Origin of the sequence: Burkholderia sp. LK4 (assembly GCF_001043615.1) — a bacterium.
Taxonomy (GTDB): domain Bacteria; phylum Pseudomonadota; class Gammaproteobacteria; order Burkholderiales; family Burkholderiaceae; genus Burkholderia; species Burkholderia cepacia.
The window spans coordinates 1-57,671 of record NZ_LDUL01000006.1 but is presented as its reverse complement, the minus strand read 5'-3'; the positions used below and the strand labels follow the sequence as shown (position 1 = coordinate 57,671).

46 protein-coding genes and 2 pseudogenes (1 of these 48 running past the window's edge) are annotated in these 57,671 nt (G+C 56.9%); 16 read left to right on the top strand and 32 right to left on the bottom strand.

The window, feature by feature from the left end:
- The 4 genes from VK92_RS02085 to msuE all read right to left on the bottom strand — a co-directional run.
- Positions 1-1,154: the 5' portion of an APC family permease gene (locus VK92_RS02085; protein WP_053077905.1), read on the bottom strand. It extends 295 nt beyond the left edge of the window; only the first 1,154 of its 1,449 coding nucleotides appear in the window; the start codon lies at positions 1,152-1,154; the stop codon falls past the left edge of the window.
- A 96-nt stretch (positions 1,155-1,250) separates the two neighbouring features.
- A complete protein-coding gene (locus tag VK92_RS02080) occupies positions 1,251-2,480 on the bottom strand; it encodes an SfnB family sulfur acquisition oxidoreductase (RefSeq protein ID WP_048028875.1) in 1,230 nt (409 codons plus the stop codon).
- Between the two features lie 174 nt (positions 2,481-2,654).
- Entirely contained in the window at positions 2,655-3,758 is a 1,104-nt protein-coding gene (sfnG, locus tag VK92_RS02075) for a dimethylsulfone monooxygenase SfnG (RefSeq protein WP_048028831.1), read from the bottom strand.
- A 36-nt stretch (positions 3,759-3,794) separates the two neighbouring features.
- Complete coding sequence (msuE, locus tag VK92_RS02070) at positions 3,795-4,355, bottom strand: FMN reductase (protein WP_048028873.1); 561 nt, start codon at positions 4,353-4,355, stop codon at positions 3,795-3,797.
- A 48-nt stretch (positions 4,356-4,403) separates the two neighbouring features.
- On the opposite strand from msuE, the gene VK92_RS41455 reads away from it, so the two are divergent.
- The 4 genes and pseudogenes from VK92_RS41455 to VK92_RS02055 all read left to right on the top strand — a co-directional run.
- A complete protein-coding gene (locus VK92_RS41455; RefSeq protein ID WP_156190758.1) occupies positions 4,404-4,592 on the top strand; it encodes a hypothetical protein in 189 nt (62 codons plus the stop codon).
- Positions 4,593-4,824: 232 nt separating this feature from the next.
- Entirely contained in the window at positions 4,825-6,057 is a 1,233-nt protein-coding gene (locus tag VK92_RS02065; protein WP_048028872.1) for an acyl-CoA dehydrogenase family protein, read from the top strand.
- Complete coding sequence (locus tag VK92_RS02060) at positions 6,012-7,154, top strand: sigma-54 interaction domain-containing protein (RefSeq protein ID WP_053077904.1); 1,143 nt, start codon at positions 6,012-6,014, stop codon at positions 7,152-7,154. The genes VK92_RS02065 and VK92_RS02060 overlap by 46 nt, the downstream gene beginning before the upstream one ends.
- 248 nt (positions 7,155-7,402) lie before the next feature.
- Positions 7,403-7,672: pseudogene (locus VK92_RS02055) on the top strand (dihydroxyacetone kinase subunit DhaK); the annotation flags it as partial.
- Between the two features lie 257 nt (positions 7,673-7,929).
- On the opposite strand, the gene VK92_RS39370 reads toward VK92_RS02055, so the two are convergent.
- The 5 genes from VK92_RS39370 to VK92_RS02040 all read right to left on the bottom strand — a co-directional run bounded on the left by VK92_RS39370 (position 7,930) and on the right by VK92_RS02040 (position 17,314).
- A complete protein-coding gene (locus tag VK92_RS39370; protein ID WP_082163814.1) occupies positions 7,930-9,771 on the bottom strand; it encodes a TnsD family Tn7-like transposition protein in 1,842 nt (613 codons plus the stop codon).
- Positions 9,772-9,935: 164 nt separating this feature from the next.
- Complete coding sequence (locus tag VK92_RS39365; protein ID WP_082163813.1) at positions 9,936-11,447, bottom strand: ATP-binding protein; 1,512 nt, start codon at positions 11,445-11,447, stop codon at positions 9,936-9,938.
- Positions 11,448-11,456: 9 nt separating this feature from the next.
- A complete protein-coding gene (locus tag VK92_RS02050) occupies positions 11,457-13,886 on the bottom strand; it encodes an integrase (RefSeq protein ID WP_048028868.1) in 2,430 nt (809 codons plus the stop codon).
- Between the two features lie 33 nt (positions 13,887-13,919).
- Positions 13,920-14,747, bottom strand: coding sequence for a TnsA endonuclease C-terminal domain-containing protein (locus tag VK92_RS02045; RefSeq protein ID WP_048028828.1), 828 nt, complete (start codon positions 14,745-14,747; stop codon positions 13,920-13,922).
- An 869-nt stretch (positions 14,748-15,616) separates the two neighbouring features.
- Positions 15,617-17,314 (bottom strand): phage integrase family protein, encoded by a 1,698-nt coding sequence (locus VK92_RS02040; RefSeq protein ID WP_048028826.1) that lies wholly within the window; start codon positions 17,312-17,314, stop codon positions 15,617-15,619.
- A 426-nt stretch (positions 17,315-17,740) separates the two neighbouring features.
- Between VK92_RS02040 and VK92_RS02035 the strand changes: the two genes are divergently transcribed.
- Together VK92_RS02035 and VK92_RS02030 are read left to right on the top strand one after the other, a co-directional pair.
- Complete coding sequence (locus tag VK92_RS02035) at positions 17,741-18,058, top strand: helix-turn-helix transcriptional regulator (RefSeq protein ID WP_048028824.1); 318 nt, start codon at positions 17,741-17,743, stop codon at positions 18,056-18,058.
- A 262-nt stretch (positions 18,059-18,320) separates the two neighbouring features.
- Positions 18,321-18,656 carry a hypothetical protein gene (locus tag VK92_RS02030; protein ID WP_048028822.1) on the top strand — a complete coding sequence of 112 codons (336 nt, stop codon included), beginning with the start codon at positions 18,321-18,323 and terminating at the stop codon, positions 18,654-18,656.
- Between the two features lie 421 nt (positions 18,657-19,077).
- Here VK92_RS02030 and VK92_RS02025 read toward each other — a convergent pair whose 3' ends face one another.
- Complete coding sequence (locus VK92_RS02025) at positions 19,078-19,890, bottom strand: CMP deaminase (RefSeq protein WP_053077903.1); 813 nt, start codon at positions 19,888-19,890, stop codon at positions 19,078-19,080.
- A 333-nt stretch (positions 19,891-20,223) separates the two neighbouring features.
- Entirely contained in the window at positions 20,224-20,826 is a 603-nt protein-coding gene (locus VK92_RS02020; protein ID WP_048468162.1) for a hypothetical protein, read from the bottom strand.
- Positions 20,827-21,358: 532 nt separating this feature from the next.
- On the opposite strand from VK92_RS02020, the gene VK92_RS02015 reads away from it, so the two are divergent.
- Complete coding sequence (locus tag VK92_RS02015; RefSeq protein WP_231616428.1) at positions 21,359-22,453, top strand: hypothetical protein; 1,095 nt, start codon at positions 21,359-21,361, stop codon at positions 22,451-22,453.
- An 8-nt stretch (positions 22,454-22,461) separates the two neighbouring features.
- Here the strand turns inward: VK92_RS02015 and VK92_RS02010 are convergent, their stop codons facing one another.
- From VK92_RS02010 to VK92_RS01960, 11 genes are all read right to left on the bottom strand, one after another.
- The gene (locus tag VK92_RS02010) at positions 22,462-22,929 is read right to left on the bottom strand and encodes a hypothetical protein (RefSeq protein ID WP_131723335.1); all 468 of its coding nucleotides are present in this window, start codon (positions 22,927-22,929) and stop codon (positions 22,462-22,464) included.
- An 8-nt stretch (positions 22,930-22,937) separates the two neighbouring features.
- Positions 22,938-24,062 (bottom strand): helix-turn-helix domain-containing protein, encoded by a 1,125-nt coding sequence (locus VK92_RS02005; protein WP_048028814.1) that lies wholly within the window; start codon positions 24,060-24,062, stop codon positions 22,938-22,940.
- Complete coding sequence (locus VK92_RS02000) at positions 24,062-24,643, bottom strand: hypothetical protein (RefSeq protein ID WP_131723334.1); 582 nt, start codon at positions 24,641-24,643, stop codon at positions 24,062-24,064. Before VK92_RS02000 ends, VK92_RS02005 begins: the two co-directional genes overlap by 1 nt.
- Before the next feature lie 199 nt (positions 24,644-24,842).
- Positions 24,843-25,754 (bottom strand): hypothetical protein, encoded by a 912-nt coding sequence (locus VK92_RS41450; RefSeq protein ID WP_131723333.1) that lies wholly within the window; start codon positions 25,752-25,754, stop codon positions 24,843-24,845.
- A gap of 8 nt (positions 25,755-25,762) precedes the next feature.
- Positions 25,763-26,563 carry a hypothetical protein gene (locus VK92_RS41445; RefSeq protein ID WP_131723332.1) on the bottom strand — a complete coding sequence of 267 codons (801 nt, stop codon included), beginning with the start codon at positions 26,561-26,563 and terminating at the stop codon, positions 25,763-25,765.
- A gap of 200 nt (positions 26,564-26,763) precedes the next feature.
- Positions 26,764-29,028 (bottom strand): DEAD/DEAH box helicase, encoded by a 2,265-nt coding sequence (locus tag VK92_RS01985; RefSeq protein ID WP_048028865.1) that lies wholly within the window; start codon positions 29,026-29,028, stop codon positions 26,764-26,766.
- Positions 29,000-30,298, bottom strand: coding sequence for an ATP-binding protein (locus VK92_RS01980; RefSeq protein ID WP_048028808.1), 1,299 nt, complete (start codon positions 30,296-30,298; stop codon positions 29,000-29,002). The genes VK92_RS01985 and VK92_RS01980 overlap by 29 nt, the downstream gene beginning before the upstream one ends.
- On the bottom strand, positions 30,295-32,685 hold the full coding sequence (locus tag VK92_RS01975) for a tellurite resistance TerB family protein (protein WP_082163812.1): 2,391 nt from the start codon (positions 32,683-32,685) through the stop codon (positions 30,295-30,297). Before VK92_RS01975 ends, VK92_RS01980 begins: the two co-directional genes overlap by 4 nt.
- A gap of 213 nt (positions 32,686-32,898) precedes the next feature.
- Positions 32,899-34,224: a GIY-YIG nuclease family protein gene (locus VK92_RS01970; protein WP_048028806.1), complete on the bottom strand. Its 1,326-nt coding sequence runs from the start codon at positions 34,222-34,224 to the stop codon at positions 32,899-32,901.
- Positions 34,225-34,355: 131 nt separating this feature from the next.
- Positions 34,356-36,902 carry a DEAD/DEAH box helicase gene (locus tag VK92_RS01965; protein ID WP_165589147.1) on the bottom strand — a complete coding sequence of 849 codons (2,547 nt, stop codon included), beginning with the start codon at positions 36,900-36,902 and terminating at the stop codon, positions 34,356-34,358.
- Positions 36,895-37,851, bottom strand: coding sequence for a HamA C-terminal domain-containing protein (locus VK92_RS01960; RefSeq protein ID WP_048028802.1), 957 nt, complete (start codon positions 37,849-37,851; stop codon positions 36,895-36,897). The genes VK92_RS01965 and VK92_RS01960 overlap by 8 nt, the downstream gene beginning before the upstream one ends.
- A 524-nt stretch (positions 37,852-38,375) precedes the next feature.
- Here VK92_RS01960 and VK92_RS01955 point away from each other — a divergent pair.
- The gene (locus VK92_RS01955; protein ID WP_048028801.1) at positions 38,376-38,957 is read left to right on the top strand and encodes a hypothetical protein; all 582 of its coding nucleotides are present in this window, start codon (positions 38,376-38,378) and stop codon (positions 38,955-38,957) included.
- A gap of 43 nt (positions 38,958-39,000) precedes the next feature.
- On the opposite strand, the gene VK92_RS01950 is transcribed toward VK92_RS01955, so the two are convergent.
- The 6 genes from VK92_RS01950 to VK92_RS01925 all read right to left on the bottom strand — a co-directional run bounded on the left by VK92_RS01950 (position 39,001) and on the right by VK92_RS01925 (position 45,526).
- On the bottom strand, positions 39,001-39,261 hold the full coding sequence (locus VK92_RS01950) for an energy transducer TonB (protein ID WP_048028800.1): 261 nt from the start codon (positions 39,259-39,261) through the stop codon (positions 39,001-39,003).
- A 168-nt stretch (positions 39,262-39,429) separates the two neighbouring features.
- Positions 39,430-40,173, bottom strand: coding sequence for a hypothetical protein (locus tag VK92_RS01945; protein WP_131723331.1), 744 nt, complete (start codon positions 40,171-40,173; stop codon positions 39,430-39,432).
- A 100-nt stretch (positions 40,174-40,273) separates the two neighbouring features.
- Complete coding sequence (locus VK92_RS01940; protein ID WP_048028797.1) at positions 40,274-40,819, bottom strand: DUF4410 domain-containing protein; 546 nt, start codon at positions 40,817-40,819, stop codon at positions 40,274-40,276.
- A gap of 659 nt (positions 40,820-41,478) precedes the next feature.
- A complete protein-coding gene (locus VK92_RS01935; RefSeq protein WP_231616427.1) occupies positions 41,479-42,096 on the bottom strand; it encodes a hypothetical protein in 618 nt (205 codons plus the stop codon).
- A 2,259-nt stretch (positions 42,097-44,355) separates the two neighbouring features.
- Positions 44,356-45,198, bottom strand: a complete 843-nt coding sequence (locus VK92_RS01930) for an ImmA/IrrE family metallo-endopeptidase (protein ID WP_048028795.1) — start codon at positions 45,196-45,198, stop codon at positions 44,356-44,358.
- Between the two features lie 4 nt (positions 45,199-45,202).
- The gene (locus VK92_RS01925; protein WP_048028793.1) at positions 45,203-45,526 is read right to left on the bottom strand and encodes a helix-turn-helix domain-containing protein; all 324 of its coding nucleotides are present in this window, start codon (positions 45,524-45,526) and stop codon (positions 45,203-45,205) included.
- Positions 45,527-45,807: 281 nt separating this feature from the next.
- Here VK92_RS01925 and VK92_RS01920 point away from each other — a divergent pair, with 281 nt between their 5' ends.
- From VK92_RS01920 to VK92_RS41440, 4 genes are all read left to right on the top strand, one after another.
- Entirely contained in the window at positions 45,808-46,917 is a 1,110-nt protein-coding gene (locus VK92_RS01920; RefSeq protein ID WP_231616426.1) for a metallohydrolase, read from the top strand.
- A 12-nt stretch (positions 46,918-46,929) separates the two neighbouring features.
- Entirely contained in the window at positions 46,930-49,161 is a 2,232-nt protein-coding gene (locus VK92_RS01915) for a ThiF family adenylyltransferase (protein ID WP_082163811.1), read from the top strand.
- Between the two features lie 8 nt (positions 49,162-49,169).
- Positions 49,170-49,952 carry a hypothetical protein gene (locus tag VK92_RS01910; RefSeq protein ID WP_048028782.1) on the top strand — a complete coding sequence of 261 codons (783 nt, stop codon included), beginning with the start codon at positions 49,170-49,172 and terminating at the stop codon, positions 49,950-49,952.
- 172 nt (positions 49,953-50,124) lie between these two features.
- Positions 50,125-51,480, top strand: a complete 1,356-nt coding sequence (locus tag VK92_RS41440; protein ID WP_131723330.1) for an HNH endonuclease signature motif containing protein — start codon at positions 50,125-50,127, stop codon at positions 51,478-51,480.
- Positions 51,481-51,566: 86 nt separating this feature from the next.
- On the opposite strand, the gene VK92_RS01900 is transcribed toward VK92_RS41440, so the two are convergent.
- Positions 51,567-51,983, bottom strand: a complete 417-nt coding sequence (locus tag VK92_RS01900) for a winged helix-turn-helix transcriptional regulator (RefSeq protein ID WP_048028771.1) — start codon at positions 51,981-51,983, stop codon at positions 51,567-51,569.
- 138 nt (positions 51,984-52,121) lie between these two features.
- On the opposite strand from VK92_RS01900, the gene VK92_RS01895 reads away from it, so the two are divergent.
- Positions 52,122-52,970: an NAD(P)H-binding protein gene (locus VK92_RS01895; protein ID WP_048028764.1), complete on the top strand. Its 849-nt coding sequence runs from the start codon at positions 52,122-52,124 to the stop codon at positions 52,968-52,970.
- Between the two features lie 105 nt (positions 52,971-53,075).
- On the opposite strand, the gene VK92_RS41435 is transcribed toward VK92_RS01895, so the two are convergent.
- Positions 53,076-53,339: a hypothetical protein gene (locus VK92_RS41435; protein WP_131723329.1), complete on the bottom strand. Its 264-nt coding sequence runs from the start codon at positions 53,337-53,339 to the stop codon at positions 53,076-53,078.
- Positions 53,340-53,782: 443 nt separating this feature from the next.
- On the opposite strand from VK92_RS41435, the gene VK92_RS39360 reads away from it, so the two are divergent.
- A complete protein-coding gene (locus VK92_RS39360) occupies positions 53,783-54,466 on the top strand; it encodes a response regulator transcription factor (protein ID WP_082163810.1) in 684 nt (227 codons plus the stop codon).
- On the top strand, positions 54,463-54,870 hold the full coding sequence (locus VK92_RS39355; RefSeq protein ID WP_231616425.1) for an H-NS histone family protein: 408 nt from the start codon (positions 54,463-54,465) through the stop codon (positions 54,868-54,870). Before VK92_RS39360 ends, VK92_RS39355 begins: the two co-directional genes overlap by 4 nt.
- A 333-nt stretch (positions 54,871-55,203) precedes the next feature.
- Here the strand turns inward: VK92_RS39355 and VK92_RS41430 are convergent, their stop codons facing one another.
- Both VK92_RS41430 and VK92_RS01890 read right to left on the bottom strand, forming a co-directional pair.
- Positions 55,204-55,314: a DUF2827 family protein gene (locus VK92_RS41430; RefSeq protein ID WP_122982955.1), complete on the bottom strand. Its 111-nt coding sequence runs from the start codon at positions 55,312-55,314 to the stop codon at positions 55,204-55,206.
- Between the two features lie 231 nt (positions 55,315-55,545).
- Positions 55,546-56,372: pseudogene (locus tag VK92_RS01890) on the bottom strand (DDE-type integrase/transposase/recombinase).
- 372 nt (positions 56,373-56,744) lie between these two features.
- Here VK92_RS01890 and VK92_RS39345 point away from each other — a divergent pair.
- A partial coding sequence (locus tag VK92_RS39345; RefSeq protein ID WP_269434863.1) for an ESPR-type extended signal peptide-containing protein occupies positions 56,745-57,671 on the top strand: 927 nt, incomplete at its 3' end.

Below are 57,671 nucleotides of genomic sequence, written 5' to 3'. Positions count from 1 at the left end.
GAGCTGAGATAGCCATACGAGTCGAGTAGCGCGGTGCCGCGCGCGGTGAATACCAGCGCGGTGACCAGCGCCAGCACCGCGATCAGCGCCACCGCGACGTGCGGCGTCGCATTGCGCTCGTGTGCGTGACCCGTCGACGCATGCAGCACGCCCTGCCGCCCGAACGTATAGACGATCCGCGCCGCCGCATTGATCGACGAAAAGAACGCCGCGAAGAAACTCAACGCCACGCCTGCGTCGATCAGCACGCCGACCCAGCCGGCGCCGAGCCGATGCGCGAGCACCGCGAGCGGGCCGTCGACCCGGTCGAGCGGCGGCGTCTGCCCGTGGAACGCGCTCACCATCCCGTACGCGCCGATCACGAACAGGATCGCCGGCCCGACGACGCTGATCAGCACCGCGCGCGGAATCGCGCGGAACGGGTCGCGCGCTTCCGCGCCGAGCACGGTTGCACTCTCGAACCCCGTGAAGCTGAAGAACGCGAGCACCATCCCGAGCTGCAGCTGGGTCGGCTTCACGCCTTCGAGCGTCAGTTGCGCGCGATCGACCGGATGCCCGCCGAACGCGATCGTCCCGATCACGACGACGGCGATCAGCAGCAGCGTCGCGAGTTCGACGAACAGCGTGAACCGCGTGGACAGCCGGATGTCGCGAAACGCGATGTACCACGCGGCGAACGCGGTGACGACCGTGAGCCCGAGCACGGCGCCGAGCGGCGTCGCGCCGCCGAGCAGCCCGGTCTCGCGGCCCAGCACGAGAAACGTGTTGATCGTCCCCTGCAGGATGCCCGCGGCGGCCACCGCATAGGCAATCAGCAGCGACCAGCCGCAGATCGCGCCCCAGACCGGCCCGATGCCGGCCGACACGTATGCATACAGCGCCCCCGGCGACGCCGAATCGCGCGCGAACACCGAGATGCTCCACGACGCAAACAGCAGCGCGACGATCGCGAACAGGTACGCGAGCCACGTGCCGTTGCCGGCCGTCGCGAAGACGGCGGGGATCAGCACGCCGATCCCGCCGGACACGCCGACGAGGCCGATCGACTGCGCAATCAGTTCGGGCAGGCTCAGGTAGTTGCGCCGCAGGCCGCCCGCCGGCGGTACGGCATGCTGCGCGGGCAGTGCCTGCGCGGGGCTTGCTGGATGACTCATCGATTGACCTCGTCAGGAATGAAGCGGCGCCGCGTGCGTGCTGTCCGCGGCGGTAGTGGTGAGGGTGAAGGGGTGACGGCGGCCGGCGCGAGCCGGTCAGTTCCAGGAATGGCGCGCGGGCTTCACACCGTTGAGGTAGTAGTTGCCGATCGCGTGATACTTCCAGCGCACCGGGTCGTGCAGCGTATGCACGCGCGCGTTGCGCCAGTGGCGGTCGAAGTTGTATTTCGCCAGCGTCGACTTGCTGCCGCCGAGCTCGAACAGCTTGCTCGCGGCAAGCAGCGCCACCTCGGTCGTCGCGATCTTCGCCTCGCCCACCGCGATCGCGGCCTGCGCAACCGTTTCCTCGCGCGGCTCGTGCTTCGCCGCGTCGACGAAGCGGCCCGAGCGCGCGAGCAGCGCTTCGGCCGCGTGCACGCGGTACGCGATGTCGCCGATCTGCGCGACCGTCAGCGGGTCCTCGCTCGCGCGCTCGACGCCGCTGTCGATCCACGGGCGCGCATGCTGCTGCACGAACGCGATCGTGTCCTGCAGGGCGGCGCGCGCGATCCCGAGGTCGATCGCGGCGGTCGTGATCTGCGCGAACGGGCCAGCGAAGGTCGGGCGATCGTACGAACGCTGCGTGTGGAAGATTTCGAACGGGCTCACACGCACGTTCTCGACGATCACCGTGCCGCTCGCGGTCGTGCGCTGCCCGAAGCCGCTCCAGTCATCCACGACGGTCAGCCCCGGCGCACCCTGCCGCACGAAGGCGAGCACGGCCTGGTCCGACTCGTCAAGCGCGAGTACCGGAATCCAGTGCGCGAACAGCGTGCCGGTCGAATAGAACTTGCGGCCGTTCAGCACGAACGCGTCGCCGTCGCGATGCACGCGCGTCCGGATATCGAGCACGTTCTTGCCGCCGGCTTCGGAAAACGCGTTCCCGTAGCGCGTGCCCTTCAGGACGAGATCGAAGAAGAAGCGCTTCTGCGCATCGCTGCCCTCGAGGCGGATGTCCTCGATCAGGCAATAGTGGTTCTGCGGGATCTGGCCGACCGACGGGTCCGCCTCTGAAACGATCGCGATCACTTCCGCGAGCGTGACGTTCGACACCTCCGCGCCGCCGTATTCGCGCGGCACGGTGATGCCCCACAGCCCGCTCGACGAGAACAGTTCGATCTCGTCGAACGGCAGCTTCCGCTCGCGGTCGCGCAACGCGGCGTGCTCGGCCAGCCGTGCCGCGACCTGACGCGCGACGTCGAGCGCCTCGGCATCCGAGCCGATGACGGGAACGGGCGTGGCGCCCGCTTGCGGTTGCACGTTTTCTTCGATGATTTCCGTAGACATGTCGATTCCGGCAAAGCTCATGAACCGGCCGGCGGCGCCGGGAAGCATCCGCCGACCTCCTGTTTCGATATCCGAAACGTCAAACCGGGTCGACCCGCGAGAACCGCCGGTGTCGCCCCTTCGATCGGCCGGCGCGCGGCACGCGTTCGTGCCCGCCGCGCATCGGCCCCCGCGTCACGCGGCAACTGCCTGCCGTCGCGCCTCGAGTTCGCGCACGAGCGGCAGCACGCGCTGGCCGAAGTACTCGACCTCCTCGATGAAATGCAGGAACCCCGCGAGCACGAGATCGACGCCGATCGCCTTCAGCGCGACGATCCGTTCGGCGATCTGCTGCGGCGTACCGATCAGGTTCGTGCGGAAGCCGTCGTTGTACTGCACGAGATCCTCGAACGTCGATTTCGCCCAGTTGCCCTCCCCCTCCGGCGACGCCTTGCCGGCCTGCTTCACCGCATCGCCGAACGCATGCACGGCCTCGACGTGCGCGTGCCGGATGATGTCGTCGAGCACGGCCCGCGCCTCTTCTTCCGTATCGCGCGCGATCACGAACGCGTTGACGCCGATGCGCACGCGATGGTTGTTCGCCGCCGCCTTCGCGCGGATGTCGTCGATCTGCGCCTTCAGGTTCTCCGGCGTATTGCCGTTCGTGAAATACCAGTCCGACACGCTCGCCGCGTTGTCGCGCGCCGCGCGCGAGCTGCCGCCCTGGAAGATCTCCGGATGCGGCTTCTGCACCGGCTTCGGGCTCAGCGTGTAGTCGTTGAAGCGGTAGAAATCGCCCTTGAACGTGAAGTTGTCCTGCGTCCAGATGCCTTTCAGCGCCTGGATGAATTCCTTCGAGCGCCGGTAGCGTTCGTCGTGCTCGAGCCACGGCTCGCCGATCGCGGTGAATTCGCCCTTGAACCAGCCGCTCACGACGTTGATCGCGATGCGTCCGTTCGAGATGTGGTCGATCGTCGCGAGCTGCTTCGCGACCACGGCCGGATGCCACGGCCCCGGCAGGATCGCGGCGAGCACCTTGAGCTTCGTCGTCGCGTGCAGCAGCGCCTGGCTGAACGACACCGACTCGTGCTGGTATTCGGCGCCGTAGCCGGCGGTGAAGCGGATCTGGCTCAGCGCGTACTCGAAGCCGGCCGCCTCGGCCGTGCGTGCGAGCTGCTGGTTGTATTCGAGGCTCCAGTCGGTGCGTTGCTCGATCGTGCTGACGACGAGGCCGCCGCTGACGTTCGGCACCCAGTAGGCGAACTTGACGCCGTCGGCGGAAGGGTCGGTATGGCTCATGAGTGTGTCCTGGTCGGGAGGAAAAACGCAGGCGGCCTAAGCGGCCGCGACGGAAAGCGCATGCGGGCGCAGCTGCGGCACCGCGCGATCGACGGCGAGTGCGATGCGCGCACGCAGCGCCGGGCTCGCGATCTGGTACTGGTCGAAATCGCTTTCGGACGCATACACGCCGATCGGCAGCGTGCGTGCCTGGAAGAAGCTGAACAGCGGCCGGAGCTGATGGTCGATCACGAGCGCATGACGCTCGCTGCCGCCGGTGGCGGCGAGCAGCACGGGTACGTCGACCAGCGCCTCGTGATGCACAAGGTCGAACAGGTGCTTGAAGAGGCCCGTGTACGACGCGCGATACACGGGGCTCGCGACGACGAGCGCATCGGCCGTCTCGATCGCACGGATCTGCGCGTCGAGGTCGGCCGGCACCTGCGCGCGCGCCAGCGCGCCGGCCAGCCGGCTGCCGATCTCGCCGAGTTCGATCAGCCGCGCGTCGATCGGCAGCGCGGCGCCGAGTGCCGCGACGATCGCGTCGGTCAGCGCCAGCGTGCGCGACGGCCGTTGCAGGCCGCCCGATATCGCGACCACGTTGATTGCATTGCTCATCGGTTGCATTCCCATTGTCGAATCGGGTGCCGATGCACCCGCCACGAAATGGGTCAGCAAGGAGCGTGCCATTTCGACGAAGGCGATGAAAAAGCGATCGTCTGCATGACGAAATGCATCGCGATCGACGACCTGTCGCGGCACTCCCGCCGATCGGCACACGTTGATAAGCGTGCCAGCCACGGCATCACAACCATATTCCGCAGCACGATGAACTGGGGGAAACAGCGCTGCTGATGCACTGCTGCGTAATCAGCAGCGCCGTGTGCGGCGGACGCATTTTTCCGCTTCCGCAGGGATTCCGGCAGGCGCGCGGCGTCCAGCGCAGCAATCCGGCATTGGTTATCAGAAATCGATGTTTCCCGCGTTGCGCAAAACGTTGAACACTCTGCTGATCACGCAGCACCCGGTCGGCAACGCCCGATGCAGCCTGGCCGTTTTCGTGCAGCGACCCGACGCATTCATCGCCATGACATCCATTTCCGTATCGCCCCGCGCGGAAAGCCTGCGCGTCGTCGCGCCGTCCCGCGACGAACCGGCTCCTCCCGACGCACTGCAAACCGCCGGGCGCCTGGCGGCCGGCTTTGCACGAACTGCGGCCGAACGCGACCAGCAGGGCGGCACGCCGAAGGCCGAGCGCGACCAGTTGCGCGACAGCGGCCTCCTCGCGTTGAGCATCCCCGCCGCCTACGGCGGCCTCGGCGCAAGCTGGCGCACGACCTTCGACGCGGTCCGCGTGCTCGCGGCCGCCGACAGTTCGCTCGCGCACGTGTTCGGCTTCCATCACCTGATGCTCGCGACCGTGCGGCTGTTCGGCACGCCCGCGCAGTGGGAATCGTGGTTCGAGCGAACCGCCCGCCAGCGGTGGTTCTGGGGCAATGCGCTGAATCCGCTCGACGAACGCACGGTCAGCCGTTCGCGCGGCGCATGGCACGAATTCAGCGGCCAGAAGAGTTTTTGTTCGGGGGCGCTCGATTCGCAGATGCTGATCGCGTCCGCGCACGACGCGCAGACGCGCGCGTTCCTGATCGCGGCCGTGCCGACGCAGCGCAGCGGCATCTCGATCGCCGACGACTGGAACAACATCGGCCAGCGACAGACCGACAGCGGCACGGTCACGTTCGAGAAAGTGCGCGTCGAGGAACACGAACTGCTGACGGACCCGGGCCCGCTGTCGACGCCGTTCGCGTGCCTGCGCCCGCTCGTCGCGCAGCTCGTGCTGACGAACGTGTATCTCGGCATCGCCGAAGCCGCGTTCGGCGACGCGCGGCACTACACGCTGCACGAAGCGCGGCCGTGGCCCGGCGCGCAGGTCGCGAGCACCGGCGACGATCCGTACATCCTCGGCCAGTACGGCGAATTCTGGGTCGGGCTCGAAGCCGCACGCGTGCTCGCCGACCGCGCGGCGGATCGCCTCGACGCCGCGTGGGCGCGCGATGCGGCGCTCACGCATGCGGAGCGCGGCGAGGTCGCGCTTGCCACGGCCGCTGCAAAGGTGTCGGCCACCCGCACCGGGCTCGACCTCTGCACGCGCATGTTCGACGTCGCCGGCGCGCGCGCGACGCATGGCGCGCTGCGGCTCGACCGGCACTGGCGCAACCTGCGCACCCATACGCTCCACGATCCGCTCGCGTACAAGATTCGCGAGATCGGCGAATGGGCGCTCAAGCGAACCTGGCCGACGCCGGGCTTCTACTCGTGAACCGCTCCCCGTCCGATGCGTGGCCCGACGCCGCGCCCGTCCTCACGCTGCCCGACCGGCCCGCGCTGGCGACGTCCATTCGCGCCCGCGCGCAGGTGTTCGTCGATCCGCGCTCGGTCGCGCTGCTCGAACGGATTCGCCTGGTCGCGCCGAGCGACGCGAACGTGCTGATCGTCGGCGAGACCGGCACCGGCAAGGAACTGATCGCGCGGCACGTGCACGGCCTCAGTCGCCGCAGCAACGGGCCGTTCGTCGCGGTGAACTGCGGCGCCTTCTCCGAGACGCTCGTCGAGAGCGAACTGTTCGGCCACGAGAAGGGCGCGTTTACGGGCGCGTTCAGCGCGAAGCCCGGCTGGTTCGAAGCCGCGAACGGCGGCACGCTGTTTCTCGACGAGATCGGCGACCTGCCGCTGTCGATGCAGGTCAAGCTGCTGCGCGTGCTGCAGGAGCGCGAGGTCGTGCGGCTCGGCTCGCGCACGGGCGTGCCGATCGACGTGCGCGTGGTTGCCGCGACCAACGTCGATCTGCAGCAGGCCGTCGCGCACGGGCAGTTTCGCGGCGACCTGTTCTACCGGCTCAACGTCGTGCAGCTCGCGGTGCCGACGTTGCGCGAACGCCCCGGCGACATCCTGCCGCTCGCGCGCCACTTCTTCGACGACTACCGGAGCCGCCTCGGCTACGGGCCGCGCAGCATCGACCCGCGCGCCGAGCGCCGGCTCCAGGCATACGGCTGGCCCGGCAATATCCGCGAACTCGAGAACGTGATCCATCACGCGCTGCTCGTGAGCCGCCACGACGCACTGCAGGAGGCCGACCTGCATCTCGCGGCGCCCGACGTGACGACCGCCGCCGTGCATGCACAGGCGCAGGAACCCGGCCCGGCAACCGGCGCGCAGGCTGCACTCGAACGCGCGCTGCGTGCGCTGTTCGACGAGGATCACGGCAACCTGTTCGAGCTCATCGAGGACACCGTGATGCGCGTTGCGTTCGATTTCAGCCACCGCAACCAGATCCAGGCCGCACGGCTGCTCGGCATCAGCCGCAACGTGCTGCGCGCCAGGCTGATTCGCGCGAAGGAGATCGCGGCAATGAAGTAGCCGCGCATGGGAGCACGCCGCCGGCCCGCTCCGGCGCGTTTCGCGCCGCGATCCGTGCGGCAGGGTCCGAACCTGATGTATCGTGGCGCGAGGCGCGCGCCTCGTTCCCCTCCCGCATCCGGTCGTCCGTTGCATGACCGCCCGGGCCCGGCGACAGGCCGCACGCACGATCCTCCGCAACACGAAAGGCCGTCCGGCGCCCGTGCGGGCCCGGCCATGCCTCGTTCAACCGTCCGGAACCCGTCGCCATGAAAAAGCTTGTCAACCGCCCGTCCGATGTCGTCCGAGAAATGCTGGAAGGCATCGCGCGACAGTCGCCGCATGTCGCGATCCTCGGCGACGAGCATGTGCTCGTCCGCCAGCCGCTGCCCGAGCCGGCGCAACGCCCCGTCGCCGTCCTCTCCGGCGGCGGCAGCGGCCACGAGCCCGCGCACGGCGGTTATGTCGGCGAAGGGATGCTGAGCGCGGCCGTCTGCGGCGAAGTGTTCACGTCGCCGTCCACCGACGCGGTGCTCGCTATGGGCGTACAACAATGTCTGCCGTAATTTTTCGGTGAGACGCTAGGAGTTGATCGAGATTGCAACGGCTCAAGGATTGCAATGTTTGCAGGTTATCGACACCAACCAACAAAAACACCATCTCACGAAGCCACAAAGTCTGCGCCTACCGCGCCTATTAAGGCAATCCAAATTCGTGACATATCGATCCGAGCAAATAATATGCTGCATCGCAACATTTAACGTCCGAAATTTCCCGCCTGAACCAAATCGATCAGTCATGCATCATCACGTGGACGCTGCGATACGAATCCCCGGATCCTCGCCTTCTGCTCAGCGGTAAAGCTCTTCATCGCCAATCCTGTACCCCGGATCATCTCGTCGATCGCACGATTACCCCTTCGCAAGTTATATTTCAGTGCCATCGAGCCAATCCATGAAATCACTCTTTCACGGTGATCTTCACGGCTCTCAGTCAACTCCGCCCAAAGTGGAGATCGTGCGTAGCTTTCTGAAGCCAAATGTAGAGGTAACCCAGCTCTTTCGAGAATAGCAGCTCGACTTGCTCGAACTGGGGGCTCTATCTGCATAATTTCGAAATAGGCCTTTCTGACTCTGTCGCCCTCTAAATCCACGCCATTTATGTGAAATGGCGCCTCAGTACGCCATGATCGATGGCTTCGGTTAAAGCGAACGAACCACGCATGATCATCTTTGCGAAGCGCCTCATACACACGGGGATTTTCGCGCTGCGCCGACGAAATGCGCGATGTAAGGGGAGCTTCATCAATGAGACGCCGCCACTCTCCGCGAAGTTTTTTGACTTCCGAAATAGATAGAGGTTTTCGTTGTTCTGGTCTGCTCCTATGTGCCCAAGCCAGTCCAGTTGATTCACCAATATTCAACTCGAGCGCCGCTTTCTTTGGGCACAACCCCATCTCCAATAGCTTATTGAACCTCCTACGATATCTTGCCCCGTAAGCAAATGGAGTCATGGTCAACACCCCAACCTGGGATGCATCTTTCACTCGATATGATATTCCACACGAACAAACCACCTTCCACCCACCAGATCTTATTAAAAGACCCTCAGCCGTGTAAGTATCACATCTTCGATGCAGAACCCCAGAGCAAGGTAGCAGATCCGAGTTTGCGAAAGATACGCTCCCACCTTTCACCGGGATCAACTTCCTACGAGGGGCAGGCACAAATGATCCAGGCGATGCAACACGATTTTCAAGAAACGATTCAGCAGCGACGAACATGAACGGATGTATAAACTGACCATCACCGGCACGTTTTTGAAGACCAAACGACCATTTCATGATTCGCCGCATATTTATTCCGGATAAATGGCAGTACTCAGATCCAAAATATCCCATCCACTCAGCGACAAGGACATCCCTTTTTATAGTTAAATCCGGCCTCAAAAATCCACCGCAACGCAACAAATCTCGATATTTTTCTTCCAGAGGTATAATTTCATATACCTCATTTTTTGAAGCACTCAATTTCGCAAGATATTTAATTGCCGTCGCCTCAGATTGCGACAGCGCTTTAACGATCACTTGATCAAGAGCCCCTTTGCATCGCCTGACAGTTAGATCAAGGTTACGGTCGGATTTTATTGGATCCACCACCTTTAAGGCAGTTAAATGCTCTTCACAATAATATACACCCGGCAATTGATGACCCACCTTCCAATATGGCTCAATACCCTTGCACCTCCACTCAGCCAGACAATCTTCACAGTATCGCAACCCTGCAACACAATCAAAACCCCTGCCATACGCGCTCAATCGGCCTGCTGAACCTCTTTCAGGTGGACACAACATGTTCTTCAATATCTCTTCCCGCAATGAGGGGGAGACGACCCTTGTTGCGTACCAAAATTCAGTGTGATTTTTAACTATGTATTCACCACTTACGTTCCAGTAGTCACGCGCCTGCTCAGCAAGTCGAGAGATCGAACTTGGCAATTTTGCGCTTGGCTTGCCAACGTAGCCGAAAAGATGAACTCTAAGTCTTGCTGTCGATTTGAGCCCAATGAATTCTGCATAACGCCCAAAGTTGCTACCCAGAGTTTCGCCTTCGCAAAGAGGAAATAGTGCGACCGCCATCACCCACCCATATGTAGGTTAACTCAATCACATTACGCAATCACGGCTCGGTTAATTAATTTGCCGAACCCAACAACTCAGCCCAGACATTGAAACACTCCGATTAACGATCGAAAATTTATTTGAATCGCAATTTCCCCCTGCAAATCACTCCTCGACATTTTTCATATTTTAGAACCCTGCGACGACCGTCTTAGATAGTAACGTCGCGCGGCCTCATCACTCAATTTTTCTGTTGAAGCAGCGGGAAATTCTCTTTGCACCGTGTTTATAAGCGATGATGCGACATCCTCGGGAATCCCCAGAAGCAGCAATCTCGAAACTGCATCAATCGCTGACTCCTCCTGATCGTGCTGAATAGCGGACTCAGTGTACATGTAACGCTTCGCCTCTGCCTCCATGGAGGCAACAATATCGTTTAATGTGTCACTCAATAAATCCTCATATTGTGACATCCGTGATTTATCATTCGATCCAATTGCTGATACTATCGGCTTTAATGACCCCATGTGTTCCTCATAGACATCTCGCAAAATTTCCACGGTGATTTTTTCGACGCCAGTATAGATCGCACTTTCCTGAGCAAGCTGATACAGCGGAATTGCAATCCCCGGCAACCCTTGAGACATTTCATATAACGCACCCCTAACTGCCAAAGACAACGGCTCTGCATTTTTGAGCCATTGATACTTCCCCAATTGGTCGCAGAATATTTTCCAATCTTTCAAATTTCTCATCCCGACCCACTCAATAACACCACGACTGCTAATTCGCCGGGCCAACCTTAGAGTTTTTCGAAACAATCTTTGAGCCTTCGGAGTACCACTTGCGATAATAGGGACGCCTCCGCAGTTTGCAAAACCAACAAAGAAGTCGAACAGAGGATCAGCTCTCGATATTGCTCGAAGTGCATTTTGTATTTCGTCAAGAATGATTAATCCCGTCCTATGTCGCCGAGCGATTCGGTACAGCTTGTTTGCGCAATCTTCCAATGTGGCCCCAGATTTAAGCTCATCCAGGTATCGCGTTCCAAGTAGCTCATCATATGCTCCGATTATTGACTTTATCGTATCCTTTAGACTTGCACTTGTAGGGCAATCAACCTTTATAGCAACTACCTGCATCAACCCAAATTTACTGTGCCTTATCACCTTTGGCATCAACCTCAGCGCATCCTCAATCACGGTTGATTTTCCCGCGCCAGATAATCCAAATATTCCCGCACAATATGCGTGCGAGCGTGCGTGGTCATATATTGGAATCAACTCGCCATTCTGCGTACTTCTATATCTGTCGCCAATCTCTTCAGAATTCTCTACGATTGAGCTTTGCCCGACGTAATTTTGCCGGATAATCGTCTGTATCAGATTGGCAACTTGCAAACTTGCAGGCACTGGAACGACCAAGCGCGACAAACGGCCAATGACATGTAAGCGATACTCATCTGATCTCAAACATTCCGAGGCTGACCATGCAACTGGAACGGAAAGTGCCCGCATAATCGACTTACTGTCCCATAGCGGACCCAGGGCCGAGATGAGCGGGTTGCTCTTGTACTCTGGTGGCAGGTCGCCTTGATAATATTCCGCCTCTACGAATTGCTCGCATTGCCTCACCGGCGTTTGCGTGTCAACGCGGTCAGGCCTGGCAACCTTCTTCGCCTCTGTGGTGATCATCGCTAGCTCCTACTTATCAAGCGTCTCAAGCAGCGTTCTAACTCGTTCCTCACGCAACTCTTTGGCCGTCAATCGACCGCTCTTCCGCGTCGATGAGCTACCAGCATCCACCGCCTCGTTACTTGCATCCCCTTCACCGTCGTAGGTCTCCGCTCGGGCGGTCGCTGACTGTGGGGCACCGGAATTCTTGTTCTTTGAGACCTTCCTCTTAACAGAGCCGGATTTTTCGGATTGCGTTCGCTCGCTTTCCGTCGTGCCCGCTGGACGGTCATCAATCGCACGCTCAACTTGACGCATTTCTTCCATATGCTTGATATCGACGCAACGCATCCCAGAGGCCTTCAATGCCGCTTTCGTCACCGCGACCGCGTCATGACCTATCTTTGCGATGTTGTAAGCTGCCATCGCTCTGTCAGCCTCTCCCGCCTCATCGGCCATAGCAATATTGGTCGAGTTAAGCGCCCTATAGAGCTCCAGCTCCTGGTGCGTAAGGCCCGCGAACTTATCTCGCTCGCCCTCTATTAGTGGGCATGAAATTGGCGCCCCCAACCCGAGGAGGTCAATGCTGCTGTTGTCCGCTGAATCGTAACGAATTTCCACGGTCGACTTAGTCCTGCTCTTGCCTCGATACATCGCTTGTCGTTCAACAACTGACAAATCAGAGCACTTATAATGCAAGCCGTTGTATCTAATGCCTGATCCGTCAATTGCTCCTTTATCTGGCCGCGTTACCTTCACGCGGAAATCCACGACATCTATATGCCGTCCGTAACCGTTTGTTTCCATACCGTATGTCCATAGTTCCAAGGGACTGGGCGCGCGCCCTGCCTCCACCATTTCTGGAGGAGTGGGATATCCACGAATGGGATGTCGGTTGTAACTCAGAACCGCGCGAAGGACGGCCTGCCGCAGCTCGTGTATATTGAGCGCGGCGTGACATGCCGGATGTTCGACTCCGCGATCCAAAGAATCTTTCTCAACGATTCCAGGCAACACCGAGCTCCAGATTGCCGGAATAATCCCAAACCGCCGCTCCATTACACTACGCAAATCAGGGCGATACGCGGGAGCATTCGCAAGCTCAACTCGAAATTCTTTGATCAGCGGACTTGCTTTGTGGACACTACTCACCTCCCCTTGATCTGCATACAAAACCTCACATAGATGTTGAGCGGGCCAGATACTCTCAGTAATTTCAATGCCAAGTGATCGGCAAAACTCCACTTTTGGGGAAATAGCGTTGACGAGTGCCATCATTGCACCATTCCAGCTAGGCGGATCGAACGTTACATAGAATCCAGCAACCAACGTAGATGAATCGTCAATCACTAAGTAAAGCGTCGGCCTACCGATCACTGTCGTCCGGAGAATCTTTCCAACGAGATAAATATCAACGATCGTCGCATCAATGTGAAATTTCTCGCCAGGTCCACGAGAGTTTCTTAGTTTCCCAATTAGAGGTCGCTCATGGAGGATATATTTCTTCCTCCCGACCCTGTGAATTCGAATAACTTCGTAAGAATAGTTCTGCCAGATGTAATACTGTAGCTGTCGACGTGTGAGTACAATCTTTCGACTAAGCGTCAGCTCGACCATCTCCCGTTTGTCGTTGTAGACAACCCGGTCGCAAAGGAACGTAGCGCGCAGCCAGTCCAAAGCCGCTTCCATTGATTTCTGCGCTCGCTTTCCCTTCGCATACTCAAACGAAAGATAGTAGTCAGCCGCCAGTTGAAGCAACTGCCGAACCTCTTCGCTCCTGGCTGAGGCGCTCAGCAGCCGTTTGGTTGCCTTACGTCCCGGGCGACGTTGCCAGTTGCGCTGCTTGCCCCGCCCTCCGCATCGGTCGTAGTCGTCCGCTGCCGCAGCAGGTGTCATCCCGCGCTGAAAGAAACGCCTGACGACTCGGCGCAGTGTGTCTATCGAGACATGCACGACTTCGGCGCAGCGTGCGATGCGCTTAGCGCGCGTTTCACGATGAAGCAGTTCTTCGAAGGCATCACCATGAATCGAGGCCAACGCCGGTGAGCCGTCGTCACGGGCTGCTGGCTGATCAAATGTGAGCAACGCCTCAATGAGCTTCCAGCCCTTCGAGAGAGTGGGGTCTTTGGCTATTTCGCGATACTTGTCGGACCGCCTCGTGTGCACAAAGCAGGGTTTGCGCCTTCGCTCGGACACTACGACGGGCAATCCCGGCAACTTCTCAAGCGCAAGTTCCGCCTCCACGTTTGGAGACAGCCTGAGCAGCACCTCTTCAGTCTTGAGTTTGAAGGGCTGAGCGTGGTGGTGAGCGGCGGACTCCTTTTGATACTCGATATCGATGAGATGGGTCCATCGCTGACCAGCACCGGTTTTCAGGACAATGTATATGCGCTCGCCATTGCACTCCTTGAGCACATCGCCGACCGCGATCGCTGTCGGGAACGTTGTTTTTGGTGACATCGTCACCCCCTGACGTGCCGCGGATGCTGAGTGTCAGTGTGAAAGCCCTGTCGGACACACCGAAATTTCTGTCAGCATAATTCTGAGCGGATCTACGGTATCGAGATTGAATCGAATGCGCTTCAGTGCCGCCAGTTGCCGGAACGCCCTTACCCCCGAGCCGACTGGGATAGCAAGCGAGCGGTCGACGTTACGGCACGCCTCTATCACCGACATCGATGGCTGCCGGCGAACGAGCTGATACAGGGCTCGTTGCGCGGTCAATTCCGCGTCACTAAGATCGCGTCCGAGCATGTCGTTGGCCGCACGGAAGATCCACGCCAGGTTCTTCGACCTGTCTGCGTGCATGCCATAGGCCACCACTGCTTTGTATCTCGCCCCCTCGTTCTCCCACGTCCTTCGTTCAATTTCCTGACAGCGCGTCAATGGACGGATTCCCCGTGGCCAAACTCCTTTAACCGAAAGCACCTCACGGTGGTACGAGTTTCCACTTCGGACGAGAAGCACTAGATCGGTACTCAGGACGGCTGGCTCGCCCGTCCGCCGATACGTTGGATGGTCGATGTTGAGCTCAGCAGCAGCCCGCTGCGTCTTGTCCCGATTGAGCGCGCACTGATCAAGTATTGCGACGACATCGGACCGCCACCACGCTTCCAGGAAGACAGCATGTTCAGCCTCGGACATGAGATGGACTTCGTCTGCAGGTGCCTTCTCACAATACAACCGTGTCTTGACACCCGAGCCAGGCATGTCTCTCGTGTGTATCCAGCGCCGGTACTCGCCGGCCCTGTTCGCACGTGCCTGTTCCGCGAGTTTTCGAGCCAGCGTACCCTCTCGCATCGTCAGCGTTCTGGAACTCATGATGATCCTCCTGCGCTCCTCCGATTCAACCCTATCCGCACATGCTATTGGCGGCCCCATGCCAGCTCACGGTACATCGGTTGGCCCATCCGCGGAACGGAGTCTAGGTCTCACTTCGCGCATTTCAAGATCGACAAATGTTGCGCACGCTTCCAAGACAGCGTGGCATGACGCATATATCAGATCAACGCCCCTATCAAAACGAACCGGCAAACGGATCTAGACTAGCTCCACTGCGTTCCACTGGAACGCTTAGTTTTTGTTAACTACCGCGGTCCGTCGATAGCACGGATAAATTTAAATCAACAACGGAGGGAGCGACAAAACTCGTAGTTGTTGTCTTCGCCAAGTGGTATACCATCATTGTCCGTGGATGTGCCTTTCCAGACCAGGCGGTGCTTTCCGGGAAGTTAACTGGAGTCACTGTTGACGACATGTGAATTTCACATGATCTTATCGGTACTCGAAAGTGCACCTGAAACATCGCGTCGACGGCTTACTTCGCCCCGGATAATCTCTCTCCTCACGCTTTCTGACGAAATTTTACGCTTACCAAGAAAATCAATTTCTTGAAAAAATAGTTTCTGTAAAATCTAGCAATCCGTTTTCTGAATAATATACCGCATAGATCGCAACAACATCCTGTGATGCGACGCGCAAATAATTCCGCAGTGCGGAAAAATTATTACTTTTCCTAATATCCTTTTAACAAACAACTGAAATACCGCGTTACCCCCAAAGCCAATAGCGGCGACTCGGGCGCACGCGCGCTAGCTCCTCTCCGACCGACGGCCAGACGCTGCCGCTTAAATTGGCAAGGAGAAATTCACTACCAAACTCGCTGGACCGTGTCGAGATGCGCAGGAAGGCTATCGCTTGAAGTCACCTGCACTGAACGCCTGATCGAACTGCCGGGCCCGCTTCACTTCGTCGCTATGCAGATAGGTCGACGTCGTTGAGATTGAGGCATGACGCAGGTTATCGCGGACCATGATGAGTTCGGCGCCCCGCGCTAGCGCGTGCGACGCATGCGTATGTCGCATCCAATGGGGGCTCGCGCGGCGCAACTTCTCAGCCGTCGCAGGTCGTTCGTCCTGGACAGCCTTCGCCACGAGCGCGAAGAATCTGTGCAGCACGCGCCAAAGCCGTGTGCTTTCAATGCCGGCGCTACCTTCATCGAGCCTGCCGACAAGCGGCGTCGTCGGGTTCCAGCGAGCGGGTGTGACAGGCAACGCGCGTTGTACGAGATACTGATCGAGCGCCGTCCGCGCGAGTGACGGTAACGCCACCTTGCCCAGCTTGCCGCCCTTGCCGAGCACATGCAACCAGTGATCGCCGTGCTCGTCGCGCCGGATGTCACCGAGCGTTGCGCCGACCAATTCACTGGCGCGCAGGCCCGTCGCATAGCTGAAGTCCAGCAGGAAACGCAAGCGTTGCGCGGCTGGCTCGCTCCAGCCGTATGACCACTCGAGGCCGTCGGCAAGCGTCCGGATCAGCAACCATTCGCCCTCGGAGAACCCGCGAGACACGTCCAACCCGGCACGCTGGGCGTGGCTTTTAACCTTGACGCCGGCAAACGGATTCGCCAGCACGTAACGTTGCTCGACCAGCCAGCGAAATAGCGCCGACAGTACATTCAATGCATACGCCGCCGAGCGGGATGAAAGCGGGCCCGTGAACGGTCGCCATTCAACGCTATGCCGCGGTCGCGACGGCCCAACCCACCGTTCGACAGGGGTTGGGCGACGCAGGAAGCCCCTGTACGCGATTGCGTCGTCGGTATTGAGCGACGACAGCGCACAACTGCGCTCGACAATCGCCCACAGGATCAGGCGTTCTGCCTCCTTCCGATAGGCGCGCTGCGTGGCGGCCGTTTCGTGCAGCCGCAGCCAGGACTGGATCGCCTCGTAGTCGTTCGACGCGTTCAGCAGACAAGCGTCTTGGGGCGCACGAAACCGCCCTTGAGAACCATCCACATCCTGCGGCACACGAAGTTGCTCCCACGGCACGACATCGCCGGCAGGCGCCGCCACAATCAGGGCGCGCGCTCGTTCCGTCAGCGCCGGATGGGCGGCGAAGAACTGCTCAATGCGACGGGCACTGGCCACGCCAAGCCCTGCAATGGCCCCCCACCAGCGGCGCCGGCGCGGAATCCGCACGGTCAGGTCGGCCAGCGTCCAGACACCATGTGCGCGTAGTGCCGCGACAACGCGTGGTGGAAACCATGCGTCCAACGGGTCAGTAATCAATGGCGCTGGCACGGGGAGACTGCGTAATGTTTCTATCGCACGCGCCACCCCGTCGGCCGACGCTTTCGACGGGCGGTCGACGAAGACGGCAGCCAGGTCATCGCGGTGACGCCGCACGGCGAACTCGACCAATCTCCGGCGGATGCGGCCCAGGATACTGCGCGACGATGCGCCGGCGGCTCTTCGGTCACCCAGGTAGCGTACGACGGCGCCCCGCGCACCCAGGCCGGCATACCAGCTACGTAATGCGGCCAACTCCGCTTCGTCTGGGAAGTCGGAACCGGCGCCGTCGACAGGAAGGGTCTCACGCGTTTTCATAGCCTCCAGTTTAAGCGCAATATCGAGATGGACTGATAATGAAATTTATCTGCCTATACGCCGATACGACTCCGCGCCGCCGCCCCTCACTCGCCAGAATTCCACGATGCAGCGCGAACCAAGGCGCTGGTCCTGGACGTCCGAGCGGTGTCACGCGTTGTTCGCGGGGGCTCACGCAGGACTTCGCCTTCCCGAGCAATTCCCCCTCGGCGCCTCCCGAATCCGCTCACCTCAACCAATCTCACGCGCTTCAATCAACCAGCTATTCTGGTTCCTAGAGGGTGCCGACGTTCGCCACGTCAAAGACCGCGTAATAACCGGCGGAATTCTGCCGGTTAAGCAGTGAATCGGCACATAAGAGGATAAATTCTGCCTTTTAAGAAGCTGAATTTCGACAAGGAGATTCGAGTGGTAGCGCCGCGAACGATGCCGACACATCAGACGCTCGAGGAAATGGAGGTACGAGTGGGTGAGCATCTGAAGACTCTCCGCATCCATCGGAACCTGCTCCAGGCAACGCTCGCGGCGCGTGCGGGTATCAGCGTCCGTGCGCTGCGTGATCTCGAAGCCGGCCGCGGCTCGTCATTGCGCACCCTCATCTCCGTACTTCGTGTCCTTGGACGCGAAGCGTGGCTGGAAACGATTGCGCCCGTACCAACGATTAACCCCCTCATGCTGGCCCGAAAGGCGGAGCCACGTCAGCGTGCCAGCAAGCCACGTAAGCCGAGGCAACCCTCGGAATAGCTCCGGACGTACCGAGCCATGACGCAGACAACGGCCAACATAGGTACATCACCCCAAGCGGCTCATTCGGCTGGCCGACCTCGCTCGCGCCATGGATACGAGATTGTCGGCACGCTTGCTGGCCAATGTCGGATTGACCGAGGCGAACTGGCCTCCTTGCGGCGCCATACACCGGTCAACCCATTGGTAAGTTCGAAGGTCGGGCCGCCAGGTTCAGACAACCGCACCGACGGGTAGGACTGTCGACCACCAGGAGATCGCAATGCCCATCTGGAAACCGCGCCCCGTATCGGAACTGTCAAAGATTCCGCTCGCTCGATGGCGCATCTTCGAGACGGAGGATGGCAGCCGGCATTTCGTTGGTGTCGATATGTTCGACTCGTCCGGACGGGTGAGTTCTCCGATAACGACGTTCGACCCGGTCAGTATGCAAGGCACGACTCAGACTGGACGCATTTACGAGCTGGTCGGCCAGAGGGGCTCATCATTGCATGTTGACTACGTGTGGGAACGGTGGTGCGAACTGTACGAGGTGACGTCGTATACCGACGTCACTGAACGTCTGCTCGACGGGACGGCTGACGACGACTCGGCATGAGCGCGCGAACGCCGTTCCCGATGTCAAATTTCTTCGACCGCGTGAGCATGGTAGAGCGTTGATGCCGCCCCGCGACACCCGGTTTCATCGAGATTGAAACGTATCAAAATCGATAAAACTTCGTGACACCGACGACTGCGGGTAACGATAGCGAGCGTTGCCCGGCGCTCGACACAACCAGCCAGCCTCCCCCGAAGTACGGACGAGCGCAGCGCGGACATCGGCGAGTTCCGGCCGCGGAGCGGTATTCGGCCGCCGCTTCCGGTGTCTTTCAAGGACGACATTGCACAGAGCCTGACTTGTATAAGGCTGGACTAGACCAAGCAGACAGCATCAGATCGTCTGACTCAGTTCGGCCAGGAGCGGCCATTTCGCATACATCAAATTGTGAGATGCGTCGAGGTGGTTCCGACCTACGAGCTCAGCGAGCGTTACGGCATTCCCAGCGAAATAGGATGTCGTTGTCGAATAACCGGAGCAACTGGATCAGGACAAAAAAAGTGGAACCTTCCGGCTGTACGATTGCGATCTTTCCTTGGGTCATGCGGGCAAAGTGGCTGGGAAACCGGAAGACCTGGGGATCAGTCACATCGCCAAAATCGCGCACGCCGGCCGCGACTCTGATAGCACCGTTGTGACTGCCGAGATCGACGCAGCCATGCGTAGGCTGCAAGGTACGCCATGAGATCGGGATTGTCCTAGTGTCGGATTCGCTGAACTGGACGGTTAGTTCAATGCCGCTATGGACGACAGGTACGCGGCGCTTGCCGCATCCGACCAATTTGTCGACGCGCCCGAACTCGAAGGTTTCTTCCTCCACCGCGGCGCGCAGTTTGCGATTGAAAAAGCTTACGGCGATATTGTTCTCGAGCAGCTTTCTGTACCCCTGCGAATAAATGGTTGCATTCGGATCCAGCACGCCGATCACGACCTCGGCGACGCCCGACTCGATGAGCAACTCGGCGCACGACCCGACTGTCTGGCCATCATGAAGCGCGACACATGGTTCGAGCGTCGTATAGACCGTCGCGCCGCGCCGCTCCTCATAGGGGAGCTTCTCTAAAGCAATTCTTTCCGCGTGAAGGTTGCCGCGCTCGCCTCTGTGCCCAGTCGACAGTACGATGCCATCTTTAGCGACGACCGCGCCCACTCGGGGAAACTGCGTGCACTTTAAGTGTTCCTCGATGGCCAACCGCATGAGATCAGTTTTTGAGTAGGCATGGGATGCGTCCATGTCATCCTTCCAAGCGCCGGCGTTGATCGGTTACCGCCGACGTAATTAGAGTTTGTCGACGCGACCTGACTGTAGCAATAGCCGGCTGCGTGATCCGATCATAACATTGGAGAATTGTTATGGCTGTCTGGCTAGGCGAACTCAGTGGCGAACGGGGTTTTGGTCTACACCAGAGAATGCGATGACCGGCTGCTTTGGGTTGATCATGGCCTTTGATGAGGTGACGTCGAAGCAATCTCGGACCTGATCTGACGCTGTCTGATAGATCAGGTCTAGACTTGCACAGTCTGACTTGCCGGGTGCGCCTCAAGACGCTATCCGCGATCGTGACTTCTACGCCACAAACTGCTCGAGCCGCTTGGTGAGCAACACATTCGCAAAGACATGGCGTACCGGGTCCCCCTGAATACCCGTCTTCGGCTCGACCAGCCAGGACCCGTTCGCGACCAGAGACGCCATTCTGTCCCAATCGTATCGGGTCGGAAGATTGTCCGGTCCATACCAAGCCGCATCCATCGACGGTGCGTGCGATGGCATATCCGATACGCCAAAGAACTGACGCCGCCCCTCACCGTCGTGAACGCTGACCATTGTCGGGACTCGCCCGGCCCGCTTCCACAGCTCGATTGATTCCCAGAGTTGCGGGTCGGTGGCCTCCGCAAGCCAGCAGACCTGCACGTCGCCAAACTGCAGGCGGATTGCCATCAGAACACCGTCGTCCAAATCGATGCGACTCAGACTAAAGCATGACCCGCGGTGCTGGGTCATCAGGTGATGAGCATCTGACTGTGGTACGGGGCATGTCAACACCGGCGTGTTGTCCGCCAGACCGAGCGTGCTCTCGGGGCGCGGCTTGAACATCCACAGGGGGACCAAGGAACCAAACGCAATGATTCCTCGGCCCACGCCCGACGCATTCACAACTGCCATTTTCATGCTTGACCATATTTGAGAGTTTCGTTTGTGCACGAGTAACGTGCCCCTGTGCATCTCATGCCATCGCGAAGTCAGTCGCTGACGCCTCACATCCGCTACAACAGATTGCAGTACGTATAGCCGAATTGAATCGGCATGACGACTTGCGAAAACTTGCCGGGACGTCGGACGATTTCGCGTCATGTCGAAATATTCCTAGACAGCCAACGAAATCTTGTTCCGACGATCACACGCTCTATCTCGGGCGTTGCCGCCTACGGACCTTCACAAACAGGCGATGCTGGAGATTGCGTCCGCCGCCTGCCTGACTTCGGTACGAAAGCCATAAATTGGCCGAACGATCAAAAATGAAGCACGTGATGACAAGAACAACATTTTCTTTATAATCATAACCTTGCACCATCATGCAGCGAAGCGGGCCGAGCCAACAAGGGTTAACCGAAATTCGCTTGATTTCAGAGTCGGGCAACACTGCCAGCGCATAGCGACTTACGGTGATTGGAATAAACATCCACTCTTGAGAGAGAAAACCGTGAAGTGCAAAATCATTCAGGTCGGGAAGCGCCGCGACGGCGGCTATCGCTACTGGTGTCTCGCACATCATGCAAACGCGACGGCGAAATACGGCGTGCCGGCGCCTGTGTGCGTTGCGGCACATGATCGGCCCATTCCCAAATCCGCCACATTGGACCTCGACCTGTCGCATTTTTCCGGAGGCGTCGCCCTTTGGGGATCCGTCCCGGCTGTCTATGACACGACACGCTGTCCGACCGACCGAGGTATCCATGTGCATGCCAGACGTGCGCAAGGCGACATGAAGGAAATCGACCGGACCTACCGGAAGCTGCGCCTCCGATTTGCCACCGACCTCATCTCGGACGAGTGGACGGAAGTCGACGAGGTCGACGCCATCAACTACATGGTCTCCGGCGTACTTGGTTTTGCGACCCGCCCCGTCTTCTGCGCGCATTGTGGCTTCGCTCACCTGGACAGGGATTGGTTCGCGGTCCACCCCCATCGGCGCCACCAATGTCATGGGTGCGGCTTCCAGTTCTCCGACACGGTCGCCGGCATTGGCAATCCTTTATCTGCGCTACATCGGGCATTCGAGTCCCGGAACCGGCGGTCGGTGAAGGCGCCACGAACAATAAATATCCGTCAGGACGACTACGCCGGCGGGATACAAATATGGGGCTCCAATCCAGCGATTGTGTGGACCTCACCCCATCCTGAGGAGACCGGCATCCACTTGCATTGCTTTGCCAAATCCAGCGATGAGCTACCGGCCGTCGACGACACTTACGCTAAGGTAGTCATTGATGGGATCAGTGTCGATGCGGAGCACGTACGCCATTTCATGGCGCAGAAGGCGATGCCACACCTCGAGGGACGGGTCGTCGCGCTGGACTGCCCGCATTGCCAGACACCACACTTTGACACTGAGGAGCTTGCGTACACGCCTCACCTCGACCATGAATGCGTATCGTGCGGAAAATGGTTTCAAGCCGCAACGCGTACCAGGAAGACGATTGGCAATCCGTTCGCGGCCGTGAGGTTGTCTCTCGCTGAGACGTCGCCCAATCCTCTTCGCAACGACCCCTTGGGTCTGAGACCCGAGACAATTTGATCGGGCCGTCAGAAATCGTCCGGAGACAACTCGGGGAGGTATCCGCCACAATTGCGCATCAATTGATAGGCGAGATACGCGGCTTCGCGGTTCAACATGTTGGCCTGGACCGCCATCCTGAGCAGCCCAATACTGCCGCGTACCTGGTCAGCACCCAACGCCTTCTTTGCAGCAGACCGGGCAGCCAGGTCATCACACGCCAGGACGCAGCCCAACTGCTCGGCCGCCAAAATACACTCCGTCTCGCCGGCGCCAAGGCCGAGCCTCTCCTTTGCAGCACGAAACGTTCGTATTGAGATCAGGTCATCGTCCACCAGACCGAGAATGCCGTCCGCAATCACGGCATCGACCGCACTGACGACCGACTTCGACTCGCCTCGGACAACGCTACTGACCAGGAAGCGAACACCTGTCAGGCTCAGGACAACGTTCAACACCCCGCCGTTCGCGAGATTAATCAGTGTCGACGCGTCCAATATGATTATCACTCGCGGGTACTCGCATTGACAGCAAACAGCGTTGATGCGGGTACGTTGAGCAATTCAGCGGCGCGCCCGAGAGAAAGGGTGCCCGCTCTTATCAGGTTTCCTGCGGCCTCGAGCAAACTCGGAGACGTGGCAATCTCGAAATCCTCTCGCGCAGCGAGTTCCAAGCTGTCCGCGCGTCGCTCCGGGTTACCAAATGCATCGACAAGCTGCTGATACAGTGCACGGGCTCCGCGCGCAGGCAACAAATCCAATTGCTCACATCGACGTGCCGCCACTTCGAAGCTCACGCCATAGAACCGCGCGAGTGACAGGATTTCTACATCACCCAGCGGGCCGCTCGCATCGAAGTGCTTGCGAATAGCAGACAATGCTTGCAACACCCCATGTCGAGGCAACACCAGGCTAGAAGCAAATGCATCAGCAAACTGCTCTTCGGCACGGCGAGGCGTATGGTCAATGCTTCCAACGTCTTGTTCGCCGTCGAGCATGACATAGCCCGAATCTCGACGCGAATGATGCGCTACCAGGTGCCCAAGCTCGTGGGCGATAGTGAAAAACGTCCGCGGCTTGAACGTCCGGGCACCGACAATGATGAATGCATGGCCCTCAACAATTGCGGATACGCCCTCGATACTTGCGTCTCGTGCATACAGCACGTGCACATTCAAGCTTTCTACGACGCTTGGCAACGTGAGAAAAGGCTCCGTGTCACCAAGACCGGCAAACGTGCTGCGAAACAGATCGGCAAAACGTTCAGCGGAGCCCAACGAGACATGCATGCCTCGAAACGCGTCTAGCCACCCCGTATTCGGAGGAAGATCCCTCGCGATCGACAAAGCGTCTTGAATTTGACCCGCCAGTATCTCGACCGATGACGATAGATCCGCGGTTCGCTGCCCGATGGTCTGCCGGAACAATAACTTGATGGGTTCTGCAGCGGTTTCCTCGAGGACAGCGGAAACCGGCACCCGCAAAGCCTTGGCAATCCGGCGCATTTCGCCCAAAGACGCGTCGGCGCCACCCGCGACGTCATGTAGTCGCGCAGTGGATATGCCGGCGCTCTCAGCAACCTTCTCCCAGGTTAGCTGCCGGCTGCGAAGGTGCTCTGCGATGTTGAGCACTATCGAACCTCACTTTTCAGTTCCAGCAAAGCGCAGCGAAGTCGATCGGCTTGCGCGTCGGATAGCTTACGCATCCGCCCAACAATCTCTCGTACACTCCGCGCATGCGGCCGATCAAATACCTCGGCCAAGATCCTCAGCGAATGCTCGCGCCCCGACGCCACTTCTTCTGCGGTCTCCAGAATCACCGGGTTCGTCCCAACGAGGTAGTTACGAATCCGCCGGTCGAAGTTTGTATGGTCGTCCCGGGGATCGTGCTCGCCATCGGCCGTCACGATGATGTTTCCCTGACGCCGTCCGCTCTCATCGAACTGCAGTCGGTTTTCCGGGAATTGGTCATATGCAGCGAGCTGGCTTTCCAACTTGCTGTCGACCTCAAAACCGCCGACAACATACTGCTTGACCGACTTACCCATGCTCCCGCTGATCACGAATATCTCGCCGCCCAGTTGGACAAGGCGCCGCAGGTCGGGGCGACACGTTCCCATCGTCGGACGTACGCCCGCCCGCAGTATCGGGTCGGTCAACGGGCGCCCCATTCCGGGGTCAGATCTAGGCGAAACAAAGATGTAGCCAGACACGACGACCTCCGCTGCGGTTCGTTACCTGTATTTTTATACAGCATTACGCCCTCCACATGCAAGGAATGCGGTCAGCCCTACTTATAATTATCTGGCCCCATTTGTTTTCGAGTCATATACATACACTCGTCGATAAAATGCCCGCAGGCGCAGCAATTCATGGATTCACAATCTCTGACTATTGCGCGAAGAACAACATCTAAGTAAGCGCCTTTTGGAGCATGACGTGATCTACCTGCCCTAATTTATACGCGGAAACAAAACCATCAATTTCTGACAGTCGTTGCTCTACCGTTCCAAGCCTACCAACCTCCTCATCTGCGGGGCCCGGCCACTCATCAAACAGTCGATGCAAATAGCTCAATCCTATCAAAGCGGGATTGATTGAAAACTGCACCAGCCTCTCCACCGTCTCATCAAATCTTGTCAATATCCCTTTTATTATCTCCACGTCCCGATTGAAATCAAGCACAATCGAATCCTCGGATTCCCTATAAAAACAAGATACCGACGAAGATGCGGGATGTGTCAATTCGCACAGTTCTGCGTACAGATTTTTCGCCCCTGGCACGCCGAATGTCTCGAATTTTTCAATATAATCCGCATTAGATTTATGCCCATGATGCGGAAGATGCTCTTCACCCTTATGCAACCTTCTTGCATAAGCATAATGTATCAACCTATCCTCCAACTCACCCATCAAGAGATTAATATTTTTAACCTCAACCGAGTCAGAGAACACAAGATATAGATATGGGAACAACTTGTGAATTGAAGTCGGCAAAATTTTCATCACATCATGAGAATCTGCAGCAGCTTCAAGAAATCCTCTCAGAGCTGCAGAAAATCCCAATACGTTTCCGCTTGCCATCTCAACTCGCACCGACTGAAGCCATCGATCCGCTCTTGCCAGCGACGTAATACATGCCAAATGACATCTTTCCAAAATCCCCTGCGTGTATACTTTTCTGATTCCCTCCCACACCTCCTCATCCATATCACGGTTAATGAGCTCAGGATTTGGACTCAACATGTGAGCAAAGTAAGAAACTCCACTGGATTCCGCAAGCAAACGGCTAATTATTCCATGATATCCATCTGCAAGAAACATTATCCTCATCACCCCCTCCAATTCGAGAGATCGTCCATCGAGGGCGTAGGGTATCCGTTAGGCCATTGCTCCTTATTAAGGTCTGCGTTGAGCGTCCAATCAAAATCTTCGTGGCCTTCAAAGGCTCCTGAGTAAGATGAGATCGGCACAAAGCGCCCGCCAGCAATTGCTTGCTCCACCTCCCGAACAAATCCCTCGCGATACTTGAACCGATCCTGATAGAACTCCGCCGCGTCCACCAATTCATGTCTCGGAGGGATTGAAATTAACGGCATCTGCCTTCCCCAGAGCAGGTCTGCCTTCGATATCGTGCAGGATACTCGGGCTGCATACCCGCCAAGCGTTGAGATCAACGTAACGGTGCAGCATGATGGCATCCCTGCTCGTGGCTGCAGGTTACATTCGAACAAAAGAGACGGCGTCTGGAGCAAGTCAAAAACCTCACTCCAATCATTCATATTATCAACCGAACTACGCGGGCCGCGATCGATGTAACCAGTCAGGTTCGCGCTGATCTTCAATTCCAATGAACCCGTTGCTTCGCTGGCGGGTAGATAGTCGCCATCCTGAAGATTCTGCATTGCACGCTTGGCTAGCTCACGTCGAACGAGACGGCGGAACCGATAAAACGTATCGGCCGGGACCTGCACATCACGTTCGCTAAGCTTCAATGGAACACGGAAACCACCCTCCAAGACTTGATAGGCTGTTGCCACATAACTATCTGGCAGCGACTGAATGCATACGATGTGGGTTCGACGCCCCACGCCAAATCGGTTCTCGTAGACGATAAATTCTCGTTCGTACATTTCTCTGTCTCGATGAGGTGGCTAAACAACCCTCAGGTCACAGGCTTATAGGCGGCTCGGCAGATGTCACTAGCAACGTCCCACCTATTCACCCAACGCTCCTACTCTTGCAAAATTCAGCAAACCAATCATTCCGAGCTCGTCGGACATGTTGTATACAGGGTCGCACTTCGACGGTGCTTGGCATTAGCCTCAATACGCTAGTTTTTGCAAGACTCGCTACCATTCTCTCGTCGAACTGCCCCGCCCGCCGCTCTGGCAAACGACAGAGCACCTTCAATGTCCAGATGCGTCGATGCAAATGCTCGGCGCCGGACGTCCTCAGGCAGCGCCCAGTCCCATTTTTCTTGTTCGAGATTCTCAATCTTCCCGAGCGAGTTCAACACTGTCTTGCCATCCCACCCACCGATCTCGCCCAAGACATCAACCAGACGATCCACGCCTGCGTTGGTGACACTGACAACCACGCCACCGTTGAAAGCATCAAGTTTGCATGCCTTGAGCAGTAGCGCCAGCGCATCGTTCACCCAATCGCCGCACCACGTGACAATGTGCACTGCCGCGCCCTCCGGTACGAACATCGCGGAAGCCAACGACGCATCGGCATAATAACGACGCGCCTCTTGCAGCAGCTCACGCCCTCGTATATCCAGCATGAGCTCCGGCTCATCACTTGCGAGGACACGTCGCATTTCACGTCGGACTTCGTCATGGACCATTGCACTGTTGCCGTCAAACTGCGGCGGAGCTCCCCCGTGATCAGGCAACACGTAGATGGTCTTGCTGTCTTGATCCACTTCCTGGACGCGCCAGCGCCGCCCTGCGAAAATCAATCCCTGCCCGATTGTCAGAGGATGAGCAACTGGCAGGCTGCCGAGTTGGCGCCCTTTGGCAACCAGGCGGAACTCTTCGTCAGTCGCGAACGCAGAGTAGAACTCATAGTGGTTGGCCAACTTCTCGCCGGCTTCGCCGTGCAGCAGCAAGCCATTTGATGACTGCACAATGAGGTCGATCGTGCCAAGATGAAGCAGGATCTCCGTGAACGTCGCCTTATCAAATGCGTCGAACGTACCGCTCGCGACAAGACTGCTCCACAAATAGCCTGCAGTGCACCCACCGCGCTCGGCAATGATTGAAAGAATTTGCTGAATGAGGGTTGACGCATGGAGACCGCCGATTCGTGGTGGCTCGAACCACTTCCGCATGAGCAGATGCACCATAGCAACCGACTGAACCAGACCTTCGCGTATTCGATCTGAAAAATCGGACTGTGGTGTTAGCTCAGATTCGATACAGTAGCCACGAAGGATGGAAGGCTCCCCCTTCCGCCGACCTGAACGTCCCAGACGCTGACGCAGACTTGCTACCGAGGGCGGAGCACCAATCTGCGCAATGCTCTTCACCGAGCCAATATCGATCCCAAGTTCGAGGGTTGTTGTGCAGACGGCGCTGGCAGGTCTGTCACCCTCCTTCAACGCACGCTCGGTATCCTCTCGCAATTCCTTCGAGAGGCTCCCATGGTGCGGCCAGAACTCGTTCGGATATCCATCGCGCTCGCATGCGCGACGCAGCAAGTCGGCATACGTTTCGACTTGCCTGCGGCTGTTCGGAAAGATCAGATTGTTGGATCCCCGCAATGACCGATATAGCTGGTTGGCCACATCGACGATACCGCCGGAGACCGCATCCTCCAGTTCAGGGTTATCCAACTCGGGCTCGAGCTCAACGCGCGGTGGCCGATTCACGAATCCCTTAACGACGACCTTCAGCTCCTGGCTGGTGCTCTTTGATTCAATAATTTCAACAGCCGACGCCCCACCTGGCCGCAAGAATCGAGCAGCGAGCTGCATGTCACCTAAAGTCGCTGACAACCCGACGCGAGGCACCGTCCGGCCGCATGCACGCTGGACACGATACATGAGCGACTGGAGTTGCTTTCCCCGTTCGGAACCAATAAACGCGTGCAGCTCGTCGACCACGACGTAGCGCAGAAAAGCGAATGTCGCCTCGATCGACGACCCGCGGTTGACGAACATCGCTTCCAACGACTCGGGAGTTATCAGGAGAACACCCGTCGGATTCTTGAAGAATTGCCGCTTACGACTGCTGGACACGTCACCGTGCCACCCAACGACGGGGATGTCCAGTTCCTCACAGAGATTGTCCAGGCGTGACCATTGGTCATTGATGAGCGCCTTAAGAGGACTCACGTAAAGCACCGACCCACTGCAGGGCGACTCGCGCAGCAGGTTTGACAAAATCGGAAGAAACGCTACCTCTGTCTTCCCGGCCGCAGTCTGTGCCGCAATGATAGTGTCGCGGTCAGCCTCAATCAGCGCAGGAACAGCGCGCTCCTGCGCGTCGCGCAACTCGGTCCACCCCTCCCGCCAAATCCATTTGCGGATCTTTTCGTGGAGCAGGTCGAAGCTTCTGGAATCAGCCGAGGCGGAAGCTTGCGAACTCATCATCACCCTCAACCGCTACATCGCCCATCCCCCCCGTATCCTTCTCGACCTCGAGTGCCCCAATAAGCAGTCGCCAGTCTGCCGTCGGATTCTGCTCCAGCACGGCCAAGAGATTGATAAAGGCAGTAATCGTGGTCCGCGGTGTGCGGAAGTACTGGTCTCCGAGACGCATCGCGCAATGAGCCATGAACGCCGCGATCGCGTCTGCCGGCAGTTGTGCCTTCGCCTCGTCTCCAAACGCATGAACAAGGCGAATCTTGTCCAGCAGGACATAGAAATCCTCGGGCGTGAGACTTGCAAGCCGAATGACAGGACCCGTGTAATCAACGAAGCCACTTGTCGCAAAGGTGTTCTCAGCAAGACGCGACTGGAGCGCGGTGTAGCTGTACAGTCCCCGCTTCGTATCAAGCAGGAATTCAGGTGTTCCGCCCAGGACAAACCCCAATCCTTCCGCCGAGCCCTGGAGAGAGTCGTTGAGGATCCGCAGGATTTGCTCGTAGTTCGAGTTGCGAGCCTGGACGTTGGCGAGCTTATAGAGATTGACCAGCTCATCGAGACACACCAGCAAACCGCTATAGCCTGCAAGCCTCACGAAACGCGCCATCAGCTTCAGTTGGTCGTAGACCGAGGCATCGTCGATGATGGTACGCACGCCAAGCGCCGCTCGCGCGTCGGTCTTGGTGGTGAACTCTCCTCTCAACCAACGAATGGCATCGCCCTTCAGTTGCTCATTTCCCTCCTCGAATCCGCGACAATACGCAGCGATGACGTCAGCGAAGTCATATCCGTTGACCATCTCGGTCAACTGGTTGAGTTGTGCCCGGATAACCTCCTCGCTTGACCGCCCAGCCGCCTTTGCTTCGGTTTTTGCCTGGCCGATGAATTTCTCAACGATTCCGGCCATCGCGCCGCCGTCGGCCTTTGTCCGCGTCGCGATGTTCTTCGCAAGCTCTGCGTACAACGATCGCGCTTGCCCGCCTGATGCGTGCAGTCGTCGGTCTGGATTCAGGTCGGCGTGGACCGTCACGAGTTTCTTCTCGAGGGCAATGGCTCGGACGAGGTTCAGGAAGAAAGTCTTGCCGGCGCCATATTCGCCGACGACCAAGCGGAAGCTCGAGCCGCCGTCAGCGACGCGCCCGATGTCCTGGATCAAAGCATCGAGCTCCTTTTGGCGGCCGACCTGAATCAGATGCTGGCCGACTCGCGGAACGACGCCCGCGCGGAGTGACTGAAGCACCGCGTCGCGGTCTTTGGGACGAATTGTTGTCATGCGGTTAACCGTTGTGCAAGATCCTGATTGATTTCGAGTGGGTCATCCCCGTCAATGAGCGGTTCGTCCCAATGGTCGAGTGCAGCTTCATTAACCTGTTCAATGGCGCCATCCAGCATCATGTCGAGATCAGAGGTTGCATCCACCAACTCGGCACGCGTCCATTTGGGCCTCGTTAGAAGCAATCGAAGAAGGGTCGAGTGCGCGTCGTCCAACCCGAGTAGTCCACGGGATGCCGGCGTCGCCTCCGACGCCTCGGATGTCTCCGGGACTGCTTCGACGACAGGTTCCTCTCCTGCAAAGACGTCGGACAACATCGCGGAAACCTTAGCAGTCTCCTTCTGGAGCGCTTCGATTCGAGCGGTGTTGAGCGTGAAGGCCGACGGCGAACCTGATTCCACTCTGTTGGCGTTGGTCGAAATACCGGGTGAGTTCGGGGCTGCAGCGACACCATTGCCGTGAAGATCGCTATACAGCCGTTGCGGGTCGAGACCAAGCGTCTGGTACAGCTTTTCGAGCAATTTGACTTCGGCGGGAGATACGACGCCATCTGCGTTTGCTGTCTGCACCAACAACGTCGCGAGAGAATGCTTTGCGTCTGCCGACAGCGGTTCGAGTCTCTTTTTGAGGGCCACCAGCGTGACTGGTTGAGCGATCTGTACTTGGACGCGAGCCTTGAGACGGCTCTGTTGACGAGACGTCATCTGCGACCAGGATTCAATTTGTCGATGGATAAACGCGATCTCGGACTCCGTTGCGCGCCCGTCCGCCATCGCAATAGAAGCCGCCACATCAACCATCAGCGCAAACGTGAGATATGTCTCGTCCACGAGATTCGTTGAGTTGCTAGGCAACGTCGCGTACAACGCGACAGCATCTGCGGGTTTCGGTGTGCGTCCCGAAATTCGCGCGTCTGGCTCCATCGCAACACCCGCCTCTCCCAATACACGAGCAAAGGACGACAGCTTGTCGCGTGTGAGATTCCCTGTTGCCTTGAACCTATCGAACAGACTCCCAAAGGTTGTCACGACCGTATCCCTGGCAACCATTGACACAAGCGATTTGAGTTCGCGTTGGACACTTTCCGGCCACAGTTCGGCCGGGAGCAAAAGCGCACCTTCCAGTGCGCCCTCCGCATCCGGATTCCGCCCCAAGAATCTGCTGTAGGCGTCCAGCGCGTCGCTGCACTCATACACCAGCTCCTGCAGCTTGTTTCTCGGCCCAGTTACGGCCGAGATGTCAGGCAGAGAGGTAATGTAGTCGGGATACGAAATATCTTGGAGCGCATAGAACAGCGTGTGCGATGGCGGTCGAAGCTTGGTCTTGTTCGTGGGCAGCTTCATGCCATCGCGATATTTCTCTACGTACTTCCGCTCGAACAACCGTCGGAATTCGCGTTCGCAACGATACACCGGCGTGCGTTTATTGACGGCGCCGTCGCCTAGAACCCAGGCCAAGGCCCACGTAACAGGAACGGGCACCTTGTCCAGTGAAGCCTGACCAAACGCCACGCGTACGCTCAACGGCACTTCGAATAAGTTGCTGACTGGACCCGGCTTCTGTTCGTACTGGCGCTGAGGATGAACCGACTGCACTGCAATGAACTCAAGCAAGCTATTAATACTGGTCGCTGAAAGCGAACTCGAATAGATCGTTTTCAGGCGCCGCAGCTCAGTTGCGATAGCGTCGAGCTCTCTCTTGTCGACGCTACCCTGCATCCCATCCACGAGAACACGACGCTCGAGTCCATACACATAGAACTGCACAAAGCTCCGGTGCAGTTGTGGATCGGTACGGTCAGACGCCAGCCATTGGATGTAAGTTCGCCGCTGCGAAGCAGTAAACGAGTTATAAGTGACCCAATAGTCTTCGGAACCAGCTGAGCTTTCACCGCCCACCGTTGCCACATTTGCGTTCGGAGCAACAACGCAAGCATCAATACTGCGGTGCCCGTCGCCGCGCCGCGGTTTGCCGAAAAAGAACATACCCCCGGTAATTTTCGTTCCGGCGACATCTACCGCCTCACCTTGCCCAATCCAGCGAACATCCGGCGAAGACGCGAAAGTCGCGGGTACGATTCGATAAGATGCAGTTTTTGAGTCATCCGACAGCGTTACTGTCAGAAATTCGTCATCTTGCTTCGACCGGGTCTCAGATGTAGTACGCGGCATGGTCTCCACTGGCCGGGTAGGTTGCGACTCCGTCGAGCTCGAACTCACTACTGTCGGCGGTGCCTTCTTCTTCGTAAGGGCAGAAATCGCTACGCATACAAGAACAACCAAAAAGAACACCGTCCAGCCCCCTTTCGGCGCCAGAACGATTGCCAACAAAAGAGCTGCCACAAGCGTGCCTGCCCCTGCCCCGGATTTTTTTGCCTTGCGGCTCATGGTCTTGGTCTCACTCGTTTCTTCGAACTGTTCCGTCCTGCCTAGTTTTGGTAGTCCGACTTGTGATTATATTACGATGCAATATTCGCCTCGAAAGCTATACCTTCGGTGTCAGGCTACCGGTGCCTGCTGATTAGCGTTTCCCGCATGGTTGCCCGTCGAACAGTCTCGCAACGGTTGGGGCGAATTCCGTCCACTCGGCTCATCGTGAGCTCACTCTAGCAAAAGTGGCTTTGGTGATTCCGCTCTCGCGGTTGGGCAAGTGTCGTAGTAGTTCTCGAAGGTAAACGGCTCACCGTGGTAGAGAACATCAGTCGCCCCATCCTGGAGACGCCTGAGTTCAATATCCAGCACGTGCTGTAGTTCATCAATCGCAGCCAGTGGATAGACCCACACAGTCCGGTTGAGCTGATCAGCTGCCCGCCTACCAACGGGAAATACCTCTCGATACCAGCGAGTTTCCAGCTCATCGCGCTTTCCGCCGGCACCCCTGATCGTCATAGGGTGCGACTGGTTCGGCTCAACGGACACCCCGGAAACAAAATTCTTGTAGCCTGCTGCCCCAGATTGATGACAAAACCAGTCATGCATGAGGTTGCGCTCGAGGTTATTGGTCAAGACGACATATCGTTCACCGATCCGAGCTCCCGTCTCGAGTACCTCTCGGAGATAGATCAGATCCAAAATATAGCGGTCACGCCAATTGAACAGGCGCTCCGAGACGCCGAAACTCGTCGCCAAGGTACCAATCAGACTTCGAAGGCGTGCCTCGACTTGCCACGGCCGAACACACGCAGCGAACACGTTCCGCACCTCCTCGTTCCCCTGGACTAGGAGCCAAGGAACTCGTCCCGCTAGATCACCCCAGGTGTAGAGGGAAGGACTCCTCGCCCACATTTCGTCGTCTTCGAGTCCCGACGAGTATTCGGTATGACCGACCCAGTCCTGTCGCGAAAGGATCTTGCAAACGAAGTGCGCAACCGGACCTCCCCACAGCGCTCCCGGCGATCCCAGCTCGGCCCAAGCAGCGTCGACAATCCCGTGCAACCTCTCCCCGTCAAGCCAGATGAGCCCAGTCCCCGGGCCTTCGATGACTGCCGGCGAGCAATCGAACGACAGCTGCACTCCCAGCGAGCGCTTTGCCGCTTCAAAGGACAGCGTCCTGAGGTCCCCGCCGGCCTGGGCCTGGCGCTTGCGCGGAGGCCGCTGCGTATTGAGCCGCGACTTGTCAATCGGCATATATTTCCAATCGAAAGAAATCTCGAATGAAAATATCCCGGGTTTATTGTGCTTTTCGTTGAAGCGAGGATGAAGTGTCTTAATCAGGTATTTCTCTCGAGCCATCGCATCGTCCTTGGATGCGCATTCGGCGTAGAGAATGAAGCTCGCGTCACGATAACATTCCTGGTCGACGTGGCCGCTCGGCGTGAAATGCTCACGCGTCAGACGTTCATGCTTCCGCTTTGTCACCCCAACATAAAGAGCCACCTCATTCTCGTCCAAAATCAAATAGACAATATACTCTTCACCCTTCACCATTTCCCTCGCAATTCGAACACTTTCAAGCGATTATTGCCTTTCGATTCATGCTTTACTTGTGCAATCTGTGCCGCATGGACACCACAAAACCATACGGGTTCGCAACTCCTTCTGGCGAGCTACCGATAAGATTAACGCTGCCACAACTTGAGGCGCTGGATTTCGCGCACGACAAGTGGCGAGAGCTCGTTGCGCGCCCTAGTCGGCATCAGTGACAGCCTCCTTCGCACAATCACGGTGTTGAGGTCCTTGCTTTTCAGAAGGTCCATCACCTCGCGAGCGGCGATTCGGGAAAGGCCAAGATCCATGCAAGACACCATCGTCTTTGAGCATGCCCCAAGCTCGAGAAAGAGAGGAATCGGCAGAAAATCGATTTCATCTTCTCCCTCCACCAACAGGGCATGACGAAGCAGATCCAGGTAGCAGGACAGGAATTTGACATACTTGAATCGGAGCGTCTCCTCGATCTCCCGCAGAACATACTTGATAATGTCGCCTGCGGGGACCTCCCGACGCTGACCATTTTTTTGTGCCTTGTCCCGCGCGTACCTGAGCTGGTTTTCTATGATGTCCCGAAGCGACCGGCCCTCCATCCATGAGAGCGAGAACCAGCCGTAGAATCGATGCGCATTGTTGTCGCGTCCTTCAAAGTACTTGTGAATATGCTGAAGAATGACCTCAAGACGTTCGCGGGCCTCACTTCCTCCCATCGGGTGGAGCGGGACCAGCTCATCTTTTCGGCCATCTGCGACCGCAGCGCGCAGTACATTGAACATCTGTTGCTGACGAACGGGAGAAATCATGCCGTGTCGTTTGAGCAAACTGACCGGGAGCGTCACCTTATCGACGTACCGCTCAACGGCATTAATCAACCTCGCTACCGATCCATGTGCTACGTCGGGGGCCGCGTGTTTGATGGTCTCCATCAACACGCCACTTTTCGCATCGACCAGCAGACGTGAAAAGACACTCTCCGCAAACGCCGTCTTCTTGCTGCCGGACGTGTGGTCTGGGTTTTCGGCATAGGTCACGACAGGCCGCCGATCAGTCGTCAGTGCCTTGGATAGTGCTGGAACCACATTGCTTGCCGGCTTCTCATCCGCAGGCTTTGATTTCCACTTGTCGTAACTCACGAGGAACACGTTTCCGTGTGTATCCTTCTGAAGGCGCCCAGCCCTGCCTGCGAGGTTCCAGAAATCATCCACGCTCATTGGAACACCGTGCCCCTTGTACGGGTTACAGATGAAAATGTTGCGCGCCGGGAGGTTCACCCCCTGAAGAAGCGTCGACGTGCAAACGAGCGTGTTAAGCAGGCCATTACTGAAATAGTCCTCAAGGGCCTTCGTAATGTTGGTCGGCATGTTCCCGTAGTGGAATCCGACTCCGCGCTCCACACAGTCAGCCAGTACAAATTCGGGATGAACGTGGCGACGAATGAACGCTGCCAGCTCACCCAACCGCGCGTCCATCTCCTCAGTCGTTTCAGACAGGGTTGCCAGCGCAATCGCGGTCGCCTCAGCAGGGGCTTTTGACGACGCGTAGACCAGACTTTGCCCACGGTCGCGAACCAACCGGATCGTCTCGATCAACCGCTCGAAGTCGCTGTGGCACGCATTGGCGGTGAGGCGACCAATGAGCAGTCGCCCACCTTCCTTCTGTTGCAGGGAGAGCGACAAATAATCCCCGTTCCTTGCCTCCTCGAAGTCAGCATAGATGAGGTTCTGACGCACCGGCCTCAAATGAGTCTGCAGGTCCGTCATCCCGCTCAGCTGCAGCAGCCTTCCGATCGGTGCGCCACTTTGCGCGCCGGGTGTGATGAGAAGTATTTGGGTCGCAGGGAAGCGCCTGATGACCTCCTCGAGGCAGCTATGAAGAAGAATGCCTCGTGCGCCGTCGCCAATCTGCTGGGCCTCGTCGACGATGAGGATGTCCAGCCCAAAATCCTCTTGTTCAAGTGCAGTCCGCAGCCGCTCCTGCGTGAACACGAACACCCGAGACTGACTGACTGCGTGCTCGATCGGCGCGCGCGGCGTGCTCTGCACCACGACGTCCGGCAATTCTTGCGCCATGTTCGCCTGGACCTCGTGGATCAACGATCTTGACGGCACGACGTAGACCACATCCAAGTTTCTGTCCGATGTCGAGATGAAGTCCTTCAGGAAGGTCTGAATGACAAACGATTTCCCGGAGGACGTCGGCGCGCTCACGCTCACGTACTGTTGCTCGTGCAACTCTCTCCACACGGACAGCTGGAAGTCCGTGAGGAGAACCGTCTCCCCTCTCACCACGACCGAGTTAGCGTCGCGCCGCACCGTCTCGGACGCAGCGAGTTGCCATGGCAGGAATTCAACCGCGGCCGCGACACCGGAAACGAAGTCGCCGGCCGGAAAGTTGCCGAGTGTCGCAAGGATGTGCGCGCAGATGGCTTTCGCCTCGGCCGAGATTTGCAACGCAGCCAGGCAGTACGCGATATCTTGGGCAACGATATGAAGGTCCGTGTCGGTGCTCTGCGCAAAAATCAACGCTGACTGCACAAGCTTGCGAGACTTCTCCGCATCGAGTTTCGCTTTTCGACCGAGCAAGGAAACCAAGCTATGCCATTGCAATTCCTGGTACGCGACCTTGAAGTCCGGATGCCCGGCTACCTCACGTGCGAGTTGCAGTCGAAAATCAGACACGAAGTGCATCCTCGAACTGTTTCCGAAACTGCCCGACGTTGGGCAACGGAAACACAAACAGATCTACATGCCGGAGCGAGACCTTGTGCTCTTTCAGGTGCGACCTGGCATGCCGCAACACGTGTTCGAGATCTTCCCGATAACGTTCCGCGAATGCCAATTCTGCGCTATCAACGTCTTCGAGCTCCCCATATGCAGCGCTCTCGTAGGCCAAGAGGATCGCGAAGCGGTCTTCGCGCCGATTCGCCTCGTGCGTCGCAAATGGATGAAGGTAGCGCAGCAGCTCCGTCCTTGCCCCTTCCGGAAAGCCGTCGAGGTCGATATGATCCGTCGTGAGCTGCAGTTCATACGTTTTGCGATCGTCGACATTGTTCGCAAAATCTCCGACAGACTTCGCGGCGGCTTTAATCGCCGAGGAGCACGATGCGTGGACCTTGGACTCCCCGAAGATGATCACCAGACGGTTGTTCTTGCTATCCCAACGAGCATGGACGCCATCCGCACCGTGCACTGGCATCCTGGTGCTCGTCTTCAACCGCATCTTCGAAAGAATGATCGGAGCCTGGAGAAAATGCTCGATGAATGCGAACAGCAAGAGTTCACCGCCCTCGCCGGACTTGGTAGCGCGCATGAATCGGCGTTTGGCTGTTTCGAGTAACCTCTGAATCTCCGGGCTCCCATACGGAAACGCCGCATCAGCCCGCTTCGCCTTCGCCAGCTCTTCTTTGGTCGTGCAGAACGGCAATATGCAGTACTTCAGCGCATCGACGAGTGCCTCGATGGCGGGTCGGTCGTTCTGGAACGCCGGGTAAAGAAAATGCGCGCTGACCTCGGGTAGATCTTCGGTATGCCGCGTCAGACGCCGAACACGCGCGTCAATGAAGCTTGGCCCTATAAGGGGAGCAAAGAACCGCTCCATGCCAGTCGACCGCGAATCCTTCTCTTCCATGAACACTCCAGCAACGATAACAGCTGGCCGCTCCCTGCTTTGAGCAATTTCCCCAGTCGAAACAAATACCTTCGGCCATTACCAAATTCAGTATGTCTCGACGAGTCCAGGAACTCACGGGGTATTGCCCCAGCGTTTCTGACACACGCGAGCACTGGGAGAGCTTCGTCAACCGAGCTGCACTTCAGCATGCAAAGATGCTGCGAAACATAGCCCTTTTCGCCCGGGGGAACCAATAGCTGTCGATCCCCTTACATCGGCAAAATATTTGCAAACTTTAGCATTTTAGATATATCCCCCCAAATAGACCGGACACGACAGCAGCTCGGCTGCCAAGAAAGGAGAACCATCCGCCCTTTCCGGCCACACCAATCTTCCGTTACCCCCGATCCACAAGTCTTTTCATATTCATCGAGATTGCGACGAATCATGCACAGGTTGCGCTCCTATACTCAGCACCCGCTCTCCGCTACGAACTCGTTGCACTTCCGCGCCCCCGGAGACCGAACCTGGAGAAATGACACATGCAAGTCGAAGCTTCTCCGGAACATCATGCTGGAACAGTCGACGCCTTGTACGCGTACTTGTCCGATTGTCGAGTCGCTGAAGACCAAGTGAATCCCTCAATTCTGCTTCTCGCACTCGAATATGTGTACCACCCTCATCCACGATTCTGGCGCGACTTTGACATCGCCTATCTCATCGACGCGATTACCCGTCACCTGCCCAACCGGTACGGTGCAACCAACCCCAGCATCGAAACGAGCTGTCCCGAGACGCTGAAGCAAGTCACGGACACACTGAAACTCTATGCGTTCGACGAAGCCATCGCCGAAATGATTCAGTTGCTTCCGGTTTCAGAGCGTCCGGCCGACAGCCGTTCGGCGTTCGAGTGGATTTCCGACGAGTTGGCACGAAGAGGGCAGACAGCGGAACGAAAATACGCGTGTCGAGACGACCATCGTTGCGGCGCGAGCGCCCTCGAGATTGTGTCTTGTCTCGAGGCGGCAGCTGCGGGTCGCACCGTGAACAGAATCGGCACTTCCGTGGCACGCACATGCCGCACCGCCATCGTGAGGCAGTACGCGGGCGCCACCGCTTCGTGATATTTTTTCGGGGATGTCCAACGGGCATGGCACCGTCGACATCCTATTCGCCTTCGTCTCCTGAGTAAGCAAAATCATGCCAGCGGCGAGTCTTCTTGGTACTCGGACCCAGCCGTCCAGGCGGAAACCGCATGTTCATAAACTTCGCTCGCCCCCGCTGGTCAATCCCCGGGTTCCCGCTGCTTAGCTTCAAGACGACATCCTGCACTCTGCCTTCGTCGTCGAGCAGTACTCGAAAAACGGCCTTGCGCTGCCCAGCTGTGGATACGTGCGCTTTGTCGAGCAACTTATCCAGAAGACCCATGGCCCCTCCTTAATCAATCGAGCCGGACGTGCACCGTCGTGCCGAACACAGCGCCGACGTATCCAATACCGTTCGACTACACACGCATCGCTCAACGTCCGTCCCTGTCACTTCGCGTCATCGTATCTCAGCCACTGCCGCGCGCAAGGATCATTCAACGATTCCAATCTATCGTGCGGATCCAACCGTCGACATGCTGCTACCACAGGTTCCAAGCTGCGCTTGATAGGCCGCGATTCGTCCATCCAGCGCCTTGATACGCGCCTCCGCATCAGGATTCCCTCCGCCCGAGAACACATCCGGGCTATTCAGACGACCAATTGCGTCCTCGGCATCTTTGATTTGAGCATGGATAAAGTCGCAGTTCTTCTGACCCGTGCTCGCCGCGGACACATCAAACAGTCTCTGCCGCAAAGTACCAATCTCAACGTTCTCGGCATTTGCGGACCCAATCAGTTGGGCGTTGGATTGCGTGAGCACCGCAACCTGCTGTTTAGCCCCCGACAACTCTGCCTGACATCGCCCGTTCTCCGCGGTGATACCAGCCAGCTTTACTGCATCGGTTGCTTCTGCTAAGTACCTGCCGTAGAGGTAAGCGCCTCCCAGCATCGCACCGAACGCAGTCGCAATTGCCACGATATGGCCAGGCTTCAATGCCTTCAGGATCTGCCCAAGCGTCAGCTTGGACGGATCGATCTCAGCCTGAGATTCCTCCACGGCCTTCATATGCTCGCTGCCCAACCTTCGGAAATCGTTGACGTCAATGTCCCACACCGCACGCCCAGTATTACCGGTCGATGCTCGGCTCAGCGCCGCGCGCGCAAATGCCTCAAACTGCCGGGTCAATGCGCTGACTTGCCCTGCAACGCGACCGCACACTGCCAATCCTATCTCCCGATTCGGGAGCGACATCGGCCAACCATCTCACCACACGTACGGTCGGGTCGCTACCAGCTTATATGGCAGAGCCCTGCAGACAAAACACGCGCAGCACGGCTCTGCACATGCTTCGTCACTCGGGCTGCAGTTCGGAGAGTGTCTTCTCCGCGAACTTGCGGTAAAGCCAGTTCATGCGCACATCCTCCTGTCCGCCGGCGAGACCACCAAATGCATACGAGGTTGACACATTGAAATGGTCGACCGACTGGCCTTGCGAATCGATAAGACTCACCTTGCCGTCGATAAAGTCGTTGCCGGCCAGGAACCCCAGCATGATGGCTGACAAATTCGAGCGAGCACGAATCCCCGTGAGCTCAACATTAAGCCGCATCGCGCTTCCATCATCCTTCTGGGCAAGGAGCTTGTGTGCGGTCAACACATTTTCCAGTTCGGCTTGAAGCTTTTCCGTACTGAATACCGGGTTGTCCCTCAACGCCTCCTGGGCATTCGCATTAAGTGTGACCTTGACGAGCACGGGCCTGCCATTGAGGTGCGCGGAAGCTGTAGAGGCAGTTACGGAGCCGGAACGCTCTGCATCGCGAGTAACGTTGCTCGCGCAGCCAGTCAGAATGGTGATGCTCATTGCCATAACCACGAACGAGCGCAGGAAAAAATACATTTGAATTCCTTCAATTTTTCTAGTTACAGGTCTTGCGAAACACATATGCGCCCACCGTTACTGCGGATGCGTCGGCTTCGAAGCGTCAAAAGCAGTCACCCTTGTTGCCCGCCTCGCTTCGACCTTGCTGATCGCCCACTGTCCGTTGGTGTCACTATCGAGCAATCGACTCCAGCATGTCATTTGCCGCCGCTTTCGCAATGACCGTTACCGATAATTTCCAGGCGAGCGCCGTGACTCTCTGGATTCTCGTGAATGTGGTTTGCATCGCGACTCGCGAGAATTAAGAGGTGCGGCAGCCGTGAGTGGCGCACCAATAGGCTTGAATGGCAAAGTTCAAGCACTTGGTAGAAAAAAGGCGCGGCCGCATACGCCGCCGCGCAAAGTGCCTGGAGATGACAAACCAAGCACGGCCCAAAAAAAGTACACAGCGCTGCACTCCACCGTGCAGATGCATCTCGACCTAGACGAACGGTCAGAACACGCGGATACATCAGTACCAGCGTCGATGTTCCGAGATCTAAAGTTGCCCAGATCCGAGCACGGCTGGTCCCTTACAGTCCTGTCATGCAAACGATCAGGAAGCAACCGCAATAACCGATGACATCAACTCAGATATGAGCCGCACATGATGCTCCGACCGCGACTTCATTAAACACTTATTGCTTGATGACTTGACCGTAGCCAACGAAGCTGTAGTCCGCAGCATGCAGAACATACAGAATCGACCGTTGGAAACCATTGCTGCCACTAATCGGAACAAGCAGAATCGCAGCGTTCCCGGAGATGGCGACACCTGCGGGCAACTTGCAACCCGTCGACGGCGATGCTGTCAACGTCATGTCGTACATGTTCTGATTCGAACCAGGCGTCGAAAGGATCGCCGTTCCAGCCATGTTGCAGCCGCTCAGCGTTCCGCTAACGGTGCCGCCCGATCCGATCGTGAAAGAAGCACCTGAAGTCGCCCACGTGCCAGCAACGCTATCCTGCGTGACAGCCAACGCGTTCTCGGCCCTATAGGCCCACGTGAAGTTCGATGGCGCGCTGCCTTTGCTGAGGGTTCCTGCAAAGGTCTGCTTCGGACTATACGTCCCTGAACTTGCGTTGATCGCTGTCGTAGTCCCGGTCATTACGTTGAAGTTGATCCCAGAGCTCAACGACCACGTGTTACCGCCGACAGTCAGACTAGCGAAATCGGACGTCATCGGAATCGATCCGACGAGATTGAGCGTCTCCAGGTTGTTCTGTGGGCTGACCAGCGCGATGGTCGCATTCAATGAGGATCCCGTCGAGGTCGACCAAATACCGGTCGGGCCACTCACCGACGCAGCTGTCGATCCGGCCTGAGGCGTCTGAAGGCTAGGCATAGCCTCGCCCACGGTTACTGGCTGTGACGAAGCAACCGGCGCACTGGACGGCTGGGTCGCGACAGGGGTCGACGCGACAACAGGCGCACTTGCCGAACTCGTCGGAGCAGCCGGATTAGCCGCCGTTGTGGCAGACGTTCCATCGTTTGCGCTAGACGAGCCATCCCCACCGCCCCCACATCCTGCCACGATGAAGGTGGAAATCGCCCCTGCTACCATCAACCAAACATAATTGCGCTTCACTACCGCGACTTTCATCATCTAATTCCCCTGATATCACATATTGTGATTATTAATCACTGACACATCCAAACCCACAAACCAGCAATTACTATCAATCAACGGTATAACAAACCCTGCACGTGACTTGCCATCCTTGACTCTCACATGATCGGAATAGCAATGAGAGGGGCAGCCGCACTCATCTGCGTCACATGTCGCTGAAAACTGATCGTCACATGCAGTTCAATAGACGATGCGACATATGCACTTTGATCTACAACAAAAATGACCACGATGAAGCACATCACAGCCAAAGTTATCGCCATGACTCCAAGCTCATACCCGTCGCTTCTCAGTTAGGTACGGCCAAAGATATTCGCCTACGTGGCCGTTCGTCGCCGAATATATCTCTTAACACCGTGCGCCTTGCAACGCACGCCAAATGTTACTCGGAAGTTACAGCAATTCTGACACGAGATGGAAGTGGCGCTGCATGAACAACTGTCGGAAAAAAAATTGCGCCCCCCGTTCTCAGCAATCTTCCCTAAACCAGCCCCACACATTACAATTTCATTTAACGTACATTTATCATTTAAATATGGAATCAATCATAAATATGAAAATCATTTTTAAAAAAGACCATGATTTGACAATTCCCCCTAACATCCCAGCAGCTATCTCCGAGCTAGAACCGCACCCATGGCACGCCCCCGATGTGCCGCCATCTCGCATCTTAAATTCAAAATCATTCGACTTAATATTTCAAATTGCCTCAAGTCGACGCACACACTTCACCCTCTCGAATATCGGATGATTTTTTATCAGCGGCGCAGACACAATCAACACCCCGCGCATTGTATCCACTCAATTCTTAATTCAGCGATTAAACATCTCATTGCAATTCATTCGCGGATTAATTGGGGACGCCGTAACGTAGAAAACTTCTAAAGTATGTTGCGCCGGAGACACATGCACTTGACGCTGGGCCGAGCCAAATATACTGCTAATATAGGTTGCAAAGGCGAATTCGGCACCTACGACACTGCCGGTAACACTTGTAAGAGAGGTGATTTGATGGCATACGACTTCGTCGAACGCTGCCGACTATAGAAGCGCCGCCAAGGTAAGCCCGAGTTTGGTGATGCTAGCCCGGAAGTTTGCTCGGATCTCCGGCAGGCTGACCGGTGTGGCACTCGTGCATTGCGATTCCCGTCTATTCACGCGAGACCAAACAGCGGCCGACTCAGTTCGCTTTGTTGATGCCGCCCCTTTCGTTGCCAAATCATTGGCAGTTGCTGAACACGATGAATGCTCAGCATAGACCCCATCTCTCGAACGAGCGCTGCTTCCAGTAAGGAATTGCCTCGATAGCGCCTAGTTCGGTGTGGATTTGACGTCCAAGCAGACGGATTGGAGCGAGGCGACGAAGCTAGCGGCATGGACTCCGCATCCCGTACTCCCTCACCTCTAGCCCGTTCAGATCCGCGCAGTGCTCTTGCCGACTTGTGATGGCAGGTCAAGCAAAGCCGCCACGTGTCTGAAAACTCATGCTGAAAGTCGGTTGCCCTTCCAACCAGCAGCCAGAAGATAGCGCCTCTGCGCGCAGGCGATCACCGAAGCACCAGCCCAGTACAAATATGCCCGCCGGGGTTGCCAAATTTCTATACGACTGCGCAGCTACCCGAGGTCTTGTAGATTGTCCGAACGGCGCCGTTTGGCCGCAAAACGCGCGACGGCTATCGGCAGGACAGAAATTGGTTGATAAGCTTGGCATTTCGTGCCCAGATGGACACACCCTCTCGTCCCCACATCCTAGAGGGGCTGACGGAAGAGATAACGGGATGCGACGGTGCCGCGATACGCGACACGATCGTGTCAGCCGAGGCAATCACCCTCGATTGAGGAGATTCCGGTGGCATCTCCCTCTGCGATACTGGTCTAGCAATATCAGCGAAGCGGTTTCCGTACGTCCTCGGTACGCGGCAGAATAAGCAAAGTCAGCACTGTATCGTACGAATCGGATGTGATTTTCATCTCTCTAAGGCGAGAGGACGGCGCGGCGTGCGGGAACCAAATGTTCGTCGGAACAAGAACACCCTGCTTTTCATTGGTGACTTCGGGCTTCGCTGCCAACGACCCAGGTGGAATTTCGATGATTTCCTTAGCGGTGCGGAAGTACGCGCCCGCCTGGTAAGCCGCCTCACTTGCGTTCGCGGAAAGCATGTAACCCTCCCGCGACCGCACAAGAATCGCTTTCTCGTCGGTACAAGAGAGCCACTGAAGTATCGCGGCAGTGAGACTTACACCGTACCGCTCGGCGCAATCGCTGAGCACGTTAATGTCGACCGTAGGAGGGACTTGTGCCCGGAAATCATGAAGCGGCATCAGGAGATACGCCGCGAACTTATCCGCTTCCAACTCAATAGCCTTCTGGTCAGCGGACCAGTCGTCCATATCCCCGGCGGTACATTCGAAGACTTCCCGAGCGGCTCTGTGAAGGAAGTAATGCCCCAGTTCGTGCGCCTGGGTAAAACGAATTCGGCCCTGCGAAGACAGACTGTCGTTGTAGAGCAGGAGCCATCTATCGACTTGGCGAAACAATCCGCCCTCGAACCCAGGAATCGATGCAGCCTGCACCGCAGCAATCGGGTCCGGAAATTTGAAGATGTCCGCGCACCCCAGTGCCAACATCTCGACATCTACCGGATAACGCGCTCCTCCGTGGGCAGCATGAAACGCATCCAGTACCTGACTCAAATTGTTTGCAACCTTCGCAGGCGACGTAGCCATTGGTCTAGTTTCTTTGTTTGAATGTCTCCAATATTCTACGCAGTTGCTCCTTCGAATCGGAGTCTAATTTCTGGTAGTTTCGGTAAAAAGCTTCATCTTTATGACGCTCCTCTGGTGCCCGAACGTCTTCTTCTATGAAATAGCTGGCTGAGACGCCCAAGACATCCGCCAGTTGGGTTAGCTTTTCTGCCGAAGGCCGTTGCGACTCTCTGTTCTCGAGCTCCCAAAGATAGCTTTTGCTCATCCCAGCCATCTCCGCCAACTTCTCGAGCGTGAGGCCCTTTTGCTTCCTTAGATCTCGAAGCTTCTCGCCAAGTCTCGTTGCCATTGTTAGTTCCTCGCTCGCACACAATACACCGATTGTACAGTACCACGATTCCGAACTTTTCGTTTGACAACTACGAACACGGGTAGTACTGTGGCTTCGCGTGTTCGCTACTCCGAACTTTTTCTATGATTTAGCCGGATTTCTCCGGGTGAGGCGTGGGCGAGCGGTGGTTGGGGCTTTGTTGTGGCCCCGCTTAACAACTCGACGCCGCATCGCGGCTCTCGTAAGGACTTACCGGCATGACTCCGAAAATCACCTTCTACCCCGTCGGAAACGGGGACATGACACTGCTGCAGCTCGAAAGCGAACGCACGGTGCTCATAGACATCAACATCCGCAAGCCCGACGACGACGTACGCGATGTGGCGAAGGACCTGCGCGACGCCCTGAAGACCGACGCGAACGGTCGCCCCTACGTCGACGTGATGGTGCTCAGCCATCCGGACCAAGACCACTGCCGCGGCCTGTGTGACCACTTCCATCTCGGCCCGCTGTCGGAGTACAACGACAAGGAAACCCCGAAGAAAATTGTCATCCGCGAGATGTGGTCGTCTCCGTTGATTTTCCGCCGCTCGAGCAAGAAAAACCATACCTTGTGCAAGGACGCAAAGGCATGGGATTCGGAGGCCCGCCGGCGCGTGAACCGTTACAAGGAGCACGGCATCGGGGAGAACGGCGACCGCATTCTGGTCCTGGGCGAAGACCAAGATGGGAAGACGGACGACCTGATTGAAATCCTCGTAAAAGAAGGCGAGACGATCACCCATCTCTGCGGCACGTCGGAACCGAACTTCAGTGGGTTGCTGCTTGCGCCGTTGCTTGCGGATAACGACGACGAAGATGAAGTGCTGAGCAAGAACGAGTCGAGTGTCATCATGAATTACTCGATCGGTGTCGACGGCGCCCCGGAAGCAGTGAAGTATTTGTCCGGCGGGGACGCCGAGGTCACGATTTGGGAACGGCAATGGGAGCGGCACAAGAAGGAGCCTTGGGTCCTCGAGTACAACCTGCTCTCGACGCCGCACCACTGCTCGTGGCGCTCGCTGTCGAACGACAGCTGGAGCGACTTGGGGCGCGACGCCGAAGTGAGCGACGACGCTCGCTCGGCATTGAGCCAAACCCTGCCCGGCGCCATCATCGTCGCAAGCTCGAAGGAAATCCTCGACGACGATGTCGACCCGCCGTGCATCCGCGCGAAGGAAGAGTATGAGGAAATCGCGAAGGACGCCAAGGGCGAGTTCTGGTGCACCGGCGAGTATCTCAGCCCCGACGAACCCGAGCTCCTGATTTTCGAAGTGTCCGCAGGTGGCCTGAAGCGCGTAAAGAAGCAGGCCAAAAAGGCTGCCGCGGGTGCAATGGGCCTCGGCCTGACTCCGGTCGCGCATGGCTGAGCGGGGTCGGCAATGACGGTATCTGTCGCTATCGATGATGCAATTCGGACCCTTCGCTCGCACTCGGCCGTACTCGATGTTCGCGTCGAGGAGCTGACGTCTGGCGGCATACTTGTCAAAGCTGACTTTGACACCGACCTTCCCTCGACATGGCGGGCCAAGGGCGAAAGCCCGACAGGAGTCCGTCCAGTCGAGGAAGTGCATTTCCGTTTTTTCGACGATTTCCCGAAGTCCTCACCACGCATCACCTTGCGTGAGGACTTCAATCGCAATCTTCCGCACATTAACTGGCATAAGGCCGGCGAGCGCGTTCCGCCTTGTATTGCGTTCGGCGGAAATCGCGCCTTGCTTTTCCATGGTGGTATGGCACTGGTAGCGGAACAAACGGCTCTGTGGTTGAGGCGTGCTGCTACAGGAACGCTCATCGACTCGACGTTAGGTTGGGAACCAACGCGTCGGGAGTCGACCCCTACCGGAATTGAAATGGATGTTGAGGCGCTCGCCACCTCGGATCATGTGCTGGGTCACCCCATGTTCTATCAGGTCGAGGGAGCATGGGACAAAACGTCGGGCACCGCTTGGTTCGGTCGCGCCAAGCAACTTGGCGAAACACCCTCAACTGCAACACACAAGGAGATGTTGCGCTGCTCCGAGTACGAAGGTTTCCTGGTCGGGCCCCGCCCTCTGATTGTATGCTGGCCGGACGCCGTGGATGACGCACAGCCAGCGATAAATGATAAGTACCTCCCCGATACTGTGCATACGTTCGGGGATCTGCTTAAGCGCGCAGAAGAATTGTGCTGCGCCCGCAGCATGCGCATGGCGCTCGCTCGTGTGCGCGGGGCGAACAAGTCACTTCGCCCAAACCTGTCGCTGCCAGTTCTCTTTGTCTTGCCGGTCCGCAGACCAGCAAGCGTGATCGGCTTCGCGACAAATATCGAAATGCTAGCTTATCGCTTCGACGTTCCAGCGACTTCGGCTGTCAAAGACTGGTCGGATCTGACAGTGTCGCATGCCTACTTTGCCACCCCGTCGACGCCCACGTTGCAGCATCGCATCTCAGGCCTCGAAGAGCGAGACACGCCTCCATCGTTCGCCTTCATCGGTTGCGGAAGTCTAGGCTCAAAGGTGGCCATGCATCTTGTTCGTGCTGGGGTAACACCTTCACTGCTAGCTGACGATGATTCGTTCTCGCCGCATAACGTTGCTCGTCACGTGATTTTTCCTGAGCAAGCAAAGAGCATCAAAACGAAAAGCGAAGTCCTGGCTCAATTGATTGCGTCGTTCACGGGCCAGGCTAAGCCGCTCGTGTGCGATCGCGACATTACGCTTGTGCACAAAGATGACCAGCCGTATCGATCAATTCTCGCCAGTGAGCGCTCGGTGCTCGTCAATACCACAGCTAACCCGGCCGTTCGCCACTTCCTCGCCGACGCTCCTTTCCCGGCACGCGTCCTCGAAGCCTGCGCGATGAATTTTGGCGACGTGGCCGTGTTGACTATGGACGGGCCAAAACACAATCCGTCGACCAGCGACGTGATGGTGGTCGCCTATGAGGAACTTCGCGTACTCGGGCTTCTGAATGAATCTGCGAGCAACATTCATACGGCGGTCAGCGTCGGTTTGGGGTGTAACTCAATGACGATGCCGATGTCCGATGCTCGAATTTCGATGATTGCCGCCGGCGTAGGTCAATACGGCCTGAACCTGCATCAAGACGGCCTGCCCGGGCATGGGGTCGTGTCCACGGCGCGCGTGTCGGCCGACGGCATGTCAATTGCCTGGCAGCACAAGCAAGTGCGCGCCACTCGGATTGTCGAAGTCGATGACGAGGCCGGCTGGACGGTTCGCGTTCTCAACCAAGCTCATACCAAAATCGCCGCTGATGTTGCCTGCCATACGAACGTCGAAACTGGCGGCATTGTCGTTGGTCGTGTCTCACAGGTCTCACGCGAAATAACTATCGTCGACGTCCTGGATGCACCGCCGGATAGTCGGCGATCCGCGACAAGGTTCGAGCTCGGCACGGAAGGCTTGATGGAGCGACTTACGGCGTACAACGAATCGGGGGCCGGCGTGCTTTGGTACCTGGGTACGTGGCACAGCCACTTGGCGCCGATGGGACCTTCGTCGGTCGACGTGGAAACTGCGAACGGCCTTAAAGGCACGATCCCTGGTGCTGTCGTTTTGCTGATTCATCGCCCAGATGGGTACTCAGCCCTCGTTCGGTCGTCACTTTCGTAGAGGTTGCTATGGCGTTCAACATCGAATTCCCCTTTGACGAGTACGACCGGAAGGCTCGCCTCGCGCCGGCGTTGCTTGCGCTTTCACCAATCTTGGTGGGTTTGGCAATGCGCCTCAGTGAATGGGCGTTTCTGGGCATCATCTCATCCCTCGCCATCTCCCTTGGTGGCCTTTGGCTGCTGACGGACATCGCGCGTCGAATGGGAAAGGCGAAGCAAGAGCGACTATTCAAAGAATGGGGTGGCAGCCCGACCGTGCAGTTGCTGCGCCACTCCGACGAGCAACTGGACGAGGATTCGAAGCGTCGATACCACCGAGTCCTGGGTACGAAGGCAGACGTCAGAATGCCGAGTACCGAAGACGAGCGCAGTGAGCCGAAGAGCGCCGACGCAAAATACAGATCCGTGCAGCAGTGGCTCCTTCAGAACACCCGCGACAAATCCAAATTTCAGCTTCTCTTCAACGAGAACGTGACGTACGGCTTCCGCCGCAACGGCTACGGCCTCCGTCGTATCGGCTTGGCATTCTGTGCGATTTCAGTAGTGTGGGCAATGTGGCCTGCTCCCTTCGCTACATGGGCCGCGTTGTCGCAGCTTATCTCCACGCCGAAGGTGTCGATTCAGCTCTGCACGTCCGGAGTCATGACCCTCGTGTGGCTCCTTTTCTTCACCAAGGAAACCGTACGCGTGGCAGCGTTTTCCTACGCTGAAGAGTTGCTGCGCTCCTGCGAACTGATTACTGTTGGCGATACACCGAAAGCAGCGGACTCACTGCCCCCCGCGACAGCTTAACCATTCGAAAACTAATCCGACTTGGATACTTACGAAGACGTCGGAAATTTCCTCTATGCCCTCGGACTTCTCGTAGGAAAGAAAACGCGTGGTGCGGCACGCTCCATAGGCATCAATCTGATGCAACAGACGCCGCTTGACCGACGGCTACATCACATAAAAAGGATTTTTGATGAGTCACGTGTTTAACGTCGAGGACTTCATACACCTCAACAGCTTCTACAGCAATCCGCAGTGCCGACGCGTCGTACGGGACCTCTACAAAAGCAAGTGCAAATCATGTGATGAGGAAATTGTTGGCGACGACTACCACGTTGCACATATCATCTCCCGCAGCCATCCGGAGCTGATGGAAAAATATCTCCCCGGGCTGGATGTAGACAATTTACTGAACCTCAAGCTCTCCTGTCCGACCTGCAACCTCAAAGAGAGCAACTTCGTCCTTGACACCCCAATCCTGACACACAACTTCAATGTGTCTGCCAAGGCGATATCGTTGCGATTGAAATCCATCTTGGAAAAGCTCAATAGCAATGAAAAACAGATAGCGATAAGCAGTGTCGATTCGAAGATTTGCACCACCATTCTTCACATCGAAATCGACGAAATACGGCGCAATTCGTCTGACTGGCACGGTGCACTCGCGATCCCTCAACGCTACCTGGACGATCGGACGCGAACGGCCATGGCGCAAGCTTTTGGAGCAGATGCCCATGGGTTCTCCTTGTACGAAACCCTGGCAGAAGCTCTGCACTATCTTAACGACTCAGTTCAAGTGAATGGGACCACATACTCTTGCCGAGGCAAGCGCAAGCCTGCTTGGTGGGTCAAAGCACACTCGCACCTCTGGAGTGAAACTAGAGGGAGGCAATCGATCGAGGACGCGATCCGCTCAGCGGGATTAACCGACATCGTTCTCCTCGATCCTGATGAACTATCTGAACGACAAGGCCTGTGGATTCCATTGCGAAACGAATCTCAACGATGGTTCTATGACGTCATCGGCACCATTATTCGAACAAACCGCAAAATTGACCGTCAGCGGAGCAAACGATACGTTGTTTTAGCGGAAAATGAGTGGTACTGGTTGAACGATTGCTTTGACAGACTGACCTATGTTGAAGCCGGGATCGGCGTGAGTACGCCACGCCTGAAGGCACCCGAAGCATTCGTGCACTTCACAAGTGACAAGGGCAAGCTCCACATTCACGACGAAGGTCAAAACGTTCCAGATGAAATCAAGGAGATCTGTCGCTCGGCCAGTGAAGCCTCAGTTTGGTGCGATGGTACGGTGATGCGCACAGGCAAGCTCAAGTCGTGGCTTGCTCGTGCGTTTGATTTGGCTGAACTCGGGGCTTGCAAGGTCACCGGACCAGATTTGATCCGTATCGGTGACATACAAACTCAGTGGAAATGGGTTCCACCGCTACCCAGATTGAAAGGTAAAACTCGCGAGCAAATTCGAAATGAGTATGATGCTAATTACGCGTCCAAATCGAGGCGGAAAAAGTATAGCAATGCATCATGACATCGTGTATGTCTGCACGACGAAACAGAGATGGGGAAGTCTCGCCAAAGGACTACCCCCGCCATGTAGCAACAGTAACTCTTCGATCATACAGCGATCTGCGTAGCATCACTCTGGCGCTCCCTTCTGTCGAACTTTTCCCGCGCCGCGTCTATATGCAAGCTGTGCTCAACCACCCAAGTTCTGAGCGCCTCGAGCGGGGCAATCAGCGACCGGCCCACATCTGTAAGCTCATACTCAACCTTCGGGGGAATCGTTGCGTATGCCGTGCGCGTCACCAGTCCATCACGTTCCAGATTGCGCAGGGTCAATGTAAGCATGCGGTGCGAAACGCCGCCTATCTCCCGCATGATCGCATTGAAACGAGTTGGGCCTTTCGATAGCACACCTACGACCATCACAGTCCACTTGTCACTGACCTGGTCAAGGATTTTTCCGAGAGCTCTGCAATGCTCACGATCGTCTTCCTGAGAAGGTTCAATTTCGGTCGCTGGCGCTTTCATGGCACGTCCCCTCTCCAGTAATTACGTACATGTATGTTCGTGGAGAACACTTCTGTGCGTTCTTGAATTCTGGCAGCATCTGCGGATAATTTCCATATCGCAAGGAACACTATGTTCGTTGCATAGCGGAGCATCGATATGTTGATTGGAGTCAGCGGGGCAAGCGGGAAACTCGGGCAAGCGATCCTCTTGGAACTTAAGTCCCGCGGGGCTGGGGACCGGGTAATCGGGATCACCCGCTCGCTACAAGCTGTAGAAGGAACCGCTCAGGCGCGCTTGGGCGACTACGATCGCCCGGATACACTGTTGCGTGCCTATACCGGTCTGGACCGGTTGCTGCTCATTCCAAGCGCCGATCTTCGCGCAGGCGTTCGCAGTGCCCAGCTCAAGGCTGCTATTGACGCGGCGGTGCAAGCTGGAGTGGCCCACATATTTCTCATCTCGGCCAGCGGTACGCGCGAGGTACCCGACAGTGCTCTCAATGCAGGGTTCTGGAACGGCGAACAACACCTCATCAGCACGGCGCCCAAATGGACCATCCTACGGATGAACTACTACGCCGAATCAATGGCCGAGGAAGTAATGATGTCCCTAGACCAGGGTGTGCTGACAGGGCTGGGCGACGAGCACGTTGCCTATGTCTCCCGCGATGATCTTGCAGCAGCCGCCGCCGGCGCGCTGCTCGGAGAGGGGCATGCCGGCGCCGTCTACAACATCACGGGGCCAGCCATCGTGACTGGTCCCGAGAAGGCTGCGATTGCCTCCAACGCCTTTGGCAAGGCTCTCCAATACGCGGTGATTTCTCCGGACCAACTCCGCGCAGGTTTTACGCAAACGGGATTTCCGGCCGAGGTGGTCGAGGCGGTGATCGAAATCAAGCGCACGTTTGTCGAGGGCAACTTCGACATTCTGACAAATGATGTTGAACGCCTGTCGGGCCGTGTACCCAAGTCCCTGCACCACGTTCTGGTCTCATCAAAGCCGTAAAAACGCGAAGGCGTTCGCGGCTCGCAAAGTGACGTATTGGATCAGCACTGCTTTGGCATGCTTACCCTATCTGGCCTCCACCACGTTCTATGCAACCTAAGTGGATCAGGTCGTGAAGCGTGCAACGCGCTTGGCTTGCACGAACAGCAGCGCGCAACGTCGCATCGCGATCGAGTAAGCCATGAAGGATTCGGTAAGCTCGATCGGAATTAGCTCAAAGACGTCCTGAACGATCCAATACATGCGATGCAGCGCGGCACCGGTTACTACTTGCGGACGATCGCACCCAAGCTGCGGGTTCTTTGGCCCCAAAATCTCGTCGCCTTGCTCGGCTACAAGGCTGCTGCGCCATTGGCGGCCTGACCTCATCGCGTGCGAACAAGAATTGCGAGGGTGGCCGCAGGGGCATCACACCGGCAGTTGATGCCGCGACCGGCGGCTCAATCGCTTACCTCTGAGCGGCTATTGTCACGGGTAAAAAATCCACGGGATCTTATTCGCTTGCACGGATCGCTCGCGCGAGAATGGTGAAAAATAAACACACGCAAGTTGATTGCGCAATTAATAACTGCTCACATCACATGAAGACGTAACGGACTCTCGGAGCACGCCCTCTCCTACTAGAAGAGCGGGATCATCTTTTTTGCTCGCACGGATTGCATGAAAAAGCCAATTCGATGTCGATAATTTCTTGTAAGCGCGAATGCCTTAGCAAGAATAGTTAGCGATTCATCGTACCACATTAAATCCGCAACCGAGACAAATCAATCTTCATACTAAATAAATTATATATTCGAAGAGCAGCCGGGGTTATGAAAATTCTTGTAGTTGATGATGATTCTGCCTTCGCAGATTTTCTTAACAAGACTTTGTCTGAGGAGCGCCACGAAGTTCTTGTAGCCAGAGACGGTGTAAGTGCAGTGCGCTCCCTCGAGAAATCAATGGCTGACCTAGTTATTTTGGATTGGACGGTGCCGTTGATTTCCGGGCTCGATATCCTGAAATGGATTCGGAGGAATCTCGGGTATAAAATGCCGGTTTTGTTTTTAACAAATCGCATATTTGAGCATTCCATTTCTGAAGCATTGGACGCGGGGGCTGACGACTACGTGACGAAGCCAATCGGGAAGAGGCAATTGCTTTCCAGAATAAATGCAGTTACAAGAAGGGCTCGCAACTCAGACGACAGGCAGATGGTAATTGAGGTAGGAAGCTACCGGATTGATAATTACGAAAAAATAGTTTCTATTAACGGCACCAAAATAAATTTAAACACAAAGGAATTTGAGCTAGTTTATACGCTATTCGTGAATTATGGACGAATCGTGCCGAGAGAGCATCTTGCGACGACAATATGGGGTCGACCAGAAGATCAATTTTTTAGGCCACTCGACTCCACCATCTATCGAATTAGAAGCAAGCTAAATTTAAATATGCAAAATGGAGTGTCATTGAAATCAATATACAAAATCGGGTACCGGCTCGAGGGGATGTGAATATCCTTTCCGTCCGATTGTTTGCGACGAGTGGTGGAGAATTGGCGGTGCACATGGAAAATTATCGACAGTATCTGAAGGTGCGGGCTCGATTGGAGGAGCAACTTAAGATTGAGCGAGATAAAGTAATTCACTCAATTGTCGCGGAGATAAGAGACTGCGTCCGAATTTTCGGGCTGGCTGTCGCGGATATTTTTCCGGATGAAGCGATGAGGGATAGTTCGACTCGTCGTATGAAGAGACGGCCTGCAAAATATTTCGACCCCGTTTCGGGTGCGACGTGGTCTGGTGTCGGACGGGAGCCAATATGGATAAGAGGTCGAAATAGAGAGGAATTCTCGATTAATCGCTTCGTTTCCCAAGGCGAAAATTTGCCGTTTGATGGTGAGAAAGATGACCGGTGACGAATCAACATATAGCGGGGCCATCACCCTCACCATTGGAGAGTCGCATCTTCAAGATCGAATTTTGCATTAATTATTTATAGTCTGGAAATTGAATGACAACGATCACCAATAGTATCATAATAATTACTAAAGACTGTTGCTAGTTCGCGAGTCATCCAACCGCGCGAGATAATTCGCGCACGGACTAATGCATCAGATTTCAAAAATGACGGTTGCGGCTGGAAATTTCTACTCGTTCAAACATTTGCTTCAACTTTTCGCGATACCCGTCGTCCTCGGTGGGTGCCAGCAACAGAATGCGGCTGCCCACTTTGGAGTCGAAGTTTTAGACTAGCAATAGTCGGCGGTGTCGAGCAGCATCGAGTTGCGAATCAGTGGGTGGCCACCACACATCTCGTCGTAATACAGGTAGTTCCGCACGATTTCACAGTGATGCGACACGCAGCATCTTGGTTGCGCCTCATGAAGCCCGGCGAGCTAATCCACAACTCGCAGGTCTCCATTGTGATGGCATACGAGATCGAAGCTGTTCGCGAAGGGTGCAAAGGCCGGATGTTCCTTCGTGTGCATACCGCGGATGTAGCCATCCTTCGTCGGAGGGCGGGCTGTTGAAGATATGCCCCGACTGACCTGTCCCTCTCAGGAGGGACAACGGGCTTCTAGCAAAGTCCATTAAACCAGTTTCTGGAAAGCTGCAGGAGCAACTGCTGTTGTCCGATGTTTCGCTGCAAACGCTGCAGTCGAAAGGCAATCCAGTGCGCTCCGCGATGACCCGAGCATGCGCGAGGCTCGTGAACCAGTGCTCATTTAGGCATTCATCGTGGAACTTGCCGTTGAACGATTCAATGTATGCATTCTGCGTCGGCTCGCCAGCCTGAATCATCTTCAACGTCACGCGGTTGTCGTAGGCCCATTGGGCCAAGCGCAAGGCTCGCAAACTCGGATCCCTTGTCCGTTCGCAGCACTTTGGGATAGCCTCGGGAAACGCGCTGCCCTATCCAGCGCTCGAGTGACATACAAGCCCGAGATACCGTGGTCCGCCACGATATCGACAGCCTCATCGATGAAATCGTCGACGATGGTCAAGCACTTCAGGTGCCACCTGTGCGAAAGCCTGTCTATCACGAAATCGATTGACCAACCCTCGTTGGGTCCATTCGGCAAAGCCCCCTGCTCGCGTTCAATCATCACGCCGTGGCGCCGGAGACGGCGCCTCATGGCCAGTCCCGCTTCACGATAACGGCGATGCACCGCTTGCGGTTCGCGTGGATGTCCTCGCGCTCCACCAGGATGTGCAATCGCGACAGCCGAACCGCCGACGCTCATGGGTCAGTTCCACCAAGCACGGCGTCAGCGCATCATTCTCGTGATCCGGCTTCGCTTCGTAATACAACACGCTGCGAGAAAGTCCACTTCCTGCGCAACTCCTTGACCGGTACTCCGGCCTCGGCTCCCTTCATAAAACAGATGATTTGCTCTTCCGCAAGGCGCTTCTTCATCTTCTTCTTTAAAAACAAACTTCTCTAGGTTCCGGCTGACCCTGCTCGCCCCGGAGGGGGCAAGTCAATTACCCCCTATGGCTGGCCGAGATCGAATACAAAACTGGATGAACAAGCGGCATATCGTCTGATTAATTAATTATGCGCCGCATTCATAGTTTTAACAAAAATTCAAACATCACCACTTGTTTTGCGAGAATTTGCCAGATTTCCAGGCACGCAGTCTCACTAAAATTCAACGTCCCGCATGGTGCGGTTTAATTGTCGTTAAAAAATCACCATCAGATCAACAATTGAAATAGTTTGATACCCCCTTATTGCCAGAACAAGGTCGATTGTTTACTTAAATTTAAATGGTATACCGATTAAAAAATGAATAATTTCTACAAGACCATTTGGAATGAGAGTCTCGGCGCTTGGGTCGCCGCGTCGGAACATGACTCTGCGCGCGGTAAACCTAATAAGAGGGGCATTGTTCTCCACACCGCCTTCGCCGTGATCAGCCTCGTTGCAGCCCATGGGGCGAGCGCACAGTACTCGGCCGGCGCTGGGAACGCGAGTGGCACCGGTTCGGTGGCAATTGGCGGGGGTAATACATATACTTCAACGGCATCTGGGTTTGAAGCCATTGCAATTGGCGCAGGCGCGACGGGCTCGGCAAATTACGCTACAGCAGTTGGGCCGTTCGCAGCTGCGAGTGGAACTAATGCGAGTGCTTTCGGATTCTCGTCCGGCGCGTCCGGTACCAATGCAGTGGCTGTGGGCGCCAGCGCGGTGGCAAACAACACCAGCGCTACGGCGATAGGCGACTCTGCGACGGCCTCAAACACTTACGCAACGGCGGTCGGGAGCGGATCCTTAGCCTCGTTCACCACCGCTACCGCGCTCGGCTATCAAGCCAACGCGTCGGCGGCCGGCGCCACGGCGATTGGCACCGGATCGACTGCGAACGTTGCAGGATCCGTCGCGTTGGGGCGAAGCTCCGTGACAACTAGCACGGCTTCGGGCGCAACCGGCGGCACCAGTACCATCAGCAATGCGACCATCGGCGCGACGACCTACAGCAATTTCGCGGGTTCTACAGCTTCAGGGGGAGTCGTAAGTGTTGGCGCAGCCGGCGCTGAACGCCGGATCCAAAACGTTGCTGCAGGTTTGATTAGCTCGAGTAGTACCGATGCGGTCAACGGCAGTCAGCTTTATTCGGTCGCAAGCACAACCAGTTCAAGCATTACCTCGCTGTCGACGTCAACCGCGTCCAGCGTCGGCTCGCTGTCCACCGGCCTGAGCTCGACCAACAGC

Coding starts and splice junctions, on each gene's coding strand:
- VK92_RS02080 (WP_048028875.1), bottom strand. CDS start 2,480: ATGTCTACGGAAATCATCGAAGAAAACGTGCAACCGCAAGCGGGCGCC.
- sfnG (WP_048028831.1), bottom strand. CDS start 3,758: ATGAGCCATACCGACCCTTCCGCCGACGGCGTCAAGTTCGCCTACTGG.
- msuE (WP_048028873.1), bottom strand. CDS start 4,355: ATGAGCAATGCAATCAACGTGGTCGCGATATCGGGCGGCCTGCAACGG.
- VK92_RS41455 (WP_156190758.1), top strand. CDS start 4,404: ATGGGTCAGCAAGGAGCGTGCCATTTCGACGAAGGCGATGAAAAAGCG.
- VK92_RS02065 (WP_048028872.1), top strand. CDS start 4,825: ATGACATCCATTTCCGTATCGCCCCGCGCGGAAAGCCTGCGCGTCGTC.
- VK92_RS02060 (WP_053077904.1), top strand. CDS start 6,012: ATGGGCGCTCAAGCGAACCTGGCCGACGCCGGGCTTCTACTCGTGAAC.
- VK92_RS39370 (WP_082163814.1), bottom strand. CDS start 9,771: ATGGCGGTCGCACTATTTCCTCTTTGCGAAGGCGAAACTCTGGGTAGC.
- VK92_RS39365 (WP_082163813.1), bottom strand. CDS start 11,447: ATGATCACCACAGAGGCGAAGAAGGTTGCCAGGCCTGACCGCGTTGAC.
- VK92_RS02050 (WP_048028868.1), bottom strand. CDS start 13,886: ATGTCACCAAAAACAACGTTCCCGACAGCGATCGCGGTCGGCGATGTG.
- VK92_RS02045 (WP_048028828.1), bottom strand. CDS start 14,747: ATGAGTTCCAGAACGCTGACGATGCGAGAGGGTACGCTGGCTCGAAAA.
- VK92_RS02040 (WP_048028826.1), bottom strand. CDS start 17,314: ATGAAAACGCGTGAGACCCTTCCTGTCGACGGCGCCGGTTCCGACTTC.
- VK92_RS02035 (WP_048028824.1), top strand. CDS start 17,741: ATGCCGACACATCAGACGCTCGAGGAAATGGAGGTACGAGTGGGTGAG.
- VK92_RS02030 (WP_048028822.1), top strand. CDS start 18,321: ATGCCCATCTGGAAACCGCGCCCCGTATCGGAACTGTCAAAGATTCCG.
- VK92_RS02025 (WP_053077903.1), bottom strand. CDS start 19,890: ATGGACGCATCCCATGCCTACTCAAAAACTGATCTCATGCGGTTGGCC.
- VK92_RS02020 (WP_048468162.1), bottom strand. CDS start 20,826: ATGAAAATGGCAGTTGTGAATGCGTCGGGCGTGGGCCGAGGAATCATT.
- VK92_RS41450 (WP_131723333.1), bottom strand. CDS start 25,754: ATGTTTCTTGCAGATGGATATCATGGAATAATTAGCCGTTTGCTTGCG.
- VK92_RS41445 (WP_131723332.1), bottom strand. CDS start 26,563: ATGTACGAACGAGAATTTATCGTCTACGAGAACCGATTTGGCGTGGGG.
- VK92_RS01985 (WP_048028865.1), bottom strand. CDS start 29,028: ATGAGTTCGCAAGCTTCCGCCTCGGCTGATTCCAGAAGCTTCGACCTG.
- VK92_RS01980 (WP_048028808.1), bottom strand. CDS start 30,298: ATGACAACAATTCGTCCCAAAGACCGCGACGCGGTGCTTCAGTCACTC.
- VK92_RS01975 (WP_082163812.1), bottom strand. CDS start 32,685: ATGAGCCGCAAGGCAAAAAAATCCGGGGCAGGGGCAGGCACGCTTGTG.
- VK92_RS01970 (WP_048028806.1), bottom strand. CDS start 34,224: ATGGTGAAGGGTGAAGAGTATATTGTCTATTTGATTTTGGACGAGAAT.
- VK92_RS01960 (WP_048028802.1), bottom strand. CDS start 37,851: ATGGAAGAGAAGGATTCGCGGTCGACTGGCATGGAGCGGTTCTTTGCT.
- VK92_RS01955 (WP_048028801.1), top strand. CDS start 38,376: ATGCAAGTCGAAGCTTCTCCGGAACATCATGCTGGAACAGTCGACGCC.
- VK92_RS01950 (WP_048028800.1), bottom strand. CDS start 39,261: ATGGGTCTTCTGGATAAGTTGCTCGACAAAGCGCACGTATCCACAGCT.
- VK92_RS01945 (WP_131723331.1), bottom strand. CDS start 40,173: ATGTCGCTCCCGAATCGGGAGATAGGATTGGCAGTGTGCGGTCGCGTT.
- VK92_RS01940 (WP_048028797.1), bottom strand. CDS start 40,819: ATGTATTTTTTCCTGCGCTCGTTCGTGGTTATGGCAATGAGCATCACC.
- VK92_RS01930 (WP_048028795.1), bottom strand. CDS start 45,198: ATGGCTACGTCGCCTGCGAAGGTTGCAAACAATTTGAGTCAGGTACTG.
- VK92_RS01925 (WP_048028793.1), bottom strand. CDS start 45,526: ATGGCAACGAGACTTGGCGAGAAGCTTCGAGATCTAAGGAAGCAAAAG.
- VK92_RS01920 (WP_231616426.1), top strand. CDS start 45,808: ATGACACTGCTGCAGCTCGAAAGCGAACGCACGGTGCTCATAGACATC.
- VK92_RS01915 (WP_082163811.1), top strand. CDS start 46,930: ATGACGGTATCTGTCGCTATCGATGATGCAATTCGGACCCTTCGCTCG.
- VK92_RS01910 (WP_048028782.1), top strand. CDS start 49,170: ATGGCGTTCAACATCGAATTCCCCTTTGACGAGTACGACCGGAAGGCT.
- VK92_RS41440 (WP_131723330.1), top strand. CDS start 50,125: ATGAGTCACGTGTTTAACGTCGAGGACTTCATACACCTCAACAGCTTC.
- VK92_RS01900 (WP_048028771.1), bottom strand. CDS start 51,983: ATGAAAGCGCCAGCGACCGAAATTGAACCTTCTCAGGAAGACGATCGT.
- VK92_RS01895 (WP_048028764.1), top strand. CDS start 52,122: ATGTTGATTGGAGTCAGCGGGGCAAGCGGGAAACTCGGGCAAGCGATC.
- VK92_RS41435 (WP_131723329.1), bottom strand. CDS start 53,339: ATGAGGTCAGGCCGCCAATGGCGCAGCAGCCTTGTAGCCGAGCAAGGC.
- VK92_RS39360 (WP_082163810.1), top strand. CDS start 53,783: ATGAAAATTCTTGTAGTTGATGATGATTCTGCCTTCGCAGATTTTCTT.